Raw genomic sequence first — 57671 nt, 5'->3', positions numbered from 1 at the left:
CGGTCATCCGCCTTGATGCCGATTGCGTGGCCAGTCGGAAAGACCGCGACGATCTTGCCCGCCACTGGCGACAACACCTTGCCCTCCAACATTTCCAGCGCAAATCCAGCCCCCATCGACTTGCTTGAGAACACCGGATCGGGAACTTCTTCCAGCGTCATCAGCCGGCCCTTGAACGGGGCGGCGAAATCTGTCGGTTTGGGCTTGAACAGATTTTTAAACATGACCATCACTCCTCACTTTTATACAATTTTCCCATGCAGTAGGTTGCCTGAATTTCAAAAGCATCGTTGACGACAAGAATATCAGCGTCCTTTCCTGCTTCCAGACTTCCCTTGCGGTCATCCACACCGATATACCGCGCCGGATTTTCCGCCGTGATCTTCATGATCTCATGAATGGACGGATGGACGTTGGCGATCAGATTGCGGATTGATTTGATATAGCTCAGCTCCAGATTCCGCACCGCCTTGTAATCATGAATATCAACGTGTTCCTCGCTGCCGTCGTCATTGCGCAGAATCAGCTCGTCGCCGTTGGGAATAAACGTCTGCTTCCGGATATAATGATACTTTTCTTTTTTTGTCAGCGCAATCCCGCCGCAGTCCGTCGTCATGATGATTTTATCCTTGCTTTTTAGACGCCAGGTCAGGGCGAACACTTCCGGCCGTACGGTCATGCCGGTCTGTTTCGCGAATTCGCAGTTCAAATCGTCGAAATACAGCGCTGCGCCAGCCACCCCCGGCTCCCGGTGATGCAGCCCGCGCATGCCGCTGAACATGTGGGTTACGCCGCCTAAGCCATACTCCTTCAGATCCCGGATGCAGTCGAAGGTTGCCGCGCTGTGACCGATATTGATCTGAATGTGATGCGCATGGCAGAACTGGATCAACTCCTTCGCTCCCGGAAGCTCCGGCGCCAGCGTCATCAGACGGATGATCTGCGGGTGGGACTGAGCGTCCATGAACCGCCGCATGATCGTCATGTCCGGGTCGATGCAGCAATCTTCCCGCTGCATGCCCTTGTACTCCTTATTGATAAACGGGCCTTCCAGATGAACGCCCAGCAGCGTTGCGCCGTCGTCTTTCTGATGATCGACAACCCAGCTGGCATTTTTGACGCCCTCGACCAGATCCTCGACCGGTTCCGCACCAGAGGTCGCCAAAAAACTCGTCACGCCCTCATACGGCAGGTTTTTCTTCATTTCCTGTATCGAATGGACAGATTTATCGTTGTTGAAGCTGCCGGTACCCCAGCCATGAATATGCTGATCGATAAAACCCGGAAGAAGCAGATGATCGCCATAATCAATAACCTCGGCGCCGACGGGCACTTCCGTAGAGAATCCCCGGATGACCTCACCCGCTACTTCCAGATAACCGCTGCGGCAGATCTGATGGGGAAAATAAATTCTTGTCGATTTCAAAAACATCGCTTAATCCCTCTTTTCCAATGTCCAGTAATCCTTGTTGACCTCCATGAGATCGTCCAGCACCGCCTTCGCCTTGTCAAAATCGTTGACGGTCCGGTTCAGCGTCAGCGCCTGCAGCGCCTTGGTATAGTCGTTTTCCATCCAGGCCTCGCAAGTCAGTTCTTCATAGGCATATTGATTTTCCATCAATCCTTTATAGAATGTTTTCACCGGGCCGTACGGAATTCCCCGCACACCGTCTTTCCCCAATGTTCCGGCGACTTCCACAACGGCTTCCGCCGGGAAGTTGTCAATCAGTCCTGTATTGCGCGTCATCACGATGAATTCCTGATTTAAGTCATAGGCGATCGATTCTGCCACCTCGACCATCATTGAACCGAACACCGGCGAAGTCAGCACCGGAATCTCGCGCAGCTCGGTTTTGCCCCGGGCCAGCGCGCAGACGTCCCAGACCTCTTTTTCCCGGGTCAGGATCGTTTCGTCAGCGCGGGTGAACTGCGGATCGCTTTCCTTCACGATCTCGTCCGCATAGAAATAATATTGCAGATACGTCGTCGGGATATATTCTGAAACACAGTTCATCATCTTGTTGACGCGCAGATAGGTATCCAGCCAGGACTTTGTGCGCTGTTCTGCATTGTAAGGCTTAAAATCATGATTCATCAGGTAATCGCGCAGCGTATCAAAATAGTCATGACCTTCCGTATCGTAGAGCGCGGTGAACCAGCCGAAATGATTTAATCCGAAATACCGGGCCCGCAGCGTTTTAACGTCAACGTTGAGGATCTTGGCAAAGCTGACCATCATCGAATACGGCTGGTCGCACATATTGATCAGACGGTGATCGTCAGGATATAACCGATCCAGCGCCAGACCGACGATGGCCGCCGGATTGGTGTAATTCAGAATCCAGGTTTCTTGGGAATACTTGCGGACGCAGTCGACCATTTCTTTCATCCCGCCGATTGAACGCATGCCGTAGGCGAAACCGCCCGGGCCGCAGGTTTCCTGTCCGACCAGTCCATATTTCAGCGGGATCTTTTCATCATACGAACGCATCGTGTTCTGACCCACCCGCATCTGACAGAAAACAAAGTCGCAGGCACAGTAGGCTTCATCCATATCGCCGGTCACCACGACCTCAGTTTCCGGGGAAAAGGTATGCAGCAGCAGGCGGCAGTAATCTTCAATTTTGCCGAAGCGATTCAGGTCCTTATCAAAAAAGATGACTTTCTTTACCGGGAACCGGTCTTTCATCTGCATCAGCGTCCCGATCAAGGCCGGAGTCCGGCAGCTGCCGGCTCCGGAAATTGTTATCGTGTGCGGTGTTCTCCTCATGCGTGCCGCCCCAGTTCATCGTCAACCGCATTGCGGACAAATTCCACCAGCGGTCCGAAAACAATGTGAATATGCTTGGTCGTCGGGAAGAAGATTCCAGCACACCCGGATTTTTTCAAAAGATCCTTGTCAATCTTCTTGTTGTCGTTGATATCAATCCGCAAGCGGGTAATACAGTTGTCGACCGTGCCGATGTTGGACGGCCCGCCCAGCGCTTCGATCACAATCTTCGCGATTTCGTCATACCGCTTTTCCCGGATCAGCACGTTATCCGCGGACGGCTCGTCTTCCCGTCCCGGCGTCTTGACGTCAAATTTGACGATCCACCACTTGAACAGGAAGTAATAAACGACGAAGCTGATCACGCCGACGATCACGATATTGATCCAATGGGAATTCTTCATCATGACGCCGAAGATGACAAAGTCAAACACCGTGCCGCGGATATAACCGACCGCCGTTCCCATAAAGTAGAGAGCTAACGAGCCAAGCGTTCCGATCAGCGCGTAGATGACATACAGTGCCGGTGCGATGAACAGGAACGTAAATTCCAGCGGTTCGGTCACATTGCCCAGCGCCGCCGTCAGCACCGAGGTCAGAATCAGGGACTTCGCCAACGCTTTGTTCTCCGGATACGCGGTCTTGTACATCGCCAAGCCGATTGCCGGGAAGACGAACATCGTTCTGACCATCTGATTCTGCGCGCCAAAGCGGGTCAGCTCCGGCATCAACGCCCAGTATTCGCTTTCCGGTCCAAGATTAAACAAAATTTCATTCATCGCATCAAGATAACCAATGTAAGTTTGGCCATTGATCACATACGTGCCGCCGGCTTCCGTGAAGCGCAGCATCGCGTTCCAGACGTGATGCAGACCAAACGGAATCATCATCCGGTTGACAAAGCCTGACAGCACCGGTCCGAGAATCTTATGCAGAAGCAGGCCGGACAAGCTGCTGCAGAAGGCAATGAAATATTGCCAGAAGAACGGCAGAATCAAACCGATCGCCACCGTCACGCCCATCGAGATTAACGGGACGGATTTCTTGCCGGAGAAGAAGGCAAATGCAATCGGCAATTCCAGATTATAGAACTTGTCGGAAGCCCAGGCGGCGACCAGACCGGCGATGATGCCGCCTAAAACGTTGACGTTTAACGTCTGCATGCCTAAGACCATTGCCTGACCGCCGACGGCGATATTGCCTTCGGTGATCAGCTGTCCTGAAGCCGACAGCCAGATTTTCATCGTGATCAAAAGAATCAGATACGCCATGACGGACGAGAAGACCGCGATTCCCTTATCACGTTTCGCCATCCCATAGGCGACGCCCATCGCAAACATAATCGGAATGTTGCCGAAGATCAGATCGGAAATCTGACGGATGCTGGTAAAGATCAGCTTGACGGTTGGATTGCCCAAAAAGGGCAGCAGATCGATCATGTACGACTGGGTGAAGGCCGCGGACAAGCCCAGCAGTAAGCCCACCGGCGCCATAACCCCGATTGGCAGCAGCAGTGATCGACCGAAACGTTGAATCTGCTCACTATACTTTTTCATAGCAGTTCCTCCCTGCCTACTAAATTACCGGAGATTGAAAGCGATTTCAATAAAACAACCGGTTATTTCCGACAGTCTTTTTTACTCTGGTCACTGAAAATGACCACGGTCACAAATCCAGGCAAAAAGCTTACCTGATCGAAGAGCACAAAAAAATAACCACGGACAGTCCCGCGGTTAAAGTTCTTTTTCAATTTACCTTCGAATAATTTAAAGTCCTGTTTTATGCTGACGCAGCTGCTCGACCTGAACATAATGGACTAACAAATCCACGACCGCGAACATGCCGATCCGCGTTACGATATCGTCGATTTTGGTATCGGTCGTGCTCGAGGAACAATACAAAGCCAGATCGCTGTACTGGACCAGCGGACCGTTGACAAAAGCGGTCAGCGTGATCAAAGCGTTGCCATACGCCTTGACAACCTTCGCTGTTTCCACGATAATCGGCGTCTTCCCGGACAGTGAGATGGCGATCAATACTTCTTCATGCGTCATCTGCCGGGCGATGATATTCAGCAGGTTGTAATCCGGAATGTTGATGCACTTGACGTTGAGCGTCAGCAGCAGATGTTCCAGATAGCTGCCGACTGCTTTGGACGTCCCGCGGGAAATCACATAGACACATTGCGAATTCACGATGGACTGCGCCGCCTGCCGCATGGTTTCCGGTTTGTTAAGCTGCATCGTTTTCGTCACGTTGCCGGTGATCTCGGCTTCCACGGATTCCACGCTCGCAGCCGGCAGCGTCTCTTTCGCCCGGTTTTTCAGGAAAAAACGCAAATCGTTATACCCTTCAAAGCCCAGCTTCTGCGACATGTTGATCACAACGGTTTTGGACACACCGCATTGATCCGCCAGCTTCTGACACGTCATTTTTGAAATTGTCTCGGGATGGTCCAGAATATAGTGCAGCAGCGTCCGCTCGCTGCCTGTCAGCAGATCGTAATTATTGGAGTAAAAATCCATCGTGATTCCCCCTCGCTGAATGTGATTGGACATATTATACCACGAGATGAAATCCAGAAAACAGCCTGTTCTGACAACCTGTTCTTTTTTCTGTTCTCCCTTTTCCCCGATTCAAAATTTCATCCCTCTTCCTGTCATTTATCCTTCATTCCCCGGCGGCTTGTGATAGAATAGACGATAGATGGGAGAGAAAGCATGAAAAAAGTACAGATTCAAGATTTTATGGATTATCGCTATCTGGGCAGCCTGCAGGTCAGCCCCGATCAGCAGCACGCGGTATTCACCGTCATCACCGGCGATCAAGATGCCGACAACTATCCCGGCAATTTGTGGCTGCTCGATCTGGCCACTCAAAAAACACGCCAGTTAACCTCCGGCGGCGAAGAAAAGAAAGCGATCTGGTGGGATGACGAAACAATCGTATTCACCGGCTGCCGCGATCCGAAGCTGAAGGAGAAAACCGCAGATGGCGAAAGCATGACGGTCTTCTATAAGCTGAACATTCACGGTGGGGAAGCTGTGGAATGGTTCCGTCTGGCGATGCCGGTCGGCAGCTTCCAGAAAGTCAACGACAACCAGCTGATCCTGTCGGTTGCCTACCGCGCGGACGGCATGAACGATTTTGAATGCCAAACCGACGACGAGAAAAAGAAATGGAAAAAAGAACGTGAATCGCACAAGGATTACGAATGGTTCGATGAAATTCCGTTCTGGGCCAACGGTCAGGGTCTCACCAACATGAAGCGCACGCGCCTCTATCTGCTGGATCTGGATACCCGGGCGGCAACAGCGATCTCCGAACCGTCCGCCAACGCCTCGATCGCGCACATTCAGGACAACAAGCTGCTTTATATCAGCAATCCGATGAACTCCGTCCGGGAAATTCCAAGCTCGCTGCATCAGTTCGACTGCACGACAAAAAAAGATCTGACGCTGATTCCGGATCATGAGGTCAACGTCAGCTGGGCTTTCTATATCAATCACAAGATCATCGCCGCGATCTCGGATTTCAAGGAATATGGTCTGCATCAGCATGCCACGCTGTTTGTCGTCGAGGAAGATCAGCAGCGCACGCGGTTAGTGCATTACGACAATTCCTACGGCGCCTCGCTTGGCTCCGACTGCATCCAACAGTTTGGCACGGCGGTCAAAGCGTATAACGACAAGATTTATTTCAGCTGCACCGATGAAAACGACGGCTGTCTGAAATGCTTCGATGAACACGGCCAGCTGCAGCGCTTATCCGGCTATCATGGCGGAATTGAGGACTTCGAGGTCACGGACAAGGGGATCGTCTTCATCGGTCTGCGCGATCAGAAGCTGCAGGAGATCTACTTCCTGCAGGATGAAGCGGAAACGCAGCTGACGCATTTCAACAGCGAGTATCATGCGGCCACCGCGGTTTCCCCGATCGAAAAAATCGAGTTCTACAACGACGGTATCCGGCACGAAGGTTTCGTGATCAAACCGGCCGATTTCGATATCAACAAGAAATATCCGGGCATTCTGGAGATTCATGGAGGTCCGAAAGGAACCTTTGGTCCGGTTATCAATCATGAAATGCAGGTCTTCGCCGCCAACGGCTATTTTGTCTTCTATTGCAACCCGCGCGGTTCTGATTCCCGCGGCAATGCCTTCGCCGATATCCGCGGGCATTTCGGGAAAGAGGATTACAGTGATCTGATGGCCTTTACCGACGCGGTGCTGGCGCAGTATCCGCAGCTGGACGGCGAACGTTTAGGCGTGACCGGCAGCAGCTATGGTGGATATATGAGCAACTGGATCATCACGCAGACCGACCGGTTTAAGGCGGCGATCCCGGAAGCTTCCATTTCCAACTACGTCACGAAGTTCTTATGCACCGATATCGGCTTCACCTACAACATGGACAATCAGGCCGCAACGCCGTGGTCCGATGTCGCGCTGGTATGGGAACAGTCGCCGCTGAAATATGCCGACCGCGTCAAAACACCGACGATGTTCATTCATTCCGATCAGGATTACCGCTGCTGGATCGCCGAACCGATTCAGATGTTCTACGCCCTGAAGCTGCATGGCGTGGAAACCCGGTTCCTGTTGTTCCATGGCGAACACCACGGCCTGCCGATCTTTGGTAAGCCGTCGCACCGCATCCAGCGCTTAACCGCGATGGTCGAATGGTTCGACAAACATTGTAAATAAACAAAGGAAAGGGAGAACGCAAAGCTCTCCCTTTATCCATTTCACCTGTTTTGTCGTCTTCTATTTGACCGTCGATCAGGCTATAATAGGAAGTATAAGGAGTGTGAATATCATGAAGCAATCCCCGATGGAAACGGTTTATCAGTCGATGATGATCGGCTTAATGTCTGTGGTCGCCGCTTCGGCTGTCGTCTTCCCCGCGATTTTCCTGACTCAGTTTCACAAATATCGTAAAGAAAGCGCAGCCAAAAAAATTAGACTGTCAATCCAGACTGAAAATGAATCCGAATAAACCGGATTCATTTTTTATTTTCACGCATTTCCCGTTATTGGAGCTTGATTTTGCAGGGCCTCAAATTCAGCCCGCGTTATGGAATAACATCGGCAATCCTTAACCTCGCCGGTATACAACCGCACTTTCTGCCGGATTGTTTCCTCATAATGAAAGCCGTTCTTTTCGATCACTCGCCGCGAACCCCAGTTGTCTACGAAATGATCCATCGCGATCAATTCCGTTCCCGGATCGTCAAATAGATGCCGGATCATCAGACCGACCGCTTCCGTCATGATGCCCTGATTCCAATATGCTTCATCCAGTGCGCAGCCGATCGTCTTCGCCGCCAGGTTGCACCGCGAAGTATCGACGCCCGCGCTGATCATGCCGACGACTCGCATCGTAGATTTCAGCACAACCGCAAACGCGTCGGGAGTGGTCATCATCCGGCTTAAGATCTGACTGCTTTCTTCTTTACTTTGATGCGGCCGCCAACCGGCCTGCGGCCCCACGGCTGGATTCTTTGCGAAAGCGTAAAGATCCTCCAGATCCTTCCTATCCCAAGGTCGTAACCTGATTCTGTCGGTTTCCATTTCCATTCGCTGATTCCCGCTCCTTTCAAAAGAAAGCCGTCAACCGACGGCTTTCTGAATTTAGACTTATTTGTAATTCGCGTACGTGAATTCCGCGGCGCTCGTCAATTCCGGAACATCTCTCGGCGTACCGTCAAGATTGACCGCAACCGGCAGACAGTCGCCGTTTTCAAACAGGAAGACCATCGGCATATCTTCGCTCATCAGCCGCTGAACCTCGCTGTAGGCCTTGGCCCGTTCTGCATCGTCGTCAGTTTCAACGCCAGCCTGCAGCGCGGCATCCATTTCCGGATTGTTATACAATCCGACGTTGGTTCCGCCATTGGAAGCGACGCGTCCGGCAACACCGGAGACATCCGGTCCCTGATAGCCTGCCAGCATCGTCATATCAAAGTTGGAATTGGTAATGACTTTATCCTGCCATGCCGCCATTTCCATGATATTCAACGTGACGTTGATGCCGATTTCCTTCAGGTTTTCTTTCACGATCTGCGCGATATCCTTAAAGTTTCCGCTTTCAAAGATATCCATCGTCATATCGAAATAGAACCCGTCGTCGCGTAATGTATAACCGGCTTCTTCAATCAGCTTCTTCGCCGCTTCCACGTCGCGGGCCGGCATCGTGTACTGTTTATCCAGATACTTGCCTTCCCATAACGGCGAGATGAAGTATTCAGCTAACGCCCCAGTTCCGTTGGCAACCCGATCGTAAATGCCCTGACGGTCAACGCCCATCGCGACAGCCTGGCGCAGACGAACGTCCTTGAAGATGCTGGTTTCCATGTTGAAGGTAATATACGTTCTGTTGATCGACAGATAGTGGAAATGCTTATAATTCGGATCGTTGTCCAGTTCATGCTTATTCGCCGTCGGAACGCTTACGCCCAGATAGTCAACTTCGCCGTTCAGGAAAGACTGATAAGCCGTCGTCTGATCCGGAATGACCTGGAAGATCAATCTTTCGATTGTCGCTTCCGTTCCAAAGTAATCTTCATTTTTAACCAACGTTGTCCCGATTCCTGCATCATACTTTTCAAACTTGTAAGGACCCGTTCCGACTGGATTCCATGCCGCCGGGTTGGATACAAAGTCAGAATAAGCCGGATCGTTCCAGATATGTTCCGGCATGATGAACGTCGCATACCAGCCTAATTTAGGAACGATGCCGACGTCGCGCTGGCTGAGATTCAAAACGACGGTATTGTCATCCGGACATTCAATCGAAGTCACTGCCGCCAGCGAATCCGATTTTGTCCAGGAATTCTGTTTCATCGTATCGAACGTCCATTTGACGTCTTCCGAAGTAAACGGTTCGCCATCATGCCATTTCACACCTTCCTGTAAATGGAAGGTTAGCGTCAGACCATCTTCGGAAAACTCCCAGTTCTTTGCCAGATCCGGTAATATCTGGTCGTTCGCATTCAGCTTGACCAACCGGCTGTAAACGTTCTGATTGATTTGATAAGCATAGTCATCAGACTTCATATCGGGATTAAAACTTTGCGGATCCCCGTTAACGGCATAGATTAAAACATCCTGTGCCGGTGTTTCCCCTGTTGTCCCATCCTTGTCGGTTTTCTTTTCATCTGTGCCGCAGCCCGCCAGCATTAAACACGCAATCAATAAGGCTGTCAGCAGTTTCGGTAATTTTTTCATACCCTTTCCCTCCTTGCGTCTTCCTTCATTTTAGAAGAATATAGTTTGAGTTTACACGGAGGAAAAGCGAACGTCAAGATGATATTTTACATTTATTTCAGTAAATGTATATTTATATCATTTTCTTTTGAAACATTTTTCACTTCTTATTGAGCAAAGCAAAGCGCAGGTTTATCTCAAACCTGCGCTTTTGCGCATAATTCATAAAGAAACCTGCGTTGTTTACTTAAACATCGTGTATGTAAACTCATTGGAAGCCGCTTTATTCGGCACATCTCGAGGCGTACCGTCCAGAGAAATCTTGACCGGCTGATGATCGCCGTTTTCAAATAAGAAAACCATCGGCATATCTTCGTACATCATACGCTGAACTTCACTGTAATACTTGGCCCGTTCCTGCACGTCGTCTATTTCGACGGCCGCCTGCAGCGCCGCATCCATTTCAGGATTGTTATACATACCGACATTGGTCCCGCCGTTGGAGGCCACGCGTCCGGCCACGCCGGATACGTCCGGACCCTGATAGCCTGCCAGCATTGTCATTTCAAAGTCCGGGTTTTCTCCCATTACTTTATCCTGCCAGGCAGCCATTTCCATGATATTCAGATTAACGTTAATCCCGATTTCTTTCAGATTTTCTTTGACAATCTGGGCAATATCTTTAAAGTTTCCGTCATCGAAGCTGTCCAGTGTCATTGAGAAATAATACCCGTCTTCATCCATCGTGTAACCGGCTTCTTCAATTAACTTCTTTGCACCTTCGATATCGCGTTCCGGCATTCTATACTGCTTATCAAGGTATTTGCCTTCCCACAGAGGCGAAATAAAGTATTCTGCCAAAGCGCCAGCGCCATTGGAAACCCGGTCGAAAATCCCCTGACGGTCGACCCCTTTCGCCACCGCCTGCCGCAGACGCGGATCTGTAAAGCGGCCTTCTTTCATATTAAACGTCAGATAAGTCCGGTTGATTGAAATGTAATCGAAGAAACGATAATCCGGATTATTATCCAGATCATGCTTATTCGCCGTCGGAACAATAATGTTAAAGTAATCAATTTCACCGTTGACAAACGACTGGAATGCGGTTGTCGAATCCGGAACGATTGTAAAGATTAATTTTTCAATAATTGGCTCACCGTCGAAATAGTCGCTATTCTTGACTAACGTCGTCGCGACTCCGCTCTTATAATTATCAAACTTGTATGGTCCGCTTCCTACTGGCTGCCAGTTTGCCGGATTGGATGTAAAATCCTTATATTGCGGATCATTCCAGATATGTTCCGGCATGATAAACGTTGCATACCAGCCCAGCTTGGAAACGATAGAAACATCTTTTACTTTCATATTTAAGACAACAGTCAGATCATCCGGACATTCGATTGATTCAACCGAAGCCAGACTGTCAGATTTCGACCATTTATTGGCGATCATCGTATCGAACGTCCATTTCACGTCCTCCGAAGTGAGCGCTTCGCCGTCATGCCACTTCACATCTTTCTTCAAATGGAATGTCAATTTCATTCCATCGTCGCTGAATTCCCAACTTTCAGCCAGATCTGGAATCACCTGATCGTCGCTGTTGAGTTTTACCAGCCGGCTGTAAATATTCTGATTGATCGGCCATGCGTAGTCATCCGATTTCATATCCGGATTAAAGCTTTGCGGATCGCCTGTAACATTGACGATCAAAACATCCTGTGGTACAGCCTGGTCTTTCTGATCAGTGCCGCCCCCGCCGGCGCATCCGGCCATGGTGAGGCAGGCCACCATCATGGCGGCTAAGAGCTTTGTCAGTTTCTTCATAATTTTCCCTCCTTACTTGTGAAGAATGAATGATAATTTTAAGTTTACGCTTGTTGGAAAACATCGTCAATCCATTTCACGCCATGTTTCATCATTGTGAGAAAGTTTCATTATTCACAATGTAAATTTTACATAAGCAAACATAGAAAAACTGCAGTGCTCTTCATGATTTTCATTGAGCTTACTGCAGTTCTTTGTTCTATTCTTTTACAAATTCAACGTAAGTTAATTCATTGGAAGCGGCTTTTGTCGGTTCCTGATAAGGCGTGCCCTTCAGTGTCTTTTTAACCGGGACTTTGGCGCCATTATCCATAAACAGAATGATCGGCATCTCTTCACTCATAATGCGCTGAACTTCGCTGTATACGGCTTTTCTTTCTGTTTCATCAGATACCTGAACACCTTTTTCAAGTAATGCGTCCAATTCAGGATTGGAATAACCCATGAAATTCATGGAAGCTCCTGTAGCGACACGTCCAGAAACTCCAGAAACATCGGGTCCCTGATAACCTGCAGCCATTGTCATCTCAAAATCATGATTCAGTTTTACAGTATCACCCCAGGCCGCATATTCCAGCATTGTTAACTTGACGTCAATTCCGACTTCTTTCAGATTCGACTGAATAATTGTCGCCGCGTCTTTAAAATAACTACTGTCAAAGAATTTCATTTCCGTAGAAAAATAAATTCCATTTGCGTCTTTCTTCAATCCTGCTTCTTCTAAAAGCTGTTGAGCCTTCGCTACGTCACGTTCCGGCATCTGGTATTTTTCATCAGCAAAACCGGTATTTGGCGCGATAAATGTCGAAGCCACGGCGCCTGTTCCACCAGCACAGCGATCCCAGATCATCTGCCGGTCAATTCCATAAGCGATTGCCTGACGAACTCGTGGGTCCTTGAATTTATCATTTGTCATATTTACCGTAACATAGGATCGATTCATTCCGACCACTGGATAAACCTCATAGTTCGGATCATTATCAAAATCATTGGCATTCTGCGTCGGAATTGATGTGTAGTAATCAACCTCACCAGAGATAAACGCCTGCAAAGCTGTTGTCGCATCTGGAATGATTGAATAAATCACCTTTGCAACTCTAGCCTTATCGCCCCAATAATCTTCATTTCGTTCCAATACAATCTGAACGCCTTTCTGGAATTCAACAAATTTGAATGGACCTGTGCCAACTGGTTTCATGTTATATTCATTGGTCGCTGTATCGGTACCTTCGTACAGATGCTTTGGCATAATGAATGTGCCATACCAGGATAATTTTGCGATCAGAGAAACATCCGGATATTTTAGATTCATTACAACGGTGTTGTCATCTGGACATTCGATCGATTCAACGGAAGCAAAGCTGTCGCTTTTATTCCATTTTTCCGCGATCAGCGTATCGTAAGTCCATTTTACGTCCGCCGAAGTAAATGCTTCGCCATCATGCCATTTCACGCCTTCATGCAAATGGAATGTAACCTGAGTGCTGTCGTCGTTCCATTCCCAGGTTTCCGCCAGATCCGGAATCACCTGATCATAGGCATTCAATTTAACCAAACGGTTAAAAATGTTCTGGTTTGGTCCCCAGGCATTATCATCAGACTTAAAGTCTGGATGAAAACTTGACGGATCATTCGCTACAATGGCAACAAGCGTATCGTTGGATAATTCTGAGGTCGGCTCGCCGGCATTGTCGCTATTCTGCCCGCCGCAAGCCGTCAGCGCCAACGCCGCAACCAAGCCTACCGCAAGCAGTTTGAGAAATTTTTTCATAAATTTTCCTCTTCTTTCTTAATTTCATTATATCAGGAATAGCGGCGAGAAAAAACAGTGAAAACGGAGCATTTCTGTAAAAAACGCTCCGTTTTGAACATTTCCTATTTTTTTAATGTTACGTAGGTCAATTCGTTGGTCGCAGCTTTATCCGGAACCTGATACGGCGTGCCGTCGAATTTGGATTTAACCGGAATAACCTGACCATTGTCAAGCAATAAGACGATCGGCATGTCTTCGCTCATCAGCTTCTGAACTTCATCATAGGCTTCCTTACGAATCGCCGGATCCGAGTTCTGCGCGCCTTTATTCAGCGCTGCTTCCATCGCATCGCTGGCATAACCGGTAAAGTTGTTCGAACCATTAATGCCGACACGCATATAGATTCCGGAAATATCCGGTCCCTGATAGCCCGCAAGCATCGTCATATTAAACTTACGCCCTTCTTTAACCTGATCACCCCAGGCGGCATATTCCATCATATTCAATTCTACCTTGATGCCAGCTTCCTTCAAACTGGACTGAACGATCGCCGCAACGTCTTTAAAATTCCCACTTTCAAAAGCATCTAAAGTCACTGTCAGGTAGTAACCTTCTGCATTTTTCTTCAAGCCGCATTCTTCCATCAATGCCTGCGCTTTCGCAATATCCCGTTCCGGCAGTTTGTAATCATCATTCAGATAATCTTTAAACAGCGGAGAAATGAAATATTCCGGCAAAGCGCTGACGCCGTTGCCCATCCGGTCAACGATCGCCTGACGGTCAACCGCATACGCGACAGCCTGACGCAGCTTTGGATTGTTAAACGGTTCCTTCTCCATATTGAAGGTCAGATACGTTCTGTTAATGCTTAAGAAGGAGAAGACTTCATAATTCGGGTCATTGTCGAAATCGTGCAGATTCGCCGTCGGCAAGCTCGTAATGTAGTCGATTTCACCATTTTTAAACGCTTCTAACGTCGTATTCAAATCCGGCATGATTTGATAGATCAGACGTTCGATTTCCGGAGCTCCGCCAAAGAAATCTTCATTGCGTTCCAAAGTAACGCTCTGTCCGCTCTTATACTCAACAAACTTAAACGGACCGGAACCGATTGGCTTCTGCATTGCCGGATTCTTTGCGAAATCCGGATAAGCAGGATCATTCCAGATGTGCTCCGGCAGAATGAATGTTGCATACCAGGCTAACAGAGGAACAAGCCCGGCGTCCGGATTTTTCATATTGAAGACGACTGTCAGGTCATCCGGCGCTTCAATCGTATCGACATTGACAAAAGTATCAGACTTCGACCATTTATTTTCAATGATTGTATCGTAGGTCCATTTTACGTCTTTGGATGTTAATGGTTCGCCGTCATGCCATTTTACGCCGTCACGCAAATGGAAAGTCAGCGTCATATTGTCGTCGCTCCATTCGTAGGAAGTCGCTAAATCTGGAATTGGAACATCGCCCGGCGCCAGCTTATACAAGCGGTTAAACAAGTTCTGAGCCATCGGCCACAGATAATCATCCGATTTCATATCCGGATTAAAGCTCGATGGATCTCCCTGTACCGCCGTGATAAATGTGCCGATGGTTTCTGTATTTTCGGTTTTCGAATCTGTCGTCTGCGCCGGTTTTTCGCCGCCGCCCTGACATCCCGTCAGCAAGAGTGCGGCGCTGAGTAAAGCTGCCAAAATCTTAAAACATTTTTTCATTTCTAAACTCCCTCCCTATCTAAATGAAAAACTATGGTGCATTATCACTTTCCAATAGAATCCCTCCCATTCACATAAGTGTATGATACAGGACGATGAAAAATTATTCAATACTTTTATGTAAATAATTTCATCATTTATGAAAAGTGTTTTTCATTGGACGGACAGAAGTAAAAAAATGACCATGAGAAAAAGACACGCTCCTTATGAGCATGTCTTTAAGAATCTAATATGAATTATTCAGCGCGGTAAGTGTAGGTGTATTCCGAAGAAGCTGTCTTATCGTCCAGTTCCATTGGCATACCCTTCATTTCCTTCTTGATTGCATATTTGTAGCCGTTGTCGATGATTGGGATGATCGGCAGATCAGCACGCATGATCTTCTGAATTTCCTTGTAGCATTCGATTCTTTCTTCTTCATTCGACAGCGTAACGCCCTTGTCTAATAAAGCGTCCAGTTCCGGATTGGAATAGCCAGCCATGTTCATGGATGTTCCAGTCTGAACACGTCCGGATACACCGGAAATATCCGGTCCCTGATAGCCCGCTAACATTGTGATTTCAAAGTTACGGTTAACCTGAACCTTATCCTGCCAAGCAGCCATTTCCATCATGTTGATCTTCAGATCGATGCCGGCTTCTTTGACATTCTGCTGGATAATCGCAGCCAGATCTTTCCAGTTGCCGCTTTCGAACGCATCTAATGTTACATGCAGGTAATAGCCGTCAGCATCTTTCGTATAACCAGCTTCTTCCAACAGCTTCATGGCCTGTTCGACATTCCGTTCCGGTAATTTGGAATCTTCATCTAAGTACTTAGTAAAGGCATGCGAAATCATATACTTGGAAGGTTCGCCATTGCCGCCAGCGGTTCTATCCCAGCAGCCCTGGTTGTCGATCGCTAAAGCAAAGGCTTCGCGGACACGCTGATCCTGGAAACGCTCATCCTGCAGATTAAATGTGATATAAGTCCGGTTGATGCCCATTTCAGAATAGAATGTATAGTTATCATTACCATCCAGATCATTCGCATGAGCAGCTGGGATCATCTGGCACAGATCATCAACTTCACCGTTCATGAAAGCTTCCCACAGAGTATTATCATCAGAAATGATCGCAAACTTCAGCGTTTTGGCAATCGCCTTATCGCCCCAGTAATCTTCATTGCGTTCCAACGCTACATACTGGCCTGCTTTGTATTCAACAAATTTAAACGGACCCGTTCCGACTGGATTCTGGTTGTATGGGTTAGTCGCCGTATCGGTGCCTTCATACAAATGCTTCGGCATAATGAATGTGCCATACCAGGCCAGCTTCGCAATAATCGAAACGTCCGGCGTTTTCAGATTCATAACAACCGTGTTGTCATCCGGGCATTCAATGCTTTCGATATTCGACAGGTTGTCAGCTTTTGACCACTTTTCAGCGATCGCAGTATCGTAAGTCCACTTGACGTCAGCCGAGGTAAACGGCTCGCCGTCATGCCACTTAACGCCATCATGAAGATGGAATGTCAGCTGCATGCCATCTTCGCTGAATTCATAGGATTCAGCTAAATCCAGGTTGATTTTTGTGTTGTTGCCCAGTTTTACCAGACGGTTGAAAATGTTCTGGTTGATCGGCCAGGCGCCGTCATCGGACTTGAAGTCCGGGTTGAAGCTCTGCGGATCCTGCTGCGTGACCATGATCAGAGTCTGATCCGTAGGAATTCCGCTGGTTTCGCCGTCTGTCTGTCCGCCTTCATTGGCAGTGCCGCCATTGTTGGATCCACATCCAGCAAGCGTCATCGCCATGGCCAGACACACGACTAAAACTTTAAGCAGTTTTTTCATGTATTCTTTCCTCCTCTATCGATTGTTTTAAAGCAACCGTTAGTTTAATAATAAACGATTTTCTCAAAAATGTGAAGTCTATGTGTACGACTGGTATGTGAAATTTAAGCGTTTTCTTTACAATCTTTGAAAATATTCATAGAAAAATGTAAGAAATGAAAACAAGGAAGATCAACTTCCTTGCTTCGACGGTTAACGATGCTTTTGCAGATAATCCGCCACCAGCATGCCGCTTTCCAGCTGCACGGCGATCAGCTTACGGATCGGAATGACCTGATAATGCAGTTCTTTCTCCGCGATTTCCGCCCGTTTCGCAAATTCTTTTTCGCCCTCGTCATGAATGCGCTGCAGCCGTTCTGCGACTTCCGGACTTGGGTTCTTCGCCAGCTCATGCTCGCAGGCGCGGATTAAAAGCGTCCACTGCAGTAGTACGCGGTACTTCGGAATCTCCAAGTTGTCAAACGCTTCGGACTCCTTGCACAATTCGTCGTAATTCGGATCCTGACGGATAAAATCACATTCCTGACGATAGTCTTCCTCAAAATGTTCATAACCGTTGCTGACCATCTTGGCGAAGCTGTTGTCGGCGCTGATCAGATCCGCAATCTGATCATAACGAGCTTTGACCGCCTTGCGGTTTTCATGCAGGACTTCGCGGCCTTTCAGCGCGGCTTCCCGGCGGGTGAAATCCATCAGCTTATCGCTCTGAATGCGCGGCTCATAGAAATAAGGCAGCTCGGTAACCAACGTCGTCGCATCGTAGCCCTGCTGGCTGGCATAGTCAGCGCTGCTGGTGCCCGTGGACATCAGCTTTTCCGGCGCGACCGTGCCGTATTTCTCATTGTAATCGTAGGTATCTCTGGAACTGATCATCGGATAGATCGCCTGAGAGAACGGCGTGATGTAGTTGACTTCCGGTTCGCCCAAGTGCAGCGGAATATTCTGCTTCGCGGTCGCGGCATAGAACTTATCCCACAATTCCGGAATCTCCCGGGTCAGATACCAGTACGTGCCACCGAAGCCGGCGTTATGCAGCGAATACATAAACTGCGGCTGAATCTTGTCGATCAAATTCATCAGGCAGACGGTCTCCGGAATCGGCTTGTCGTAGGTATAGTTTTTATAGTGGAACGGGAAATTCCATTCAACCTGTTCATACCCGGCCGGGCGGAAGTAATGACGGGTAAAGTTGGTCAGCGTGATCGGTCCCTTGAACCAGCCTTCGTTGAGCTGCGTACCGTCGAGGTCGATGCTTTTGATCAGATACCAGGTATAATCCAGTTCTTTGCGCAGATCTTCATTTTCAGCCAGCGCCCGTGAGAAATACTCCAGCAGCATTGCGCCCATCGGTTCGTTGGGATGCGGACAGCCGAACATTAAAGCGTTGCGGCTGCCTTTGCCAATCTTCAGGCAGTAAATCGGATGTCCCTTGCGTGATTTCCCGGCCTCAAAAATTTCTACGATCCCCGGAAATTCTGCTGCCAGCCGCCTGGAATTTTCATCCATCTCATCCACAGTCAGAAATTGTTGATAATCCGGAATGTTGTCGATCAATTTTTGAATAAAATCAGCCATTTCAATTCTCCTTTTTTTGTTTTTTATTTTCCGATAACTCGGGAAACAGGCAAATCGACTGGATTTGCCTGTTCTCTTTATGATTTTCGATTATTGGGGATCCATCCAGACCTTGGCCATTTCATACGTACCGTACAAGCTGGCCATTTCCGGCTCAAACGGACTGTTATGAATGTAGCTCTTGACAGGATAAACTGCGGTGAAATCTTTCAGAATGACGATTGGAACATCGTCGTGCATGATCTGCTGGACTTTCTTGTAATAAGGAGCACGTTCTTCCTGCGTGAAGACCTGTACGCCCTGATTGAGCGCTTCATCCAGCTCCGGATTGACATACTTGTCAAGATTCAGCGAGCCTTCCGAATGCACGCGGTTGCGGATCGCGGAAACGTCCGGTCCCTGTCCGCCTGAGCATAAGGCGATATCGAAGTTGTAATCGTCGATCACTTTCGTCATCCACGCGCCCATTTCCAGAATATTCAGCTTCACGTCGATGCCGACCTGTTTCAGGCTGTCCTGAATAACGATCGCGGAATCCTTGAAGTCGCCGGAATCAAAGGTTGTCAGCTCACAGCTGAAATACATTCCGTTGGCGTCCGCAGTGTAGCCGGCTTCCTCAATCAGTTTGCGGGCCACCTCCACATCCCGGGCCGGAATTCGGGCGTCCTCGTTGAGCGCCCACGGGTACATCGGCGAGATGTAGTATTCAGAAACCGCACCGAAGCCTTTGGCCGCTTTGTCCAGGACTGCCTGACGGTCGACCGCCATGTCGATCGCCTGACGGACACGAACGTCGCTGAACGGTTTATCTTCGCCAAGATTGAACGACAGATAGGTTCTGGAACTGGAAACATACTGATAAACAGAATAATGTTCAGGATCGTCGATCAGCTCCTGCAGATTGGAAGTCGGAACGCCGCTCTGCATATCGTCGACTTCGCCATTGAGATAAGATTGATAGGCGGTGGAAGCATCCGGAATGATCGAAATGATCAGCTTGTCCAAATACGGCGCCCCATCCCAGTAATCGTCATTGCGGACCATTTCAATCGAAACGCCCGGCGTATATTTTTCAAATTTGAACGGACCGGTTCCGATCGGATGCATATTGTGTTCGTTCTGCGTCCAGTCCGTGCCTTCGTATAAATGGGCCGGCATAATCCAGGTTCCCAGCCAGCTCAGCGCGCTGACAACCGAGGCGTCCGGCTGTTTCAGATGGAAGACAGCTTTATAATCTCCGTCGGCCGTAACCGAATCGATCATGTTCAATGTATTCGATTGATAACCGTCTTTAAGCACCTGCGTAAACGTCCAGACAACGTCGTGAGATGTAAATGGTTCTCCATCATGCCATTTTACATTTTCGCGTAAATTGAAAGTCAGCGTCATTCCGTCTTCGCTGAATTCCCAATCTGTCGCCAGATCGGGAACGACGCTGCTATCAACCGTCATCTTAACCAGCCGGTTAAAGATGTTGTAAGTTGCAGGCAGCTGCAGATCGTCAGTTTTCATGTTCGGGTTAAACGAGTTCGGTTCGCCGTGACTGCGCATCACGTACGTTCCTCCCTGCTTGGGTTCGCTGATCTGCGAATTGTCGTCCGTTGCCGGTGAAGCCGCTGGCTTGCCTTCCCCACCGCACCCGGTCAGTGTCAGCGCCAGAGCCAAGATCACCGCCAGGCTTTGAATCAGTTTCTTCATAAACTTATGATCCTTTCTTTCTCCCCTAGAGATTAATTTCAGTTTATCCCTTCCTGTAAATCAAGTCAATCTCTTTTTCATCATTCTTCGAAGTTTTCAGAAAGTTTTTCAATCCAATAAAAAAAAGAGTCTGATCACAAACTCTTTTTCCTGAATATTTCTGCTTATTCTTCGACCCAGACACGGGAGAATTCATTGGAAGCAACCGTGTGGATGCCTTCCTCAGAATAAGGATGCCCATGGATCGTATTGCGGACGGCGACGGTAAACGTCGCTTCCTTGACCGGAACGATCGGCAGTTCTTCCGCCAGGATGACCTGCGCCTGCTTGTAGATCTCAGCCCGGGCCGTCTGATCCGTCGTGATCGCGCCTTCGTCTAACAACGCGTCCAGTTCTGCGTTTTTGCAATGCGCCAGGTTAAATGCGCCGGCGGAATGCACACGCATCGAAATCGCTGAAGCATCCGGTCCCTGCGATCCGGAAAGCATCGCCATCTGGTAATCGCTGTCGACCTGAACCTTCTGCTGCCAGGTACCCATTTCCGTGATGTTCAGCTTCACGTCAATCCCGATTTCTTTCAGATTCTGCTGCAATACCGTCGCGGTATCCTTGAAATCGCCGCTGTCAAACAGATCGAGCGTTACGCTCATGTACATGCCGTTAGCGTCGGCGGTATACCCGGCTTCTTCCAGCAGCTGACGAGCTTTTTCCACATCCCGTTCCGGAATTGTCACCGCGTCGTTCATTGCCCAGGCAAAGACCGGCGTCATGTAATATTTCGGCACTGCGCCGATGCCCTTCGCCGCCTTATCCAGAACTTCCTGGCGGTTGATGCCGAGGTTGACCGCTTCGCGCACGCGCACGTCGTTAAACGGTTCTTCGTCAAAATTAAAGGTCAGATAGGTACGGTTGTTGGATGCCCGTTCGTAAACGGTGTAGTCCGGATTGGCTTTTAAGCCGGCGATTTCGTTGCTTGGGATATTCAGCATCAGATCGTCGACTTCGCCGTTCATGTACGCCTGGAAAGCCGTATTGGCATCCGGGATGATCGTGATGACCAGCTTGTCCAGATACGGTGCGCCCATGAAGTAATCGTCGTTGCGGACTAACGTGATCGCCTGACCCTTTTCATAACTTTCAAATTTGAACGGGCCGGTGCCGATCGGATGCATGTTGGCCTCGTTGGCCGTCCAATCCGTACCTTCGTAGATGTGCTTTGGCAGAATGAACGTCCCCAGCCAGCCTAACGAACTTAAAATCGCGGCGCTCGGAGAGCTCATCTGAATGACAACCGTGTTGGCGTCCGGACAGGTGATTTCTTCAATCATTTTGAAGCTGTTGGACTGGAAACCTTCAGTACGGATCATATCCAGCGTCCACTTGACGTCTTCCGAGCTGAACGGTTCGCCGTCATGCCACTTCACATTCTCATAGAGATGGAATGTCAGCGTCTTGCCGTCCTCGCTGAATTCCCAGCTTTCCGCCAGATCCGGAATGATTTCGGTCGAGGCCGTCGTCTTTACCAGCCGGTTAAAGACGTTGGTCGCCGTGTAGGTCGCCATATCGTCACCCTTGATATCCGGGTTAAAGCTGCCTGGATCGGTAGCCTGACGGATGATGTAGGTTCCGCCCTGAACGGGCGTCTGTTCGCCCTCGGACGGGTTTTCCGGGTTGGCGGCCGGTTCCTTCGGTGCAGAAGAACAGCCAGCCAGCATCGCCAGCGCCAACAGCGCAGTCAGTGCTTTTCTTGCAAATTTCATCTTTCTTTCTCCTTGTCTTCTATTTCAGCTTCCTTGCCGGAGCGGTAAACTCCCCACCCTCAAGGTCGTTTCCCACGCGGCCTTGCTCGTGAATGAAGGAAGAAAAGTTCGAAAAAAGGCTCATCCGTCAATCACAGATGAGCCTGAACCGCTGTTTATTTTTCAGCGTCGTTGCCGACAAAATGACAGGAAACAATATGTCCGTTGCCCAGATCACGGGCTTCCGGATATTCTTTAAAACACTTCTCGCAAGCCTGATAACACCGCGGGGCAAAGTAGCAGCCCGGGCCAGTGTTGATCGGGGTCGGCGGTTCGCCCTCAATTTCGATGATTTCGCGTTTTTCCAATGGATCCAAAGATGCGCAGTTGGAAATCAGAACCTTGGTATACGGATGCTGCGGATTGTGCAGAACCTCGTCGGTAACGCCCGTTTCCACGATCCGGCCCAGGTACATGACCGCGACCCGGTCGGAAATATAACGGGTTGTCGCGATATCATGGCTGATGAAAACCATCGCCGTGTTTTCTTCCTTGCTTAATGTCTGAAGCATATTGATGATATCCGCACGGATCGAAACGTCCAGCATGCTGACCGGTTCGTCCGCAACTAAGAACGTCGGGCGCAGCAGCATGCTTCGCAGAATCGAAATACGCTGCAGCTGACCGCCGGACAGTTCATGCGGGTGACGGTAGATATAATCGGTGGCCGGCGCCATTCCGGCGTCTTCCAGCGTTTTGATCATAATGTTGTGCCGTTCTTCATCATTGGCGCCGATTTTGTGAAGCTTCATCGTGCTCATGAAGATTTTTTCGATCGTGTACCGCGGATCAAATGTATCAAACGGGTTCTGGAAAATCATCTGGCAGGTCCGGCAGAAAGCCAGCCGATCCTTCTTTTTCAGCTGAGTGCTGGAAACACCGTGATATAAAATCTCACCGGCCGTCGGATCTTCCAAATGGATCAAAACGCGGCCCAGCGTCGACTTACCGCATCCGGATTCGCCGATAACGCCTAAGGTTTCGCCCCGTTTCAGTTCAAAGCTGACGCCGTCGACAGCCTTGATCGTCTGTTTCTTGCTGACCTTGCCATCCTGCTTGGTCACTTTTTTCTGGATATACCAGCGGGTCAGGTCTTTGACCTGAATAACTACATCTGAGTTTACTGTATCCGACATCGCTTATTCACCTCCTACCTTGTGGCAGGCAACCTTCCAGTTGCCCTTCTCGTTGACCGTCTTCAATTCCGGCTCAACCGTGCGGCATTTCTCAGTCGCAAACGGGCAGCGCGGCGCGAAGACGCAGCCTGGAATTTCCTGACTTAAATCCGGCAGCGAACCCGGAATCCCGCGCAGATCGTTCTTGGCGCCCTTAAAGGACGGGAACGATTTAAGCAACCCCTGCGTGTATGGGTGCTGCGGATTGACTAAGACGTCCTTCGTCTCGCCGCTTTCCATCAATCGGCCGGCATACATGACGGCGATCTTCTTGCAGGTCGAGGCGACAACGGAAACGTCGTGGGTAATCATAATCCGGGTTACGTTCAGATTCTGTTCCAGACTCATGATCTCGCGCAGGATCTGACTCTGCGTAACGACGTCCAGCGCCGTTGTCGCTTCGTCCAGAACCAGTAAGCGCGGATTGTGAAGCAGGCTCAGCGCGATTGAAACACGCTGCATCATGCCGCCGGACAGTTCGTGCGGATATAACTCGTAAACACGGTCAGACAGGTTGACGACCTTGAACAGATCGTAAACCCGCTGTTTGATTTCATTCTTGTCCGCGTTTGGAAAATGCACGCGGTAAACGTCTTCCATCTGCGCACCGACCTTGTGAACCGGGCTCAGCGCGCTCATCGACTTCTGGAATACGATCGACAGATCGGTCCAGCGCAGCGCATCCATTTCATCCTTCGTTAACTTTAACAGATCCTTGCCGTTGTACAAAATTTCGCCGTCGACCTGCGTGATGCGGTGCGGCAGCAGGCGCAGAACGGCGCTGGCCAGCGTGGATTTGCCGGAACCGGACTCGCCGACGATGCCGATCGAATCCTGTTCCTCAATTTCCAGGCTGACATGCTGGCAGGCATGGACCTTCTTGTCCTTCATAATATAACGTACATTGACGTTTTTCAGTTCTAATAATGCCATTTTTTCCTTCCTCCCTAGTTATTGGCGTCCATCTTAGGCGAGAGCACGCGGTTGAGGCCGTCACCGATGAGGAAGAATGTCAGAACGGTGAAGACAACGGCAACGCCGGCGAAGGTGGAAATCCACCAGCCCTTCGGCATGTACTGTTTGCCATGGTAGATAATCTGACCCCAGCTGACGACATTTGGATCGCCTAAGCCCAAGAATGACAGGCCGGCTTCGGACAGGATCGCGCTGGAGACGTTCATCGTGGTCTGCGCGATAATCGGGAAAATCCCGTTTGGAATGATGTGCTTGAACATGATGCTGAAGCGGCTTTCGCCCATCGCCTGCGCGCTCTTGACGAACGTTCTCTCCTTTAAGGAGATCGCCTGCGCACGCATTAAACGCGCATTGCCGGTCCACGAAGTCAGGCCGATAACAATCATGATGTACATGATGTTACTGCCAAACAGCGCGACGATGATCAGAATCAGGAAGAACGACGGCGTCATCAGGAAGAAGTTCATGAATTCCGAAATGAGCCGGTCGATCTTGCCGCCGAAGAAACCCGCGATGCCGCCGATGCAGGTACCCAGAATACCGGAAATACTCGCGGCGACGACGCCGATCATTAACGACGTCCGCGTCCCATAGATAATCTCACTTAAAACGTCGCGGCCCAGACCGTCGGTACCCAGGATATGTCCCGGCGTGCCCGGTCCGGCAACCAGCGCATCATATAATTTATACGGATCGCACGGAGCGATAATCGGCGCGAAGAAAGCGATGCACAATAAGACGATCAGAAGAATGACGCCCGTGCGCAGCTGGGAGTTCTTTTTCAACACCCGCATCGCAGCCTGAAAAACATTGTCTTTTTTCATTGTACTGTTCCTCCTAGTCGTAGCGGATCCGCGGATCGATAAAGCCGTAGAGGATATCGACCAGAATCATCGCGATACAGATAACGACGGACGTGACCAGATAAATTCCAGTCAGCACCGGATAGTCACGCTTGGAAATCGAGCTGAACATCAGTCGGCCCATGCCCGGCCATGCGAAAACCGTTTCGATTAAGACGGAACCCGAAAGCAAAAACGCCAGCGACATGCCCAAAACCGTCACGGTCGGCAGAATCGCGTTGCGCAGAACATACTTGTTGAAGATCCGGCTTTCCTTCATGCCGGTCGCCTTGAACGTCGTGATGAAATCTTCCGACATCACCTGTAAGACGGAAGAACGCGCGATTCGGAAGTAATACGGCGTCTGCGTCAGCACCATCGTCGTAATCGGCAGCACCAGATGGCGGCAGACGTCGGCGAAGTACGCAAACCCCTTATAATTGGCTCTCAGGTTCACCATGCCCGAGGTCGGGAACCATTTCAGCGTCGAAGCGAAGATCAGAATCATCATTAACCCCAGCCAGAATCCCGGCGTCGCGTCGAACACATACGAGATACTGCACACGAACTGGTCAAACTTGGACCCGTTCTTTCGCGCAGCGTAGATTCCTATCAATGTACCAATGGTGACGGACAGCAGCACCGCGGTTAACGACAGCGCCAGTGTCGGGCCGATCTTCTCGCCGATCAGTTTAATGACGGATTCGTCGCTGATGTAAGAATACCCCAAGTCCCCCTTCGCTACATTGCCAAGAAACATGACGAACTGCTCCGGAATGGATTTGTCCAGGCCATATTTTTGCTGCAGTGCTTCGATCATCTCTTCGTTTGGATTATCCGTGCCCGCCATAATGCGGATCGGATCGCCCGGAGCCAGACGGATCAACGTAAAGTTGAAGCAGACTGACAACAGGACAACGAGAAGACCACTCAATGCACGTTTTCCAATATAACGTTTCATTTCAAGATTTCCTCCTTTTACCTAAAAATCTTTTTCCTCTGTCCTCTCAAACGGGAAAATAAAAATGTAAAATTTTCATAATTTTACATTCAATGAAACATAATTTCATTGCTTTCTATTATACACGAAAATCTGTCAAATGGAATAACCTGAAAAGAATTTTCCCGTTTTTTTTACCATTTTGCGCCGTTTTTCTTATTTTTTACATTCGTTTTCAGAAAGTGCTTGTAAACGGAACTTGTTCAAATTTGCCGCCGGATATCTCCTTTTTCAGCCCCTGAAATAAGCCGGGCGCGCCTTGTTCAGCGCGCCTGCCAGTACGCGATCCGGGCTTTCAGAAGCGCGATCATCGCCGCGCAGTCGCCGTCAAAGCCCGTCTTTCCCAAATCAATATTCGGTTTGGTCGCCCCATGAAAATCACTGCCGAAAGTTTCGGCCAGTCCCCATTTCCGGCAGAATTCATGATAAAACCGCCGGCCTTTCTCATCATGGTAAGAACTGTAAACTTCAAAACCGTCCGCTCCGCCTTCGCGCAGTTCTTCCGCCGCCGCGGCGTCCAGCTTCAGATTCTGCATCGGATGAGCGACGATCAGCGCTCCGCCGCAGCGATGCACATAATCCACAACCTGCCGCCAGTCCGGCAGCCGCATTTCGGCATAGCCCCAACACCCCACCGCCAGCTGATCCCAATAGAAGTTGGCGATCGGATTGGCGCTGCGTGCGCCTGTCTGATATGGCTTCAGATCAGGATGAGCCTGAGTTTCAAGCAGCTCCTGCGTAATTTCAACGTTGGTATACGGCCGGCCGTGTGCCCGTGCGATGATCGCCGCTTCGTTTAGCTTCAAGCCGTAATGCTCCTCGATCAATGCCAGCCGCTGACGTCCGGTGCGCCGCAGCTCTTCGATGTAATGATTCTTTAAGCGCGTGAAGCCGGGATCACGCAGATCGCAGCCGTAACCTAACAAATGTACGATATTGCGGCCGAAGAAGCAGTCGATTTCAATGCCCCGCAGCGTTTCGATCCCCGTTTCCTGCGCCTTGGCCTCCAGCTTCAGCGCGCCGTCGATCTCATTATGGTCGCTGATCGCGATCAGGTCCAGATGCTTTTCCCGCGCCAGGCGCAGGATCGTTTCCACGGATTCCGTGGCGTCAAAACTGGCTGAACAGTGGATGTGCAGATCTGCTTTCATCGTTCATTCCTCCTTTGAAAGTGGTATAATATCCCAAGAAAAGAGGGATAGTATGCCGCAGCTTTATGAAACCATTCTTCATCAATGTCAAGACCAATGCGAGCTTTTAATCGTCTCCAAGCATCGCTCCATCGCCCAGATCCAGGCTTATTACGATCGCGGCGCGCGCGATTTCGGGGAAAACCGGGCACAGGAGCTGCTGCAGAAGGCGCCGCAGCTGCCATCCGATATCCGCTGGAATTTTATCGGCCACCTGCAGCGCAACAAGGTCCGCGCCGTTTTGCCTTATCTGCACCGTGTCTGTTCGCTGGATTCGCTGGAGCTGGCGGCCGTGCTGGACAAGGAAGCCGCCCGCCTCAGCCGGACGATCGGCGTGCTGAGTGAATTCAATCTGGCCCAGGAGACGACCAAAACCGGATTGGCAGCCGCCCAGGCCGACGCTTTCTTTGAAGCACTCAGCCAGTTTGAACATCTGATTCCCGAAGGGATCATGGTGATGGGGCCGCATGTGGAGGATGAAGCCGCCATTGCCGCCGTCTTCCGTCAGGCCCGCGCCTTATTTGATCGGCTGAAAAAGAACTACGGCGGCCCGCAGTTTACGATCTGTTCGATGGGGATGAGTCACGATTACCCGATCGCCCTGCGCGAAGGCTCCACGCAGCTGCGCCTGGGGACGATTCTGTTCGAAGATTAAGCCTTCGTACATCCCCGGGGCTGCGCTTTTCGTTTTTAGTGGGAACAACGGCAGCGGATCAATCAAAAAACGCCCAGCCGCAGTACACATAAACCATATAGATAACAAACCCCTGGATCCCCAGAAAGTTGAAAATGGATTTCAGCTGCGGGAAGACGATATAGCCCAGATCCCATAACACGAAAAACATCAGAAAGAACGAGATGACGAGTTTTTTAAACCATGACTCATCTCGTCTTTTTTTATGGATATGCAAACTCAGGCCGAATGCGAACAAACTGATTGCGATCGCGATCGTCACCAGCGTCGAACGGATCGAAACCGGCAGATACATATTGAACAGCCGCACGATCAGGCCGCTGACGATCATGATCAGAAAGGGAATGCCATATCTTCTGGCAAAGCTCATAAACTCACTCCTAACTTAACGTCCTCTATTATACATGACTTCGACGGAATCTGACAAAGAAAACTTCCCGGGTTCTTCGCCTGGACAGCGCGGCCGGGCCGCTCATACCCTGACGATAGAGGAGGAGTGTTATGGCCCATCTGATCTTTTTAAGCCTGTTGGTCAGTCTGGACGGTTTTTTCAGCGGATTCACCTTCCGGCTGAAAAAAATCCGCATCTGTCTGCCGCAGCTGCTTTTCATCTCGCTTTGCCCGCTGGTGATCGTCAGTGCGGTGATGTTGTCCGCGCGGCGAATGACGGCCGCCATTCCCCCGGGCGCCGCCCGGGGATTAGGCTTTGTGTTGTTTTTCTGTCTGGCTTACCTGTCGTTTGCAGAGGCGTTAAAAAAACGCAGATCCGGTTCACCCACGCTGATCACGATGATCAACGACCCGGCCAGCTCCGATCTGGATCACAACCAGCGTCTGAGCAGCCGCGAAGCGTTGTTATTGGGGTTGGCGTTAAGTCTGGACAACGCCGTGCTGGGATTCAGCTTCGCTCTGGATGGAGCGCCGGTGGGCTCGACAGCGCTGTGTTTTGCGCTTGTGAATTTCCTGTTGGTTATGGCCGGCAATCTCTGCCCAGTGCTGCCGTTTGTCCGAAGAATTGAAAAAGGCAGTGAATACCTGCCTTCGCTGCTGTTTCTGCTTTTGGCCTTCAGCCGGCTGCTTTAACGAACTTTTCGATCTGATCCAGCGCCCAGTTCAGCGTTTCCCACTCGCCGCCGACCGATATCCGCACATGACCTGCTCCGCGCCTGCCGAACAGCGTTCCCGGCAAGACGGCGACGCCGGCCTGTTCCGCCAGCGCAAGCGCAAATTGTTCGCTGGTCAAACCGGTTGAGACGATCGACGGAAAGCAGTAAAAGCTGCCTTCCGGACAAAGACAGGATAAACCGATTTCATTCAGCCGCCGCCAGGCGTGTTCGCATTGTTTTTCAACAGTCTGCCGCCAGGGCGCAGCCGACAGCGTCAGCGCGGTGCAGCCGGCCTTCTGCACAAATCCAGCCACGCCGGAGACCAGCGCCTGATGTGTTTTCAGCAGCGCCGGATTCCAGCGCCGGGGAGCGCTGATCCAGCCCAGCCGCCAGCCGGTCATCGCATACGTCTTGGAAAAGCTGCCGACGAAGATCACGCGGTGACGGGCAGACCGCAACACCTTGAAATTCAGCGGTTTCCAGCTTAACTGTTCGTAAGCCGCATCCAGGATCAGCGCCAGATCAAACTTTTCCGCCAGGGCTGCCAGATGCTCTAATGCGTCGGCAGATAAAACCTGACCGGTCGGATTATTCGGACTGGCGGCGATAATCGCCCGGGTCCGCGCGCTGACCGCACGTTCCATCGCCGCAAACTCCGGCTGAAATTGATCGTCGGTCAAACAGAACACCGGTACGGCAGACGCCAGTGCGATTGCGCTGAGCGTACCGGGATAGCCGGGATCCATCACCAGCACCTCGTCGCCGGGATTCAATAACGCCAGGCAGCAGACTGCCAGCGCCTCCTGTGCCCCATTGGTGATCAGAATCTGTTCCGGATGAAACGTCCAGCCGCGCAAAGCTCGCTCGCGCTCTGCCAGCTGTTGTCGCAGCGGGGCCAGTCCGGCGGCTGGGGGATAGTGCGTCAGGCCCTGCCGCAGCGCTTCCGACGCGGCTTCCGCGATCCTCAAATCCGTGCTCTGCGCCGGCTCGCCCAGCGTCAGCTGCGCCCGCGCACCGGACTCATGCAGCCGCGCAGTCCAGGTCCGGATCGGACTGACCGGCATTTTTCGTACTTCTTCATGAATTCGCATAATTGCCTCCTTTCTTTTCATTGTATGAAAGGTTCTTTTCAATTCTGTGCAATTCAGTTATAATCAAGACATTAATCAAGGAAAGAAGATGATCCCGATGTCTTTTATGAAACAATCCGCCGATCTGCAGCCGATTGAAGATACCGTCTTCGCCGTCGTCTCAATGGCGAAGCAGGATATCGCCGAACATGGCGCAGAGGCCGTCGTCGACGCGACGATCGGCTCCCTTTACGATGAACAGGGCAGACTTGTCGCCTACCAGAATGTCTTCGACCACTACAACGCGATCGCCAAGGAAGTCAAAGCGGCTTACGCCGCCAGCTTCACCGGCAATCCTGGCTACCGGACTCAGGTCAGAAACTGGGTGCTGCAGGATCAGCCGATCAAATTAAACGCCTCCGTCATCGCTACCCCGGGCGGCACCGGCGCCGTCAACATGACGATGATCAATGTTCTGGAAGCGGGACAAACTGTCGTCCTGCCGGAAATCTGCTGGGGATCGTACAACTTGATGGCCGCCCAGGCCCGGCTGAAGACCGCTTCCTACGCGATGTTTGACGGCGATCACTTCAACTTCGCTTCGTTTGAAAGCGTCTGCCGCCAGGTGATGAGCGAGCAGGGACGGCTGCTGGCCGTGATCAATGATCCATGCCACAACCCGACCGGCTATTCCATGAGTCTGGCGGAATGGCGGCAAATCGTCCACTTCCTCAACGAGCTGAGCAAACAGGGACCGTGCGTGATTCTCAACGATATCGCTTATATTGATTACAGCTATCAGGGCCTGCACAGCCGCGATTATCTGAGCTGCCTTAATGAAATAAATGAAAACGTGCTGGCCGTGATCGCGTTCAGCTGTTCCAAAACGCTGACCTCTTACGGCCTGCGCTGCGGGGCGGCATTAATTCTGGGACAAAACGCCCAGCGCGTGCGCGAAGCCGAGATCGTTTTCGAAAAGACCGCCCGCGCCACATGGAGCAACATCCCCAACGCCGCGATGGAAAACTTCACCTGGATCACGACGGAAAACCGCGCTGGCTTCGAGGCAGAAAAACAGCGCTATGTCGATCTGCTGAAACAGCGCAGCCAGTGCTTCATCGAAGAAGCCGCCGCTTGCGGTCTGCTTTGTTATCCTTATAAAGAAGGTTTCTTTGTAACGCTGCAGATGAAGGATAACGCGCTGCGTGATCAATATCATCAGAAGCTGATCGACAATCATATCTACACCGTCAAGGTCAACAAAGGAATCCGCGTCGCACTCTGTTCGCTGAGTCTGTCGAAAGTGCAGGGACTGGCCGGGCGGATGAAAGCGATTCTGGATTCGCTGCAATAAAGTTCACATTTTCTTTGGATTCAAACAAACCCTGCCGAGACATTGGCAGGGTTTGCTTTACCCTTCGCTCAGACCGGCCCCCGCTTGGTCCCTTTATTCGAATAAGAAACTTTTTTCATCATTTTTATTTTAAAAATCAAAATTTAAAATATTAAATTAATTATTTTTATTTTATAATTCATAATTTTAATTGACAGTTTAATCGCTTTGTCATATTATGGAACTAACAAGAGGTGGACGTCATGAATGAAACGAAAACACTGAAGCTCTGGAATAAAAATTTTATCCTGCTGTGGCAGGGTACGCTGTTCTCCACATTCGGCGATGTGCTTTACAGCATCTGCATCGGCTATTGGGTCTATGAGAAAACCGGATCCACCGCATTAATGGGTCTGCTGACAAGCATCTCCATGTTTGTTGCAATGATCCTGGGACCCTTCTGCGGTGCGATCATCGACCGCAGCCACCGCAAATGGATGATCGTCGGCACGGACCTGATCCGCGGCTTAACGATGATCGGACTGGGCCTGATCGCGATGAGCCAGCACTTGGAAGTCTGGATGGTGCTGGCTACAGCTTTCATCGCCGCCCTGTGCAACGCGTTTTTCACACCGGCTTCAATGACCGTCATGACCGATCTGGTGATGCCGAAGGATCTGGTCCGGGCGCAGTCGCTCTCCGGCGGCATGCGCTCGCTCGTCGCGATGGCCGGCAAAGGCTTGAGCGGAGCGATCATCGCGTTTCTCGGCGTTCCCTTCGTCATCCTGCTCAACGGGGTCTCCCTGTTGATCTCCGCGTTCACCGAATGCTTCATCGACGTGCCGCGGGCGCCCAAGACAGGCATGCCGATCAACCTGAAAACATTGTTTGCCGATTTGAAAGAGGGCGCCCAGTATGTGTTCAACGACCGCTGCTTCCGCCTGATCGTCATCATCGCGGTGTCCGCCAATTTCTTCGGCTCGGGCATGGGCGCCGTGTTCCTGCCGTTTTGTCTGGGCCGGGGGCTGGACGTCGTACAGTATGGCTATCTGATGTCGCTGCAGTCGATTTCCGCGCTGATCGGCACGATTTTCATGGGCACGCTGAATATCAAACCGGAGCTGCGGATCCGACTGATGTTGTTCGGTTTTCCGTTAAGTTCCCTGTTGTTTGCCGTCTGTTATTCGATGCAGACGTTCAACTCGCTGGCGTTCACCTTTCTGATCACCTATTTTGTCAGCGCCGTGGCCAACGCGATTCTCAACGCCGCGTTCATGTTGGTCATCCCGCGGGAAAAGCGGGCGATGATTTCCGGCTTTATCATGATGGCCTCCAGCGGCGGTCAGGCGTTATCCTCGCTGGCTTTCGGGTTCATCGCGGAATTCGTCGATCTGAGCGTACTGGGCACCGTTTCCAGTCTGATCTCGATTCTGCCGTTTATTCTGTTGTTTGTCTATCCGGAAATCAAGGAACGCTTCATCCAGGCGGAATTGAATCCGGAAGTCTGAAATCCCGCGGGTCCACAAAAAAACCACCGAATGGAATCCTGCTCTCTGCCCGCATGACAGAAGCTTGTTCCTGCGGTGGTTTTTCTTTTTTGTTTGAGAGAACTTGTTTCCTTTTCCGTCCGGACGCGTTTTGCCTTAACTCTCCTTCCGCCCGTAAATACTGGCGAACGGTTTTCTTAACGCCATATACAAGAATACGGAAACAAAGACGCAGATCACGGCGTTGAAGGCGGTAACACCGCCGGTCCAGGTCAGGATGATCGCCGCGGCTTCGGCATTGATCCCCAGAATAAACCGTTTGAACAAATAACCGATGATCGGATCAAAGACCACGTTGAAACCCAGGCCCGCCGCCGCGCTGATCGCTGCGATTTGAGCCGCCTGTCTGGAATCTGCGGCCTGCGCCAGTCCCAGCTTCTGTCCGACTTTTCCGGAGAGATAGCCGATGCAGAATTTCAGGAAAAATGTCTTCGGTGCGGATGCGACATAGCGCGGATCCAGCAAGTCGGCAATCGACAAGCCGATCGCTCCGGCAACGCCCCCCTCGGCTGGTCCTAACAAAAAAGCCGACACCACCACGATCGCATTTGCGACGTGGATCGCGACTGAAGATCCGGCCGCCAATGGGATGTCGATCTTCAAATAGCTGAAAACAATGTAATTGATCGCCGCAAAGATAGCGATAAACGCCATCGTCTGCGTCCTTTTTTTCATTCCAAATCCCCCTTTTCGCTTTCAGAATACCGCGTAGAAAATCCGCTTCCCGCAGAATTCCCGAGGAAACCGGCGCCGCGGTCTTCCTTATTGTAATACAAAAAGAACGGCGGGGGAAAACTTTTTTATTATTTATTGAGGGGTTATACGACTGATTTTCCAAGCGTGAGCCCCCGGCCAGATTAACGTGGGTCAGTTCGGCCAAGCCGCAGAGAAAAGAGAAAAACCCGCGCCGATTCTCATGTCCGGCCGGGTTTTCTCAGCAAACCGCTTACTTGTCAGAGTTTCCCTGCGGATGCAGTTCGTTTGCGATCTGTTGGGAACGAACCGCCCACACCTGCGCGTAGTTCTGACATTTCGCGCACAGATGTTCCGCGCTTTCCGGCGATTGCAAATCTGTCGAAACTGCGCCGCTTTGCTTGACCAGCCGGGGCAGGATTTCCGGATTTTCCAGCATCGGACATGGCCGCAGCATGTTTTCATTAAACGGCTGGTTGTGATAATAAGCCATAAACAAAGGGCTTTGCAGAGCTTTTAGCAACGTATGCTCGCGGATATTCACATTGGAATAATGGATGAACACGCACGGATCGACATCGCCGTTGGCGTTGATGTGCAGATAACGCCGGCCGCCGGCGATGCAGCCGCCGACATATTCGGCGTCGTTCTGGAAGTCGATCGTGAAGATGGGCTTCGTCTTGCGGAAGCCGCGGATCTGCTGAATCATCCAGGCCCGCTGGTCCGCAGAAGGCAATAACACCGGCGCCGCTTCATTGCCGACCGGCATGTAGTGGAAGAACCAGGCGAACAATGCGCCGTCCCGGATCATCTGATCGAAATACCGCTCGCTGCTGACATCCTGCACATTCGCGCTGGTATAACACGTCGATACGCCGAAGGGCAGCTTGTATTGCTTCAGCAGCGCCATCGCCGCGCGGACCTTCGCATAACACCCCGCGCCCCGGCGGCTGTCGTTGGCTTCTTCAAAGCCTTCCAGTGAAATCGCCGGTACGAAGTTCTTCACTTCCAGCATCGCTTCGCAAAACGCCTCGTCGATCAGTGTTCCATTGGTAAACGCCAGAAACTCGCAATCCGGATGCTTCCGGCAGAGCGTAAGCAGATCCGCTTTGCGCATCAGCGGTTCCCCGCCGGTATAGATATACATAAAGGTCCCCAGAGCTTTGCCCTGAGTGATGATGTTGTCAATTTCCGCCACGCTGAGATTCAGCTGATGGCCGTATTCCGCCGCCCAGCAGCCGGTGCAGCGCAGATTGCACGCCGAGGTCGGATCCAGCAGAATCGCCCACGGAACATTGCATTGATTTTCAGCCGAGGCTTCAATCTGACGGGCGCTGCCTCTGAGGGAGGCGTTGATAATGAAATTGGTGAAGAATGTTTTCCGGACGCCGGCGTCCAGATCATACAGCTTCAGCATCAGGTCATACCAATGATTCTTCTGTTCGATCACCTCGCGCACCGCCCGGCGCTGAGACGCGTACCAGTCCTCAGGGCAAACCTGATCCACCAGCTTCATCACCTTGGGAATATTGGCCTCCGGATCCCGTTCCAGATACGCCAACGCTGTTTTAACAGCGGTTTCCAAAGCGGCGGATTTCATTTTTTCGATCGTTTTCATAAATTAGCTTCTCCTTTTTCCACTGGTTTCATTATAGGAAAGCCAGAAAAAGAAACCCAGCGACAGATTTCGCCAGGTGTAAAACGATCAGACAATCAAGGCTGTTTGCCTGAATATTCAGATGGCAGCAGCGCGCCGTTTTCCGCCAGCGTGATCAGACTTCGCGCTTCCTCCTTAAGATCATAGCGCATATCATGGTCCAGCCAGTCCAGCGTTACCCCCAAAAGCAGGCAGCGGTAAAAATGCAGCACAGTCTTCAGAGCTTCCGGTTCATATTTTCCATCCAGTCCCGCCTGACGGGCATAAGCGTCCAACGTATTGCCGATCAGATCGGTCAGATGCTGCTGAAACAATTCGCGGCTGGCCGAATGATAAATATGCAGGGCCGCCTGCCGATACTTCTGACACCAGGCCAGCGCCTGATCCAGACTGTCCAGGAGCGAAAGCGTATCCCGCTGCTCGGGAAGCAAAGCCGCCGCCTGCTGGGCAAAGATTGCTTCCACCAAAGACGGGATATCCTCAAAATAATAATAGAACGTGTTTCGATTTAATCCGCAGCGTCCTACGATCTGCGCTACGGTGATCTTGTTCAGCGGTTTTTCCTGCGCCAGCGCCATAAAGTTATCCATGATCCATTGCCGGGTTCTGATCATTCCCATCACCTCGCCCGCATTATAGCACGATGCGAAAACCAAAAGAAATCCCCGGAACGACACAACCGAGGATTTGTTTAGATTCATAGTTTTCGGCTTACTGCTCGATCCAGACTTCAGAGAACTCGTTGGTCCCCAGCGTCATGGACTTTTCAGTGGATAACGGATGGTTATGAATTGTCGCCTTGATCGGATAGCTGTAGATTTCATCGGTAACGATGACCATCGGCAGATCACGCTTCAGGATTTCCTGAATCTGCTTATACACTTCCCCACGGGCCGCTTTATCCGACACGGCGATGCCCGCTTTCAACAATTCGTCAATTTCCGGATTGGCATATTTGGAGATGTTCAGCGAACCGTTGGAACCGATCCGGTTTTCAATCGCATTGGCGTCCGGGCCCTGCGAACCGGAGTTCATCGCCATATCGAAGTTGTAATTATCCAGCACCTTGGTCTGGAAGTTGGCGATTTCCGAAATATTCAGCTTCACTTCGATGCCGATTTCTTTCAGCTGCGCCTGAATGACCGTCGCGGTATCCTTGAAGTTGCCGCTTTCAAACGTGTCCAGCGTGCAGGTGAAATAATAGCCGTTTTCGTCCTGGGTATAGCCGGCTTCCTCAATCAGCTTCCTTGCCGCTTCCCGATCCATCTCCGGAATCCGCGCGGTGTCGCTCATCGCCCAGTCAAAGACCGGCGTCATGTACGTTTCCGGGACGCTGCCGATGCCCTTGGCCGCCTTATCGAGAATTTCCTGACGATTTAACGCCATGTCAACCGCCTGACGAACGCGCACGTCCGCAAACGGACCTTCTTTCAGATTGAACGAGAGATAAACGCGGCCGGTGGCGACATATTGGTAAACGTTGTAATTTGGATCCTGCTTCAGCGCAGCGATTTCCGAAGACGGGGCTTTGCCGAGAATGTCGTCGACTTCGCCATTCTGCCATGCCTGGAACGCTGTCGATTCATCCGGAATAATCGAAACGATTAATTCGTCGATATACGGCGCGCCCTTGAAGTAATCCTCATTGCGCTCCATGCGGATCGCAACGCTCTTTTCATACGAAACAAACTTGAACGGACCGGTGCCGACGGGCTGGAAGTTGGCTGGATTGGTCGACCAGTCGTACTCCGGCGTATCGTAGATATGCTTTGGCATGATGAAGGTTCCCAGCCAGCCGATCGTGGCGACAATCCCGGAATTCGGCTCGGAAAGATGGAATACGACGGTATTTGCATCCGGGCAGGTAATTTCGCTCAGCTGCTTGAAGCTGTTGGACTGATATCCTTCGGTACGGATCTTATCAAACGTCCACTTGACGTCCTCGGAGCTGAACGGCTCGCCGTCATGCCACTTCACACCTTCGTGAAGATGGAACGTCAGCGTCAGGCCATCGTCGGAAAATTCCCAGCTTTCCGCAAGATCACCGACCACTTCATTGGAAATCGTCTGCTTGACCAGCCGGTTGAAGATATTCTGATAGGCGACGACGCCCCAGTCGTCGACTTTCAAATCCGGATTGAAGCTGTACGGATCGCCCGCTCCGCGGACGATGTAGGTTCCTCCGCTGACCGGTTCGTCCGACGCGGTGGCGGCAGGTGCGGCGCTGTTCTCTCCCTGAACAGCACAGGCTGTTAACATGACGGCGCAGACGCCGACGATAATTTTCTTTACCCAGTTTTTCATCATTAATTTTCTCCTTTTCTGAATTTCGCTTAACCCTGCAGTTCAGAAAAGCAGTGCTCCGGAAACTCCGGTTTGTTTCCCCAGTTTCACGCCCTCAAGCCCCCTTTAATCAAACACAAAAAATCCGCCTTCCAATTAGAAGACGGATGATCAATCCGTGGTACCACTCCTATTATCCTGTCTGTTAAAACAGGATCACTCTGCGGACATCGTCGCACTTGCGAGAATGTCTTCTTCTATAACGGGAATTCCCGGCTTCCCCTACTCGGCCAGGCCTTTCAGTTCGCTGCTAACAGGGCAGTTGTCCCCGGTGTCCGTACTGCCTCGCACCTTCCGGCAGCTCTCTTAAACCCGACGTTCCAGTTTCTCATTTCCTGATCTATGCATTTGTGTTGATGGGATTAGTTTACCGCAGACCGAAAAACTTGTCAATTCTTTTTCAGTATTTTCTGAAAATTAATTCTCCATGTTCGTTTTCTCTATTTCAGCTTTCAGAAAATCGCAGTTAGTTTCCACAGCGGAGATGAAAAGCTTTGATCTTGATCTGGATAAGTTAGCCGGCAGACGGCGTGGCGATCAGAAACATCAGATCCCGCTGATTCTCCATTCCCTGTTCTTCGAAGAAATCATACATCGTCCAGTTGTAATAAAAACGTTCCGCCCCATAGACGGTATAGCCATCCTGATTGTGATCTGTCGTGTCGTAAGGATCGGCGACGATCAGAACATCATCCTGCGTCGTTTCCGTTCCCATGTTGTCATAGCCGATCACCACCTGCCAATGTCCGCCCCAGTCGTTCCAGGCGACCATCACCGGCGTGCCTTCCTTCAGCAGGGCTTCAAACCGTTCTAATGGAAAGGCCGCTTCCAGCTGATCAGCCGGATAATCCAGGCTGCTTTCCAGATCGAAGCCGCCAACCTGATTAAAGATCGCGATCATGGATTCCATATCGGTCGCTTCCGGGCTCAGGCCGTTGCTTCGCAGTTCTGCCAGTGTGCGCTCGGTCAGTTCGCCCAGCTGATCATAATAGTTGAAAACCAACAGCGCGGAAACCACCCCGCAGGACCACTCCGAAGTCTGCTGAATCGTCTGAAAATGCGGCAGAATCGTCAGCGTTTCCGTACTTTCGGCATTGTAAAAGTCAACTGTGGAAAAATAAGGTGAATCCGGATGATCGCCCTGCCGCTCAACCGCATCCGCGCCGGCTTCCGGATCCAGATCATCGCGGTAAGCCAGCTTCATCTGATCCGTAAAGTTGCCGCCTGAGCGAGTTGGGACGGAGTCCGCAGAAGCCAGAGGCGTCGGCGCGGCAGGCGCGGCGGAACAGCCCGCAATGAAAAGCAGTGCGCAAAGCACAGTCAATAATTTTTTCATAAAATGATACTTCCCCTTTCAAAATAGAAAAACAAAAACAGTTCTTTTCGTTTCTTCAATTTTCTTCCGGCGCGCTCCCTGCGCTTCAGGATAGAAAGACAAGACGATGGCTTTTGGCCGCTTGGTGATTGCGTGTCACAGAACTTTTTCAAAGCATTACGCTTTAGCATCAACAAGGGTAACCCTGTTTCAATTTCGGCATTTGACCCGGCTGTCCGAGGCCTGTTCTTCGTGGAACATCAGGTCATGCGGCCGGTCGTTTTCAACCGGCAATGACGTGGTACTCATCATTCAAAATCAACGGGCGTGATCGTCTGTTTTCCCATCCCTCCTTAACTTCAATCACGAAAAAATTATATCAAAAAAATTCGTCAGCGCAAGTATAAATTTAATAAAGTGACATTATCAGTTTAGCATCACTAAACTTTTGAACAATTTCTCTGGCTGAAGCCTGCATGATTGCGCAGCGGTGTTCTTCCTTAGGAGAAACGATCGGTTCCGGCTGCCTTCTGACCAAATGAAAACTGCCGCAAGATCCGGCAGCTTTCCTACATCTCTATCAACTTCTCCATAAACCACGTCCGCAAAGCCAACTGGGAAATTCCACAATGGATCGTCCCATTCTTCAGCATCCGCAGCACTGTTTTTGAATCAAACCAGGCCGCTTCCTCAACTTCGGCCGGATCGATCGCAATGTCCTCCGATTCCGCGGTTCCCGCGTAAACGTAAACAAGCTGATCCGACATGCCGTTGCTGGGATAAAATCGGCATAAGAGTCCTTTTGTTTGAACTTGAATTCCGGTTTCCTCCCCAACCTCACGGATTGCCGCAGATGCCGGGTTTTCGTCCGCCTCCACAGAACCAGCCGGGATTTCCCAACCTTCTTTGTTTATCGGATAACGCCAGCTGCGAATCAAAAGGATCTGACCGCGTGTGTTTTCCACCACCATGCCAGCCGAAGGCTGCGGATAATGCAGCACAGTATAGGACAGCTTTTGGCCGTCAGGATATTCCGCTTCATCCTGAAAAATCTGAATCCATGGATTTTTCAATACGCTTCTTCGCTCTTTGCACGTCAATTTCATTCCCGATTATCCTTTTGTTTAATACAGCTCGATCTGGACGATCTTGCCCAGCTTCTTGAGATTTTCAGCCATCCGTTCAATCATCCGGATTTTTGCCCGCAGCGAGATCGTCGAATAGGCTAACTGGCGGTGCGCGGGATTATCGGAACGACCGACCATGAACACGATTTTCGTGCAGTCCTGCAAAAACATTTTCGTCAGCAAGATCGCGCCATCTTCCTGCTTCGTCAGCAGAAACTGCTCGTAAAACTGCGGCGACTGAGCGCATTCGTGCAGATATTCATTCGCTTTCTGCAGCGTCAGCACCCCTTCTGTCACTAAATCCAGCCCTTCGATATAGGCCATCGGCGGGACGTCGGAGGTTAAGGATAACAGGTTTTCAATCTGGATTTCCTTGCCGGTAATCCGTGAAACAATGTTGGACGTCGTCCCGCCGCAGCAGATTTTCTTCCCCGTGGCGCTCAATAAACGGCCGACCACCTTGCGGTCGTCCTCCGGATGTTCCGGAGGCCCGACCATCACGCGGGCCTCCGTGGCCGGTACGATCTTGGCCGTGGCCACCGTCGAATCGTCGCCTGGCTGGCCCTGATACAGATCGTTGACGCAGGCCAGTAAAATCCGCGTCACCTCGCGTGCCGGATCAGTCGAGCGGCAATATTCTGTCAGATGTTTTTCCACATCGGCGTGATCCCAGCCAAAGTTCAAAAATGTGCCGACGCCGGCGTGGATAATCCCGTCGGAAAACACGACGATGAAATCGTTCGGCTCTACCTGAAAGCTGCTTTCCCGGATTCGCCGCTGCCCGATCACCCGCGTTGTCCGCGGCAATTCAATACAGGTTCCCCGGCGCATGATCACGGCGGCCGGATTATCAAATTCGATCAAATGCGCCGTCCCGTCGTAGTAAATCTGAACGATGGTGAATGTGGAGTATGCGATGCCGCGCTCCTGACATTGCGGCAGCGTCGCGGTGATCGTGTCGACTGCTTCCTGCAGCGTCGCACCCTCTGCCATCATCTCGCAGATGATCGTGCTGGTCAGTGTGGAAAGGATGTTCGCTTTCACCCCGCTGCCCAACCCGTCGGCCAAAACCAGAATGCAGAACTGATCGCAATAGCGGATCGCCACCTTATCGCCGCACAGTTCCTCATTCTTTTTGATCAGCGAAGAAAACGACGTTTCCACATGGATTTTTTCTTCAATCATCTTCATCCATCGCTTTCATCAGCCGCGTTAAGGCAACCTTGGACTTCGCCGTCGTTTCGCCTAACAGGCTGGCGATTTCCTGAACGACGCGCATCTGATCGTCGATGACGGTCTGCGCAACCTCCGCCGTCTTCATCTGCATCTGGCGGATGACTTTCTCCTTGGTTTCCTCCACCGTCAGATCCATTAAAATCAGGATGACATAGCGGTGGTCCTCAATCGAGATCATCGCGTGGTTTAAGATTTTATGATATTGCGGATATTCGCAGCGGTAATACTGGACGCCGACAAAATCCTGAAGCAGCTCATGCAGCCCCTGATCCGGCAGAATCGACTCGACCGGCATGCCGATCGGATCAATTTCCTGCAAATTCATCATATTCAGTGCCGCCGGATTGATCTCGCGCACGCAGTTATGCTCATCCAGCACGAGAATTCCATTCGGTGTGTTCTCGATGATCAGATTGGAAATCGACTGGGCGTGCTCGAGTGCGTAGGGCAGACAGAGCTTCGGATCCGCTTTGCCCTCCAGCACTGCGATCGCTTTGGCGCGGCAGCTTTCGTAACCGCAGGCGCCGCAGTCCAGCTCCTTTTCCCGCGTCGTCTTGCCCATCAAAAACAACATGTCCTTAATTTCTTCTTCGGTATGCGTCGTCCGCTCGATTGGATCGGCCTGCCACTTCGCGCGCAGATTCGCGGGCAGCTGGGCCAGGCGCACCTGATCCTGCGGATCCATGTTGCGCCGGATCGCGCTGCGCGCTTTCCATTCGCTGTGATCGACATGGCATAACAGCGGACCGCCCAGACAGGACTGTTCGCAAGCCGACAGTTCGAAGAAATAGCCTTCCATGTGTCCCTGAGCGATCGACTTCAGCGCATCCCGGACGCGGTCCATGCCTTCCGCACTGACCCGCTCGTACACTTCGTCCGAACTGCTTAAGGTGCGGATCACCCCGCCGGGGGTCGGATACATTCGTACGGTGCTGGCTTTCAGACTTTCCCATCGGACTTCCGGTTGTTCCTCATCCTCGTTTACAGGTTCGTCTTTCAGCCAGACAGAAAGATCCGGCATCGTTAACACCGCGTCGATGGCCCCCGCAAAGCGCGGATCGGCAGCTTCCTTCTGCTTCGCGATGCATGGCGTCAAAAACACCGTCTTCACACCCGGATAACGCTCTTTCAAATCATAGCCATGCGCGATCATCGGCGACACAACCGGCGCCAGCTGATCGACAAGTTCCGGAAAATTTTTCTCAACATAGGTGACGACGGCCGGACAGCACGTCGACAGAATGTTTTTCATCTGATGTTCCTCGATCAGCTTCATGTAAGCCTGAGAAACCAGCCGGGCGCCGACCGCCGTTTCCTCGATCACCTGAAACCCGATCGCTTTCAGCTGTCGTTTCAGCCGCGGATAGTCCGGCCAGACCGACGCAAAGGACGGTGCGATGCTTAAGGCCAGCGGCTGACCCTGAGCGATCCACTGACGGACCTGATCGACGTCGCTGTGAACCTTTTTGGCGCTGTGCGGACAGATTGCGTAGCATTTGCCGCACAGAATACACTCGTCTTCAAGAATCGTAGGCTGATGATTCTGATACGTCATCGCCTTGGTGGGACAGACGCGCACACAGCGCAGGCAGTTGCGGCAGTTCGCCTCGGACAGCTGGATGTAGCTCATGCCAGGGCCGCCGTAATTTCCCGCTCGAGCACTTCTCTGACATTATGCAGACCGACGCCCAGCAGCTGCTTGCCGTTAACGCGCAGTCCCAGGCCCTGTGTGCAGACCTGCATGCAGAAAGCCCCCTTCACATTGACCTGATCTTCCCAGCCTTTTTCTTTGATTAACTTCTGCAGAATTGTGACGACTTCATTGCTGCCCTTGACGTAACAGGCGCTTCCAATACAAACTTCAACAGTGACCATGTCGCTTCTCCTTTTCGCTTATTTTCGATGCATCGGCACGCCGGTAAAATCAAAGCTTTCCAGCGATTCCTCAATCGTTTTCTGTTGGCCGTTATTTTCTTTCGCCATCCGGCCTTTTGCCACCATCGGCGGCTCGATGACCGCCGGCCCGGCGATGCAGCCGCCCGGACAGGCCATGCCTTCCAGAATGTTGCCGGTAAACTTGCCGAACTTCATTAACGTCAGCTGCTTCTTGCATTCCATGCAGCCGTCGGCGTACACGCTCACCGGCTCGGCCATCGCTTTTTCCTTTGCGGCCTGCGCGACCGCTTTGCCGACACCGCCGCCCTGAGCGAAGTTGCGGCCGAAGATCGACGGATAGTCTTCCTCTTTCGCCTCTACTTCCGAAGGATCAATGTGTTTGGCGATCATCATCGCCGCGATTTCCTCAAAGGTCAGCACGTAATCAACGGCGGTGAAGGATTCCATCGCTTCCTGCTTTTTCGCCAGACATGGGCCGATAAAGATCACGCCGTGATCCGGATGGTCTTTTTTCAGCTTGCGGGCCAGCGCCATCATCGGCGATACGACGGTCGACATATTATTTTCATAAATCTGCGGGAAGTGCATCTTCGCCAGGTTGACAAAGGCCGGGCAGCAGGAGGTCGTCATCGGCACGCCGGCTTCCATCTTTTCCGCCAGCTCGGCCTGTTCCTCCCACGCGACGGCGTCCGCGCCCAGCGCGACCTCGTAGACTTTTTCAAACCCCAGCAGCTCAATGCTTTTCTTGATCTGCGGCAGGGTGGCGTTGTCAAACTGACCCTGAATCGCCGGAGCGACGATCGCAAACATCGGCGTTCCCATTTTCAACAGGCTGACGACCGGCACGATCCATGACATATCCTCAATCGCGCCAAACGGGCAGGCGGCCTGACAGGCGCCGCAGTTGATGCATTTGGTTTCGTCGATCTGAGCGATCCCATTTTCATCCCAGCGGATTGCGTCGACCGGGCAGTGCTGGGAACACGGCCGCTCGGTGACGACGATCGCGTTGTATGGACAGCTGCGGGCGCAGGCGCCGCACTCCTTGCATTTTGTATAATCGATCTGGGCGCGGTGCAGCCCCATGCTGATGGCATCGAACTTACACGAAGCCAGACAGGCTTTCGCCATGCACTTGCGGCAGTTGTCGGTGATCTGAATCTTGCGGATCGTGCAGCCGTCGCACGCCGCGTCGATCACCTGAACGATCTGACGCGGATTGTATGCCGCAGCTTCATCCGCCATTTTCCCGCACGCCAGGCGCGTGCGCTGCCGCAGGATTTCTCTTTCCTTATACACGCAGCAGCGGAATTCCGCCTTGCGCCCCGGGATCAGTTTGCGGCTGATCGCGGCCGCGCTGTCGTCCGTCAATTTTCCTTCATAAGCCAGCTGTGAAATTTCCTTGAGCACGTCGAACTTGAACTGACGTGCTTCGTGATTGAACATGGACATTGTTTTCTCCTCCATTGCTAACAAATTCACATTACCATAGATAGCGCTGATTTTCAATTCTGAAAACCTACTTTTATTATCGCATATTCCGCAAGTGCTTTCAAAATAATTGTAAGCTTGTTTAACAATCGTTAAACTTACTATTTCCTGGGAAATTCAAGGCTGAAAAACAACCTTTAAACGGCGTTGTTCCTCAAAACTCTCGTTCCGGCTTCCTGCTGAAACAGAGACCTAAGAAGCAAAACCGGCTTATTTCCCGATGCTCGTTATCAACGGAATTCAAAGCACGAAAAAAGAACCCGCATTTTTTGCAGGCTCTTCATCTATGTTATTGATTCTATTTATACCGATGAACCGCAGCGGCTGTTTTCCAACATTTCCGCAACTCTCTCTATGACATCAATTCGATTCCACTGCTGAAACCAAACCGTTCTCATTTCTTCCTCGCGTTTACCCTTAATCCTCACAAAATGGCTGTTTATCTGTTCGATGGCTGTTTTGTAAATTTTCAGCAAAATGGGAAGTTGTAAGAAGCATCACACGGATCTGCGATTCATCGCGCAACGCCAGCGTTTAGCGGCGGTATCCTCTCTGTCCAGGTTCCATTTACTTTAACCTCCTTAGAATAAACGTTCCGTTTATTCTGAAAGCTTCGCTCCTCTTACTTTATCAGCCTTAATGGATTCATTGAGAAACTAGGTTCTCTCCTTAACGGACTCAACCGTTCTGATCGGCTGTCTGAGGGATCGGCTTCCTCTGTTTGAAGATCTCTTTCCTTATCTTCGACTTCATTATAAACAGAGTTTTCAAAAAAGTAAGCCCTTTCATTCAAATTTTTTTCGTGCTATAATAAAAATGTTGAGGGTTGCCGTTTCAGGACAACCCTTTTTTACTGTATTCCACGTTCCGATCTTCCTCTTTTTCCCATTGCAGCTCCATGCCGCCCTGCGACCACAGGCTTTCATGAACCTTCACGCCATGATGCAGCAGCGTCACATGTGCCCGGCCGCTGAGACTTTCCTGAATCCGGCCCTGCATCCGCCCGTTATGCGGCGATACCAGCGAACAGGCCGGACCGCATTCCAGACGGATCCGGATCTGCCAGCCGCCCTGATGAAACCGCAGTTTGGCCCACCCGGAACCCTCTTTAAACTGACGGCAGCGCAGCGATTCCAGGCGGCAGCCGGTATAGGTCGCAAAGCGATGCAGCTGATCGCGCAGTTTGACGACAAGCAGACAACCATTAAATGTCAGCGGTCCTAACGGGATACTGGCCAGCGACAGGAAGAAGCACGAATCCGGTACGCCACACTGGTTGGACTGAAACCACAGATAGCGCTGGGGAAACGAAGTGCCGCGATCCTTTTCCAGATAACCCACGCCGGTTACGGGAAGCGAACGTCCGTTGGCGATGACAACGCCTTCCATGCGGTGATGCAGGCTGATCACGCCATGCACGCATTCCATATTTTTCAAATACGCAAACGGTCCCATGATCGTCGGGGCGTACCGGGAAAACGGCAGCGGCGTCAAGCCGCTTAAACGAAGCCGGACTTTCAGCTTTGGCAGATCGAGCTTCACGCGCGTCAGCGAAAATTCGTTGCTTCCCAGCGTCAGATGAAACGGCGACTGCCGCACTACCGCGTCCTGCCAGCCAAATTCCGCCCATTGTGATTGATTCGTCAACGTATCCGTCGTCTGAATAAAAAACGGCGCGGCTGAATGCTGCGGGCTGAAACCGACGATCACCGCCAGCGAACAACGTGGGTCGCACAGCCGGAAATACCAGCCTTCAAAATAATCTTTCTTTTCGCCAAGGGAATGCAGTCCCATTTCTTCTCTGCGGATCTGTGCTGCACGCATCCAATCACCTGCTTTCCCTTGCAGTATTTCCCACACGCGGCAACCTTAATCCTCAAAAATTCAGAAAATGAAAGACAACGGGATAATCTTGTACAAAAGAAAAGACGGAAAACATTCCGTCTGGGTTTGATCTAGGGCAGAATCGTGCCGATAAGCGGTTCCAGCTGCCTCGCCATCATCGGCCTGGCAAAATAAAAGCCCTGATACAGCGTGATCGGATAAGCTTTTAACAGCTTCAGGATGCGGGCGTTTTCCACCCCTTCAGCCACCAGTCTGATTTCCAGCTTGCAGCACAGCGACACGACGCTTTCGATAATCGCCAGATCCACCTGATTTTGTTCGCTCAAATCCCGGATAAACGATTGATCGATCTTCACGGAATCGGCCGGCAGGTTGCGGATCAGCAGCAGCGTGGAATACGCGATGCCGAAATCGTCGAGCGACAGATTGAAGCCGAACGCCCGCAAGCGGGCAAATTCCTGCGCCAGTCCTTCAAAGTCCTCGACCTGACAGCTTTCCGTCAGCTCAATCGCAATCTGACGCGGGTTGATTTCCAACCGCCGGGCTTCCGCGATCAGAAAATCGGCAAACCCGGGATCCTTAAACTGCAAATAGGAAACGTTAAACCCGGTGATAAAATCCGGACTTTTGCGCTGCCAGGAGCGCGCCTGGGCAAACACCTGACGGACGATCCAGCGGCCGACCGGAAGAATTTCCCCGGTGTTTTCCAACAGCCGGATCATTTCCCCGACGTCGGGATCGGCATTCCACCTTAACAGCGCTTCGCAGCAGACCACGCGGTGATCCTGATCGACTAACGGTTGATAAACCATTGAAAAGCCCTCGCACGCATGATTGACAGAGCGCGCCAGCATTTGCTTCAAACCACTTATCCGGCGGTATTCGGACGAAACCTCGAGGCTGAAAAAGACCAGCTGAGAACGCCGGTGTGCCTTGCCATGGGCCAGAGAATGTTCCAGCTTGCTGATGAGCGCCTCCTGCGTCGTTCCATCCTGCGGCACGCAGACAGCGCCGCCGGTGATTTCCAGACTGACTTGCCGGCTGCCCAGCTCTTTTGCCGCCTGCCTCAGCGCTTCAAACACGCTGCCCGCCTGATTGCGGCTGCCGTCGGGAATCAAAACGGCGAATTCATCGCCTTCAAACCGGTACAGCGTCGCCGCCATCGGGCAGACCTGACGCAGCTTTACAGCGAAATCCGCAAGAATTTCATCGCCTCCGCGATATCCATAATTGTTGATGACTTCGCGGAAACCATCGAAGCCGACGACCATCGCCACGCCTTTGATATCTGTAAAGTCCAGTTCGGCAAACTCCCGCATCGTCGGCAGACCGGTCAGCGGATCGATTTTATTGCGCGCGTCCAGGCGCGTCATCATTCCGGCGAACAACCACGGTTCACCCTGTTCGTTTTTCATCATCGTGCCGCGGCATTCCAGCCACACATAATCGCCGCTCTGGCTGAGTGCCCGGTATTCACAGCTGTGGTGCGTCTTGACGCCGGAAAAAACGTCTGCGATGTCCTTCAGGTATCGGCCGCGATCTTCCGGATGGATTTTTGCCTTCCACAAAGCAGCGGCATTTTCCATATATTCGCCCGGCAGGCCGAAAAAGGTCACGGCATTTTTCGACCAGTGAGACAAATCCCGTTTGACGTCGCAGACATAGATATAAACCTGTTCAGAAGCTTCGGAAAAAGCGGTGAACAGAGCGTTGTCCAAAATCGTAGGCATCCGTTTTCCCCTTTCGTATCCTTTTCTATTTTAGGGAATTCCTGCCAAATTTCAAATTGATTACCTAAACGGATCGTTTTCCGACTTAAATCAGCGTCAAATACAGCCCAGATGCGCCAATGCCCGGGCGATGCCGTCTTGATCGGACGAAGTTGTGACATAATCCGCGAGCGCCTTCACTTCTTCCACGGCGTTGCCCATCGCCACTGCCGTGCCGGCCAGCTTCAACATTTCCACATCGTTGTAATTATCGCCAAACGCCGCGACTTCTTCAGGCGCAATTTTCAACTGATCGATCAGCTCCCGCAAACCGACCGCCTTGTTCATGCCGCGCCTCACGACGTCGTAGCCGTCGGCGGAATAGCGCAGAAACGCCAACTCTGAATCGGCATGGAAGACTTCATCCACCGCCTCAGGCTCGGCATGCACGCTCGCGCTTTGCGGCAAAGCGCTCAGATGCCGGTCTTGCGTAGGACAGTCGATAAACGGTTCCGGTCCGATATCCGATTCTTTCTGCGGCTGCAGCCAGTCGATCTTCTCCGGATGTTGATAAATATAACAATGGTCAAGAAACTTCCAGGCCAGCCCCGCCTGATGAGAACGGCAGAACGCGTTGACGCGCTCCACCTGTCCCCGCGATAAATCATGATGCGCCAGAATCCGTCCCTGACCGTCGGCGACCACCGCGCCGTTGACCGCCAAAATGTAATCGGGGTTCAAGGCGTTAAGCGCCGCGCCCAATCCGTAATGCGTCCGTCCGGTCGCAATCACAAAAATCAGGCCGTTCTGCTTTGCCTGTGCGATCGCTTCCCGGCATGAGCGCGGTATTTCATGGCGGTTTAAATCATACAACGTCCCATCGACGTCAAAGACCAACAGTTTTATCATCGAATCATCACTCCTGGCCTTATTGTACCAGAATTCACTCATCCCGGGCGCGTTTTTCCCTTTCACAGCTCAGAAAAAAACATTTTCCCGCAGGTTTGCGCCTGCTTTGGGAAAATGTTTTGTCAGTGCCAATCCGCCGGCTTCAAGCTTCATCCTTCGCACAACACAGCGCGGCATAGTCCTCCTCCGGCACCGGCCGGGAGAAATAATAGCCCTGGATGTAGCGCGTGTTAATGGATTTCAGGAAATCGACCTGGGCCTGTGTTTCCACACCTTCGACGATCACCGGAATATTCAGGGAATGGGATAAATTGACGATCGACGCGATCACCGCGCCGCTGCGCTGGGCATTGTTTTCATCGGAGCTGATAAAGCCCATATCCAGCTTGATGATATCCACCGGCGCATCCTTGAACATGTTCAGCGAGGAATAGCCGGCCCCGAAATCGTCCATCAGCACGGTAAAGCCGGCCTGCTGAAGCTGCCGGATCACCGCGTAAATTTGTTCGGTATCCTCAGCGCAGGCAGTCTCCGTAATCTCCAGCTGCAAATCTGCGGGCTTCAATTCATATTTTGCGATCAGATCAAGAAACAGAGCGACCAGATTGGTGCGGTAGAAGTTATACTTCGAGACGTTGACCGATATCGGCAGAACCTGCGCATGGAGATGGCGCTGCCGCTGCAGAAACTGGCATGTCTTTTCCCAGATATAATAGTCCAGCTTCATGATCAGGCCGTTTTCTTCCAGGACGCTGACAAACTGCCCCGGCCCTAACAAACCGCGGGTCGGATGCCGCCAGCGGGCCAACGCTTCGCCGCCGATCACGCGGCGGGCGATGATATCGTATTTCGCCTGGATATAAATGATCATCTCCCCGCGCTCCATCGCCCCCTCGATTTCATCCAGAACCTGCTGCTCGCGGATGATCCGCTGGCGCTGCTGATCCGTGTAGAAGCCGACCTCGCTGAACATCGGATCGATCCGGTTTTTAGCCGCCAGGGCAGCGCGGTCCTGCATCAGCTTCATCGGCAGCGAGCGATCAGTGATCGGATACACGCCGTATTCCAGAGACAGATTCAGATCGCTGGGATAGTCGCTGAGAATCTCCTCACGGCCATTGGCCTGATACGCTTCGCAGGACGTCATCAACATGAAATGATCCGCCGTAATCCGGCACGCCAGCGAGCCGGGATAGCGCCGGCAATAATCCTGCAGCCGGCTGCCGATATGACTTAACAGCTGATCGGCCTGTTCCACTCCGAGCAGTTCGTTGACGATCTTGAAGCGCCGGATGTTGATGTAGATCAGGTAGTAGGGCTGCGGATCCTGCATCAGCAGGGCCCGGGCTTTCTCCGTGAACGTATCCTCGTTGTACAAACCGCTGATCCGGTCCATTTCCGCCTTGTGTCTGAACATTTCCGTGCGCCGCCGCTGGATTTGTTCCTCGGTCTGCTTGCGGCTGCGGTAAAGCAGCAGCGTGACGCCCAGAATCAACGCCAGAGCCAGCGAGGCGACAAGATATCGGTTGGCTTTCAGCCAGTCCGTCCATGAGGGTTTATAGTGCAGGCCGAGGGTGGAATCATAAATGATCTGATTGATTTCTTTCTGCGACAAACAGGCGATCGTCTTGTTCAAGATTGTCATCAGCAGTGGATCGAGATCGACGCTGGCGGCGAAACAGGGCTGCAGCGCCGGGAATTCCAGCGGGTAATTGTCCTGCAGATCGCTGATCCCCGGTTTCCAGCTGTAATAATTCAGCGTATAGGAATCGCAGACCGTCGCGTTGGCGTGATGATCGGCGACCGCAAGCAGACACTCATAGAGCGAATCAGCATAGAGGATCTGACCGGATGGCATCTGATTTAAGAATTCGCTGTTGACCGCGGTATTTTCCGTTACGATCAGACTGAACCCTTCCGCACTTTCCCCGCCGAAATCCTTTGCGTTGACCACAACCATAAGATCCAGCTGCAGCAGCGGATCGCTGAGCTGAACAGCGGCGTTGTGCGTCAGCCGCAGATTTCGCCGGGTAATGCCGCAATAAAGTGCCTGACGGGGATTCTGTTCGAGAAACGCGACGTAATCGGCATGCGGCGGCTGCGGAGTAAGCGCAAACCGCAGCCCTGATTTCTTTTCGATCAGCGCCAGCAGCTGCGGCCAGATGCCACTCAGCCTGCCGTTTTCCATACCGGCAAAGGGAATCTGCGAACCGTCCAGACCGACGGGAATTTCCCCCGCATTGCGGATATAGGCGTCTTCCTCGCGGGTGAACAGCGGCTGTACGGAATACTGGCTGTCGCCATAATACTCGTCGTACAGATGAGCTTCAAAATAAGGATCCGCCAGCTGAATTTCCTTTAGCGCTTCGTCGATCTGCGCCATCAGATCTGGCCGGTTCTGGTTGGTAATGATGTAAAACGGCGCCGGTTCCAGCTTGAGCACGGCTTTCGCTTCATTGTGCAGCGCCAGCCCGCCGCTGATGATCAGGTCGACCTGGTTTGACAGCAGCGCTTCCATCAGCTGATTTTCCGTCTTATATTCCGTCTGCGGACAATCCAGCCCCTTTTCCTGCGCATATCTCTGCCAGCTTTCATTTTGATAGCTGCCCTGAAGCAGCCCGACGCGCAAGCCGTTCATCGCCGCACTGTCGTCATAATACACCGCCGCGTCTTCGCGGGCGTACACAACCGCCAGCTCCTCGCCGATCGGCTGGTGTGAAAATAGAAACCGCCCGGAGCGCTCTTCGGTATACTGCGCGGTCATGACCAGGTCGATCGCGCCTTCATTTAACTGATCGAGAATCTGTTGCCAGTCGCCATAAACATATTCATAGCGCCAGCCCGTAATCCGGCTGATCCGCTCGAGCAGTTCGACGCCGTAGCCGGTGTATTTTCCCGTTCCGGTTTCTTCTATAAAGCCGGCGTAGTCAATGTAGCCGACGCGGATGAGAGGCGCTTCCGCTTTCACGGAAGCCGGCGGCAATCGCGGGACGCTGAAACACAATCCCAGGCAGAATCCAAGCATTAAAATCAGACTGCGCTTTTTCATACGGCTTTCTCTTTCCTTCCTGAGGAGCGGTCCGGTTCAGGCCGCTGCCCGTTTCCCGGCGGTCATGGTCTTGTATATTTCTGTATTGTTCTATAACAGGATTATATCATTGATTTGTCAGAAATTGGGGAATATTCCGGTTTCTCTCCGCCGGATCGCCATTCTTACCCTAAATCGTTCACTTTTTACGTTTTTGTTTTGGATTGCTTCATGATGCACCGCGTATGCGCCATCTTTTAAGCTGGAATTGACGGCAGGATGTAAATCAGACAGACAAAGAGATCCTGTTTGGCATTCATACTGCGCCTGAATCCGAACGATTGCCCAACATTTCTCAAACGGATCCCGGGTTAAAACCGTTGAAAAACCAATAAAAAAGCGGAAGAACCGGAGATGTTTGCCCCGTTTCTTCCACTGCGTACCTCTGAGATTGTAATGAATTTCACCGGTTGCCGTTTACGCTGAGCGCTTCGCCGCCGCAGCCCCGGCTTTGCGTCCGAAGTGACAGGTGCCGATGACCGCGGTGCCGCTGCCGGGATAGTACGGGCCAACCCAGCCTCCGGCATTTAAGCCGGCTGCGTACAGGCCTTCGATCACCTTGCCGTTGACGTCGACCACTTCGCAATCCGTCGTAATCTTCAAGCCGCCTAACGCGCCCAAGTTATACGCGGTATTCTTATAGGCGTAGAATGGGCCGCTGATCGGCTCAAGGCCGTCCTTGCGGCCAAACGGATCCTTTCCAGCCGCAACATCTTCGTTCCAGTCCTTCATCGTACGGACCAGGCCTGCCGCGTCGATGCCCAGCTTTTCCGCCAGATCCTCCAACGTATCCGCCGTGATCACCACGCCGTCGGCGACGTCCTTGGCTACTGTATCCGGCGTCCATGGCGCACCGTCCGATTCCAGACTGCTCGCGCCGAAAATCATGTACGTCGGGCCTTGCAGCTGCATTTCCTGCTGATAGATCGCGCGGTAATGATAAGCGTATGTTGCATCCTCGCAGACAAACCGGCGTCCGGCCTGATTGACGATGAACGACGGGAATACCGGTTTGCGGTTATCCGTCGCCGCGCCGGTCTTGCCGCAGAAGTCGATTGTGCCGCCGCTGACATAGGCCGCGCCCAGCTCCATTCCCATGCGGATACCGTCGCCCGTATCGGTAGCGACACACAGACAGATCTGCGTCGTATCATCCCAATACTGCTGCGGATTCAGTTCCTTCGCCATTTCGGCGTTCTGGTCGACGCCGGCGGCTGCCAGGATGACGCCCTTGTTCGCCTTGATCGTGATCGTCTGACCGTTCTGAACCGCTTCTGCGCCGATCACCTTGCCATTGTCTGTGATCAGCCGGGTTACTTCGGTTTCATATTCCACGACCGCGCCCAAGCCCTCGGCAACCTTTAAAACCGCCTGCACGTAGATTCCGCCGCTGCCGGAAGCGCCGCCGCCTTCATAGACGTGAATCCGATCAGCCAGGACGTCGTCCTTTAAATAAGGAACGTGGCAATGACCGTAAACGCTCGTCCATTTTAAGCCGCAGGTGCTGGCCAGCCATTCGATGTCCGCCGGCGCGCCCAGCGCCAGATCCTTGACCAGCGCTTCGTCCAGCTGTCCTTCACCTTCCGCCATCCAGCATTCAAAATGCTTTTCCGGCGTATCGTCCTGATACTGCGTAAATTGTTTCTGATAGGTTGTGCCCGCTGCCTGCATGACGCCGCCGGACAGATTGGTTGTCCCTCCGGCTACGCCCGCCTTCTCCAGAACCAGCACCTTGGCCCCGGCTTCCGCCGCAGCCGCCGCTGCGCACACCCCGGTGCCGCCGGCGCCGACGATTAACACGTCGGTTTCCTTTGTCCAGCTGATCGTGGACGCCGAGGCCTTCGGCGCATCCTCGCTGCTGCATCCGCCCAACATCCCGACGGCGGCCAGTCCCAATGTGGAAGCGGCGGCGCCTTTCAGGAAATCCCGGCGGCTGATTGATTTCTTTGCCATGTTTCTTTCCTCCTGCTTTGTGATTTTATTATCCAATTCAAAGAAAGAAGATTCAAGAAACAGGTCGGCATTTTTGTTTCTCTTTGTCCGCAGCTTCACGATCAGTCGTTGAAATATGGCTTAAATTGTTCCGGCAGCGTGTCGAAAGACAACTGAATCATCTCGTCGATATCCCGATCCATGCCCTTTTCCACCCATTCGCACATCAGCTCGAGATTGCCGTAAATATGTACCCGCAGCATCGCCATCGTATGCCAGTCCTGAATGTCCTCGCCGTTGCGTTCCAGCGTTTCCGCATACAAATTCAGACTGATTTGAAAGATATAGTTGCGCAGCGAATTGGGATCGTGTGAGCGCAGCGCGTTCTGGAAGAAAAACAGATTTTCCTGAAATACCTGATACAGCGCCTTCACCGAATCATGCCAGCCGCAGCCGTCCAGAAAGGTATAGAGCGTCTTATCCAGAATTTTCTGATAGCTCTTGTTGACCAGATCATATTTGTCCTGATAACGCCGGTAAAAGCTGGAACGGCTGACATGCGCCTGTTTCAGCAGATCGTTGACGGTCAGTTTGTCTAACGGCATCCGCCGCATCAGCTCGATCAGCGCGTCGAACAGACATTGTTCGAGTTCTTCTTCATTCTGATTGATCGCAATCGTCATTTTCATCCTCCTTCCCGCTGGCGGCGTTTGTCCGCCGCGTTTAACCCTCTCTATGATAGCGAAAGGATCACGGCTTGACAATCGCTTTTCCCTACTTTCCCACCATGCCTGGCTGAAAGTACAAAAAACGCCGGCGAACCAGCGTTTTCTGCGCTTACAGCTTCAGGATATAATCGGCTTTGCGCGGCTTGGGCTGCGGCGCTTCGCCTTCCGGAATTCCCAGCGCCAGCGCACCGACGCCGCGCAGGTTCCCGCTTAATCCCCAGGCCTTTAACAGCGCCTTGCCTTCCTCGCTGTCAAACATCTGGCGTTCGCGGTGAATCCACACACTGCCCAATCCCAGCGCATGCGCCGCCTGCATCATCGTGCACAGCACGCAGCTGCCGTCTTCAACCCAGGTGCTGACCGTGCTGTCGGCCAGCACCAGAATGATCACCGGCGCGCCATAGTAAGGATCCGTGCCCGGATTGGCATACTCGGCGTTCATGCGCGTCAGCTGCGCGCGCAGCTGGGGATCTTGAACGGCGATGATCACCGGCGATTGTTTTCCCTGACCACTTGGCGCATAGGTTCCTGTTTTCAAGACGATATCCAGCAGTTCGGAAGATGGGGCTTCGGAGTGAAAACGACGGATTGCCCGGCGTGTTTGAAGATCTTTGATCGTAGCTTCTGACATTTCAATGACCCTCCTTTTTGTCTCCATTATACCGCGTCCGTCAAGCACCGGCTGGCTGACGATCATGAAAATGCGTCAGGAAATCGGCCAGCTGCGCTTCCGTCAGCGGCCGGGAATAATAAAACCCCTGGATCAGATCGACGCCTTCTGCTCGCACAAACTGATCCTGTCGGGATGTTTCCACCCCTTCCGCCAGTACTTCATACCCCAATTCATGAAAGACCCGGATCAAATATCCGAGCATCGTCGCGCTGCGCTTGTTTTCCACCGCCGACACGACCAGGCTGCGGTCCAGCTTCACTGTGCTCAGCGGCATGTGCATGACTGAATCAATGTTGGAATAGCCGGTGCCAAAATCATCCATCTCCATCTTCACGCCATGTTCCATCATCGCCCGGGCAAAGCGGATCGTTTCCTCCGGATTTTCCGCCAGAGCTGTTTCGGTGATTTCAATGATGATCTGTTTGGGATCGGTCCGGCATTCCTTCAACGTTTGCAAGACGGTTTCCGCCAGCTCCGGCTGAACCAGCTGGACGGCCGAGAAATTGACATGAACCGCCGGCAGCGGAATTCCCTGATCCTGCAGCCGGGCGATCATCGCGCAGATCTGCCGCAGAATCTGCCAGGTCATCGGGATGATCAAACCGGTTTCCTCAGCGATCGGTATAAATTCAGCCGGAGACAGCGCTCCCAACGGGCTTTCGGGAATCCGCATCAGTGATTCGACCGCGCTGATGCGTCCGGTCTTCACCGCCACAATCGGCTGATAAACCATAACCAGCGCCGCTTCCTGCAGCTTTTGTTTTAAGATTTCAATGATCTCCGTGCGCCGCCGCATCCCTTCCAGCATCGCCGGATCGCAATAGCATGTCGGCCAGTGATGCAGCTTCGCCTGATTGACCGCGTATTCCAGCCCGTTGATCAAGCCTTCAAGATTTTCCGCACTGTTGGGATAAGCTGCCAGCCCGATCACCGCATGCAGCCGGTACTCATATCCGTCGACGTGAAACGGCCTGTTAAACAGGGCCAGAATGTCCTGTTGGAGTTTTTCCATTTCTTCCGGCGTGCGGTTGTGGATCAGCAGCGCGAATTCATCGCCGGAAAACCGGTATACCGGATACGGCGCCGCCATCGTTTTCAACGTCGCCGCGATCTGTTTGAGGAAGTGATCGCCGGTTCGCTGGCCGAAGTGATCGTTGATCTGCTTGAAGTCGCGCAGCGAAATCACCATGACTGAAAACAGCGAACGGCCGCGCTGCATCGACAGGTTGATCAGCTTCTGAAATTCAAGGCGGTTGCCCAACCCGGTCAACGGATCCAGAGAGATCTGCTTGTTCTGCAGATAGAGATAAATCAACAGGATCGCCGTCGTCGCCGCCGAACCGCTTAAGACGACGTGGGGAAACAGCTGCTGGACTACGATGACGCTGCAGGCGATCAGCGGGAAAACAAATAGAATGCGATAAATCTGCGGCTGAAGCCAGCGGCGGTACCGCCGCACCAGCAGCACCGAAATCAGGCAGTAGAAATAAAAAATAAGATATGTTGCAATGATCAGCGGGCCGCGCAGATACATCCCCGCGCGAATTGAAAACAACGCGCCGGTGAAGGGGTTCAGCAGCACCAGCGCGGCATAGAAAACGCCGGGCAAAACGCCGAGTATTAACGCCAGCCGTCCCCCCGCGTGTTCCTCGAAAATCGTCGCTGCCGTGTAGCAATAATACGCCAGCCCCATTAACGGCGTCGCTAAAAAATAGATTTCCGTCACGCCCCAGCACAGCCACGATTCAACCCAATGCGGACTGGCCAGCATAAGCGTTGAAAGGACGTTCGATACCATCGCGGCAAAGGTCGCCCCCAGACAGCACTGAAACATCCGGTTTTTCCACGACGGCAGCAGCGTGCCTTTGTGGGCATACACCAGAATGATCGATAAGAAAACAAAGATCGGAAGAGCACACGTCT

At 51.9% G+C, this 57671-nt stretch carries 45 protein-coding genes (1 of these 45 running past the window's edge); 6 read left to right on the top strand and 39 right to left on the bottom strand.

From position 1 onward, the window contains the following. The 5 genes from AC5OW4_RS00735 to AC5OW4_RS00715 form a co-directional block, all read right to left on the bottom strand. A protein-coding gene (locus AC5OW4_RS00735; RefSeq protein ID WP_229056774.1) for a PTS sugar transporter subunit IIA crosses the window boundary here: on the bottom strand, positions 1 to 224 show its beginning. Its footprint begins 256 nt before the window's first position; only the first 224 of its 480 coding nucleotides appear in the window; the start codon lies at positions 222 to 224; its stop codon lies beyond the left edge, outside the window. A gap of 5 nt (positions 225 to 229) precedes the next feature. Next, positions 230 to 1432 carry an N-acetylglucosamine-6-phosphate deacetylase gene (gene nagA, locus AC5OW4_RS00730; RefSeq protein ID WP_493676535.1) on the bottom strand — a complete coding sequence of 401 codons (1203 nt, stop codon included), beginning with the start codon at positions 1430 to 1432 and terminating at the stop codon, positions 230 to 232. Positions 1433 to 1435: 3 nt separating this feature from the next. Next, on the bottom strand, positions 1436 to 2770 hold the full coding sequence (locus AC5OW4_RS00725) for a family 4 glycosyl hydrolase (protein WP_493676534.1): 1335 nt from the start codon (positions 2768 to 2770) through the stop codon (positions 1436 to 1438). Next, complete coding sequence (locus AC5OW4_RS00720; RefSeq protein WP_493676533.1) at positions 2767 to 4326, bottom strand: PTS transporter subunit EIIC; 1560 nt, start codon at positions 4324 to 4326, stop codon at positions 2767 to 2769. Before AC5OW4_RS00720 ends, AC5OW4_RS00725 begins: the two co-directional genes overlap by 4 nt. A 210-nt stretch (positions 4327 to 4536) precedes the next feature. Then, positions 4537 to 5295 (bottom strand): MurR/RpiR family transcriptional regulator, encoded by a 759-nt coding sequence (locus AC5OW4_RS00715; protein WP_072685873.1) that lies wholly within the window; start codon positions 5293 to 5295, stop codon positions 4537 to 4539. 195 nt (positions 5296 to 5490) lie between these two features. Here AC5OW4_RS00715 and AC5OW4_RS00710 point away from each other — a divergent pair, with 195 nt between their 5' ends. Together AC5OW4_RS00710 and AC5OW4_RS00705 are read left to right on the top strand one after the other, a co-directional pair. After that, a complete protein-coding gene (locus tag AC5OW4_RS00710; RefSeq protein ID WP_493676532.1) occupies positions 5491 to 7476 on the top strand; it encodes an alpha/beta hydrolase family protein in 1986 nt (661 codons plus the stop codon). A 112-nt stretch (positions 7477 to 7588) separates the two neighbouring features. Further along, a complete protein-coding gene (locus tag AC5OW4_RS00705) occupies positions 7589 to 7768 on the top strand; it encodes a hypothetical protein (RefSeq protein ID WP_493676531.1) in 180 nt (59 codons plus the stop codon). 20 nt (positions 7769 to 7788) lie between these two features. Here the strand turns inward: AC5OW4_RS00705 and AC5OW4_RS00700 are convergent, their stop codons facing one another. The 14 genes from AC5OW4_RS00700 to AC5OW4_RS00635 form a co-directional block, all read right to left on the bottom strand. Next, entirely contained in the window at positions 7789 to 8349 is a 561-nt protein-coding gene (locus AC5OW4_RS00700; protein ID WP_493676530.1) for a GNAT family N-acetyltransferase, read from the bottom strand. A gap of 60 nt (positions 8350 to 8409) precedes the next feature. After that, positions 8410 to 9999, bottom strand: coding sequence for an ABC transporter substrate-binding protein (locus tag AC5OW4_RS00695; protein WP_493676529.1), 1590 nt, complete (start codon positions 9997 to 9999; stop codon positions 8410 to 8412). Between the two features lie 222 nt (positions 10000 to 10221). Then, a complete protein-coding gene (locus AC5OW4_RS00690; protein WP_493676528.1) occupies positions 10222 to 11802 on the bottom strand; it encodes an ABC transporter substrate-binding protein in 1581 nt (526 codons plus the stop codon). Between the two features lie 199 nt (positions 11803 to 12001). After that, complete coding sequence (locus tag AC5OW4_RS00685; RefSeq protein WP_493676527.1) at positions 12002 to 13573, bottom strand: ABC transporter substrate-binding protein; 1572 nt, start codon at positions 13571 to 13573, stop codon at positions 12002 to 12004. Between the two features lie 104 nt (positions 13574 to 13677). Further along, the gene (locus tag AC5OW4_RS00680; RefSeq protein ID WP_493676526.1) at positions 13678 to 15270 is read right to left on the bottom strand and encodes an ABC transporter substrate-binding protein; all 1593 of its coding nucleotides are present in this window, start codon (positions 15268 to 15270) and stop codon (positions 13678 to 13680) included. Between the two features lie 236 nt (positions 15271 to 15506). Continuing rightward, the gene (locus AC5OW4_RS00675; protein ID WP_493676525.1) at positions 15507 to 17102 is read right to left on the bottom strand and encodes an ABC transporter substrate-binding protein; all 1596 of its coding nucleotides are present in this window, start codon (positions 17100 to 17102) and stop codon (positions 15507 to 15509) included. A 192-nt stretch (positions 17103 to 17294) separates the two neighbouring features. Next, the gene (locus AC5OW4_RS00670; protein ID WP_493676524.1) at positions 17295 to 18677 is read right to left on the bottom strand and encodes a M14 family zinc carboxypeptidase; all 1383 of its coding nucleotides are present in this window, start codon (positions 18675 to 18677) and stop codon (positions 17295 to 17297) included. Between the two features lie 90 nt (positions 18678 to 18767). After that, entirely contained in the window at positions 18768 to 20375 is a 1608-nt protein-coding gene (locus AC5OW4_RS00665) for an ABC transporter substrate-binding protein (protein WP_195547915.1), read from the bottom strand. A gap of 164 nt (positions 20376 to 20539) precedes the next feature. Next, positions 20540 to 22135: an ABC transporter substrate-binding protein gene (locus AC5OW4_RS00660; RefSeq protein WP_195547914.1), complete on the bottom strand. Its 1596-nt coding sequence runs from the start codon at positions 22133 to 22135 to the stop codon at positions 20540 to 20542. Between the two features lie 155 nt (positions 22136 to 22290). Continuing rightward, positions 22291 to 23310, bottom strand: coding sequence for an oligopeptide/dipeptide ABC transporter ATP-binding protein (locus AC5OW4_RS00655; RefSeq protein ID WP_195395954.1), 1020 nt, complete (start codon positions 23308 to 23310; stop codon positions 22291 to 22293). A gap of 3 nt (positions 23311 to 23313) precedes the next feature. Then, positions 23314 to 24282 carry an ABC transporter ATP-binding protein gene (locus AC5OW4_RS00650; protein WP_072685846.1) on the bottom strand — a complete coding sequence of 323 codons (969 nt, stop codon included), beginning with the start codon at positions 24280 to 24282 and terminating at the stop codon, positions 23314 to 23316. 14 nt (positions 24283 to 24296) lie between these two features. Then, positions 24297 to 25148 carry an ABC transporter permease gene (locus tag AC5OW4_RS00645; protein ID WP_195395953.1) on the bottom strand — a complete coding sequence of 284 codons (852 nt, stop codon included), beginning with the start codon at positions 25146 to 25148 and terminating at the stop codon, positions 24297 to 24299. 13 nt (positions 25149 to 25161) lie between these two features. Beyond that, positions 25162 to 26127, bottom strand: coding sequence for an ABC transporter permease (locus AC5OW4_RS00640; protein WP_006059835.1), 966 nt, complete (start codon positions 26125 to 26127; stop codon positions 25162 to 25164). A 302-nt stretch (positions 26128 to 26429) separates the two neighbouring features. Continuing rightward, positions 26430 to 27317 (bottom strand): PHP domain-containing protein, encoded by an 888-nt coding sequence (locus AC5OW4_RS00635; RefSeq protein ID WP_072685842.1) that lies wholly within the window; start codon positions 27315 to 27317, stop codon positions 26430 to 26432. 52 nt (positions 27318 to 27369) lie between these two features. Here AC5OW4_RS00635 and AC5OW4_RS00630 point away from each other — a divergent pair, with 52 nt between their 5' ends. After that, positions 27370 to 28011 (top strand): YggS family pyridoxal phosphate-dependent enzyme, encoded by a 642-nt coding sequence (locus tag AC5OW4_RS00630; protein ID WP_195395951.1) that lies wholly within the window; start codon positions 27370 to 27372, stop codon positions 28009 to 28011. A gap of 58 nt (positions 28012 to 28069) precedes the next feature. Here the strand turns inward: AC5OW4_RS00630 and AC5OW4_RS00625 are convergent, their stop codons facing one another. Then, the gene (locus tag AC5OW4_RS00625) at positions 28070 to 28420 is read right to left on the bottom strand and encodes a hypothetical protein (RefSeq protein ID WP_072685838.1); all 351 of its coding nucleotides are present in this window, start codon (positions 28418 to 28420) and stop codon (positions 28070 to 28072) included. A 131-nt stretch (positions 28421 to 28551) separates the two neighbouring features. Here AC5OW4_RS00625 and AC5OW4_RS00620 point away from each other — a divergent pair, with 131 nt between their 5' ends. Beyond that, positions 28552 to 29133, top strand: a complete 582-nt coding sequence (locus AC5OW4_RS00620) for a manganese efflux pump (protein ID WP_072685836.1) — start codon at positions 28552 to 28554, stop codon at positions 29131 to 29133. Here AC5OW4_RS00620 and AC5OW4_RS00615 read toward each other — a convergent pair. Further along, on the bottom strand, positions 29117 to 30247 hold the full coding sequence (locus AC5OW4_RS00615; RefSeq protein ID WP_493676523.1) for a pyridoxal phosphate-dependent aminotransferase: 1131 nt from the start codon (positions 30245 to 30247) through the stop codon (positions 29117 to 29119). The genes AC5OW4_RS00620 and AC5OW4_RS00615 overlap by 17 nt on opposite strands. 97 nt (positions 30248 to 30344) lie before the next feature. On the opposite strand from AC5OW4_RS00615, the gene AC5OW4_RS00610 reads away from it, so the two are divergent. Beyond that, positions 30345 to 31580, top strand: coding sequence for a pyridoxal phosphate-dependent aminotransferase (locus AC5OW4_RS00610; RefSeq protein ID WP_493676522.1), 1236 nt, complete (start codon positions 30345 to 30347; stop codon positions 31578 to 31580). A 242-nt stretch (positions 31581 to 31822) separates the two neighbouring features. Further along, the gene (locus AC5OW4_RS00605; RefSeq protein ID WP_072685834.1) at positions 31823 to 33067 is read left to right on the top strand and encodes an MFS transporter; all 1245 of its coding nucleotides are present in this window, start codon (positions 31823 to 31825) and stop codon (positions 33065 to 33067) included. A 135-nt stretch (positions 33068 to 33202) separates the two neighbouring features. On the opposite strand, the gene AC5OW4_RS00600 is transcribed toward AC5OW4_RS00605, so the two are convergent. From AC5OW4_RS00600 to AC5OW4_RS00515, 18 genes are all read right to left on the bottom strand, one after another. Beyond that, positions 33203 to 33781: an ECF transporter S component gene (locus AC5OW4_RS00600; protein WP_493676520.1), complete on the bottom strand. Its 579-nt coding sequence runs from the start codon at positions 33779 to 33781 to the stop codon at positions 33203 to 33205. A gap of 271 nt (positions 33782 to 34052) precedes the next feature. Further along, entirely contained in the window at positions 34053 to 35417 is a 1365-nt protein-coding gene (locus AC5OW4_RS00595) for a radical SAM/SPASM domain-containing protein (protein ID WP_072685830.1), read from the bottom strand. Positions 35418 to 35512: 95 nt separating this feature from the next. Then, a complete protein-coding gene (locus AC5OW4_RS00590; RefSeq protein ID WP_493676519.1) occupies positions 35513 to 36070 on the bottom strand; it encodes a TetR/AcrR family transcriptional regulator in 558 nt (185 codons plus the stop codon). A gap of 97 nt (positions 36071 to 36167) precedes the next feature. Further along, entirely contained in the window at positions 36168 to 37760 is a 1593-nt protein-coding gene (locus AC5OW4_RS00585; RefSeq protein WP_493676518.1) for an ABC transporter substrate-binding protein, read from the bottom strand. Between the two features lie 553 nt (positions 37761 to 38313). Further along, complete coding sequence (locus AC5OW4_RS00580) at positions 38314 to 39135, bottom strand: C39 family peptidase (protein ID WP_493676517.1); 822 nt, start codon at positions 39133 to 39135, stop codon at positions 38314 to 38316. A 548-nt stretch (positions 39136 to 39683) separates the two neighbouring features. After that, entirely contained in the window at positions 39684 to 40220 is a 537-nt protein-coding gene (locus tag AC5OW4_RS00575) for an NUDIX hydrolase (protein ID WP_493676516.1), read from the bottom strand. Between the two features lie 18 nt (positions 40221 to 40238). Further along, complete coding sequence (locus tag AC5OW4_RS00570) at positions 40239 to 41426, bottom strand: SpoIIE family protein phosphatase (RefSeq protein WP_072686144.1); 1188 nt, start codon at positions 41424 to 41426, stop codon at positions 40239 to 40241. After that, entirely contained in the window at positions 41419 to 43107 is a 1689-nt protein-coding gene (locus AC5OW4_RS00565) for a [Fe-Fe] hydrogenase large subunit C-terminal domain-containing protein (protein WP_493676515.1), read from the bottom strand. The genes AC5OW4_RS00570 and AC5OW4_RS00565 overlap by 8 nt, the downstream gene beginning before the upstream one ends. Beyond that, complete coding sequence (locus AC5OW4_RS00560; RefSeq protein ID WP_493676514.1) at positions 43104 to 43352, bottom strand: (2Fe-2S) ferredoxin domain-containing protein; 249 nt, start codon at positions 43350 to 43352, stop codon at positions 43104 to 43106. Before AC5OW4_RS00560 ends, AC5OW4_RS00565 begins: the two co-directional genes overlap by 4 nt. 18 nt (positions 43353 to 43370) lie before the next feature. Further along, positions 43371 to 44825: a 4Fe-4S dicluster domain-containing protein gene (locus AC5OW4_RS00555; protein ID WP_493676513.1), complete on the bottom strand. Its 1455-nt coding sequence runs from the start codon at positions 44823 to 44825 to the stop codon at positions 43371 to 43373. Positions 44826 to 45698: 873 nt separating this feature from the next. Continuing rightward, positions 45699 to 46688: a hypothetical protein gene (locus AC5OW4_RS00550; protein WP_493676512.1), complete on the bottom strand. Its 990-nt coding sequence runs from the start codon at positions 46686 to 46688 to the stop codon at positions 45699 to 45701. 131 nt (positions 46689 to 46819) lie between these two features. Next, positions 46820 to 48439, bottom strand: coding sequence for a bifunctional diguanylate cyclase/phosphodiesterase (locus AC5OW4_RS00545; RefSeq protein WP_493676510.1), 1620 nt, complete (start codon positions 48437 to 48439; stop codon positions 46820 to 46822). Between the two features lie 96 nt (positions 48440 to 48535). Beyond that, positions 48536 to 49327 (bottom strand): HAD family hydrolase, encoded by a 792-nt coding sequence (locus AC5OW4_RS00540; RefSeq protein WP_072685812.1) that lies wholly within the window; start codon positions 49325 to 49327, stop codon positions 48536 to 48538. A gap of 142 nt (positions 49328 to 49469) precedes the next feature. Continuing rightward, on the bottom strand, positions 49470 to 52376 hold the full coding sequence (locus AC5OW4_RS00535) for an EAL domain-containing protein (protein WP_072685810.1): 2907 nt from the start codon (positions 52374 to 52376) through the stop codon (positions 49470 to 49472). 456 nt (positions 52377 to 52832) lie between these two features. Next, a complete protein-coding gene (locus tag AC5OW4_RS00530; RefSeq protein WP_493676509.1) occupies positions 52833 to 54368 on the bottom strand; it encodes an FAD-dependent oxidoreductase in 1536 nt (511 codons plus the stop codon). Between the two features lie 101 nt (positions 54369 to 54469). Next, positions 54470 to 55030, bottom strand: a complete 561-nt coding sequence (locus AC5OW4_RS00525) for a TetR/AcrR family transcriptional regulator (protein WP_072685806.1) — start codon at positions 55028 to 55030, stop codon at positions 54470 to 54472. 154 nt (positions 55031 to 55184) lie between these two features. Then, on the bottom strand, positions 55185 to 55706 hold the full coding sequence (locus AC5OW4_RS00520; protein ID WP_493676508.1) for a nitroreductase family protein: 522 nt from the start codon (positions 55704 to 55706) through the stop codon (positions 55185 to 55187). Between the two features lie 40 nt (positions 55707 to 55746). After that, positions 55747 to 57671: putative bifunctional diguanylate cyclase/phosphodiesterase (locus AC5OW4_RS00515; protein WP_493676507.1), on the bottom strand; the 1925-nt coding region annotated here is incomplete at its 5' end.

The sequence above is a fragment of the Holdemania sp. genome (genome assembly GCF_986127675.1).
Note: the sequence above shows the minus strand (reverse complement) of the source record. Positions and strands in the feature narration are given on the sequence as shown.

Excerpts from the sequence above, each read along its gene's own strand:
- nagA (WP_493676535.1), bottom strand. The coding sequence starts at position 1,432 with ATGTTTTTGAAATCGACAAGAATTTATTTTCCCCATCAGATCTGCCGC.
- AC5OW4_RS00725 (WP_493676534.1), bottom strand. The coding sequence starts at position 2,770 with ATGAGGAGAACACCGCACACGATAACAATTTCCGGAGCCGGCAGCTGC.
- AC5OW4_RS00720 (WP_493676533.1), bottom strand. The coding sequence starts at position 4,326 with ATGAAAAAGTATAGTGAGCAGATTCAACGTTTCGGTCGATCACTGCTG.
- AC5OW4_RS00715 (WP_072685873.1), bottom strand. The coding sequence starts at position 5,295 with ATGGATTTTTACTCCAATAATTACGATCTGCTGACAGGCAGCGAGCGG.
- AC5OW4_RS00710 (WP_493676532.1), top strand. The coding sequence starts at position 5,491 with ATGAAAAAAGTACAGATTCAAGATTTTATGGATTATCGCTATCTGGGC.
- AC5OW4_RS00705 (WP_493676531.1), top strand. The coding sequence starts at position 7,589 with ATGAAGCAATCCCCGATGGAAACGGTTTATCAGTCGATGATGATCGGC.
- AC5OW4_RS00700 (WP_493676530.1), bottom strand. The coding sequence starts at position 8,349 with ATGGAAATGGAAACCGACAGAATCAGGTTACGACCTTGGGATAGGAAG.
- AC5OW4_RS00695 (WP_493676529.1), bottom strand. The coding sequence starts at position 9,999 with ATGAAAAAATTACCGAAACTGCTGACAGCCTTATTGATTGCGTGTTTA.
- AC5OW4_RS00690 (WP_493676528.1), bottom strand. The coding sequence starts at position 11,802 with ATGAAGAAACTGACAAAGCTCTTAGCCGCCATGATGGTGGCCTGCCTC.
- AC5OW4_RS00685 (WP_493676527.1), bottom strand. The coding sequence starts at position 13,573 with ATGAAAAAATTTCTCAAACTGCTTGCGGTAGGCTTGGTTGCGGCGTTG.
- AC5OW4_RS00680 (WP_493676526.1), bottom strand. The coding sequence starts at position 15,270 with ATGAAAAAATGTTTTAAGATTTTGGCAGCTTTACTCAGCGCCGCACTC.
- AC5OW4_RS00675 (WP_493676525.1), bottom strand. The coding sequence starts at position 17,102 with ATGAAAAAACTGCTTAAAGTTTTAGTCGTGTGTCTGGCCATGGCGATG.
- AC5OW4_RS00670 (WP_493676524.1), bottom strand. The coding sequence starts at position 18,677 with ATGGCTGATTTTATTCAAAAATTGATCGACAACATTCCGGATTATCAA.
- AC5OW4_RS00665 (WP_195547915.1), bottom strand. The coding sequence starts at position 20,375 with ATGAAGAAACTGATTCAAAGCCTGGCGGTGATCTTGGCTCTGGCGCTG.
- AC5OW4_RS00660 (WP_195547914.1), bottom strand. The coding sequence starts at position 22,135 with ATGAAATTTGCAAGAAAAGCACTGACTGCGCTGTTGGCGCTGGCGATG.
- AC5OW4_RS00655 (WP_195395954.1), bottom strand. The coding sequence starts at position 23,310 with ATGTCGGATACAGTAAACTCAGATGTAGTTATTCAGGTCAAAGACCTG.
- AC5OW4_RS00650 (WP_072685846.1), bottom strand. The coding sequence starts at position 24,282 with ATGGCATTATTAGAACTGAAAAACGTCAATGTACGTTATATTATGAAG.
- AC5OW4_RS00645 (WP_195395953.1), bottom strand. The coding sequence starts at position 25,148 with ATGAAAAAAGACAATGTTTTTCAGGCTGCGATGCGGGTGTTGAAAAAG.
- AC5OW4_RS00640 (WP_006059835.1), bottom strand. The coding sequence starts at position 26,127 with ATGAAACGTTATATTGGAAAACGTGCATTGAGTGGTCTTCTCGTTGTC.
- AC5OW4_RS00635 (WP_072685842.1), bottom strand. The coding sequence starts at position 27,317 with ATGAAAGCAGATCTGCACATCCACTGTTCAGCCAGTTTTGACGCCACG.
- AC5OW4_RS00630 (WP_195395951.1), top strand. The coding sequence starts at position 27,370 with ATGCCGCAGCTTTATGAAACCATTCTTCATCAATGTCAAGACCAATGC.
- AC5OW4_RS00625 (WP_072685838.1), bottom strand. The coding sequence starts at position 28,420 with ATGAGCTTTGCCAGAAGATATGGCATTCCCTTTCTGATCATGATCGTC.
- AC5OW4_RS00620 (WP_072685836.1), top strand. The coding sequence starts at position 28,552 with ATGGCCCATCTGATCTTTTTAAGCCTGTTGGTCAGTCTGGACGGTTTT.
- AC5OW4_RS00615 (WP_493676523.1), bottom strand. The coding sequence starts at position 30,247 with ATGCGAATTCATGAAGAAGTACGAAAAATGCCGGTCAGTCCGATCCGG.
- AC5OW4_RS00610 (WP_493676522.1), top strand. The coding sequence starts at position 30,345 with ATGTCTTTTATGAAACAATCCGCCGATCTGCAGCCGATTGAAGATACC.
- AC5OW4_RS00605 (WP_072685834.1), top strand. The coding sequence starts at position 31,823 with ATGAATGAAACGAAAACACTGAAGCTCTGGAATAAAAATTTTATCCTG.
- AC5OW4_RS00600 (WP_493676520.1), bottom strand. The coding sequence starts at position 33,781 with ATGAAAAAAAGGACGCAGACGATGGCGTTTATCGCTATCTTTGCGGCG.
- AC5OW4_RS00595 (WP_072685830.1), bottom strand. The coding sequence starts at position 35,417 with ATGAAAACGATCGAAAAAATGAAATCCGCCGCTTTGGAAACCGCTGTT.
- AC5OW4_RS00590 (WP_493676519.1), bottom strand. The coding sequence starts at position 36,070 with ATGATCAGAACCCGGCAATGGATCATGGATAACTTTATGGCGCTGGCG.
- AC5OW4_RS00585 (WP_493676518.1), bottom strand. The coding sequence starts at position 37,760 with ATGAAAAACTGGGTAAAGAAAATTATCGTCGGCGTCTGCGCCGTCATG.
- AC5OW4_RS00580 (WP_493676517.1), bottom strand. The coding sequence starts at position 39,135 with ATGAAAAAATTATTGACTGTGCTTTGCGCACTGCTTTTCATTGCGGGC.
- AC5OW4_RS00575 (WP_493676516.1), bottom strand. The coding sequence starts at position 40,220 with ATGAAATTGACGTGCAAAGAGCGAAGAAGCGTATTGAAAAATCCATGG.
- AC5OW4_RS00570 (WP_072686144.1), bottom strand. The coding sequence starts at position 41,426 with ATGATTGAAGAAAAAATCCATGTGGAAACGTCGTTTTCTTCGCTGATC.
- AC5OW4_RS00565 (WP_493676515.1), bottom strand. The coding sequence starts at position 43,107 with ATGAGCTACATCCAGCTGTCCGAGGCGAACTGCCGCAACTGCCTGCGC.
- AC5OW4_RS00560 (WP_493676514.1), bottom strand. The coding sequence starts at position 43,352 with ATGGTCACTGTTGAAGTTTGTATTGGAAGCGCCTGTTACGTCAAGGGC.
- AC5OW4_RS00555 (WP_493676513.1), bottom strand. The coding sequence starts at position 44,825 with ATGTCCATGTTCAATCACGAAGCACGTCAGTTCAAGTTCGACGTGCTC.
- AC5OW4_RS00550 (WP_493676512.1), bottom strand. The coding sequence starts at position 46,688 with ATGCGTGCAGCACAGATCCGCAGAGAAGAAATGGGACTGCATTCCCTT.
- AC5OW4_RS00545 (WP_493676510.1), bottom strand. The coding sequence starts at position 48,439 with ATGCCTACGATTTTGGACAACGCTCTGTTCACCGCTTTTTCCGAAGCT.
- AC5OW4_RS00540 (WP_072685812.1), bottom strand. The coding sequence starts at position 49,327 with ATGATAAAACTGTTGGTCTTTGACGTCGATGGGACGTTGTATGATTTA.
- AC5OW4_RS00535 (WP_072685810.1), bottom strand. The coding sequence starts at position 52,376 with ATGAAAAAGCGCAGTCTGATTTTAATGCTTGGATTCTGCCTGGGATTG.
- AC5OW4_RS00530 (WP_493676509.1), bottom strand. The coding sequence starts at position 54,368 with ATGGCAAAGAAATCAATCAGCCGCCGGGATTTCCTGAAAGGCGCCGCC.
- AC5OW4_RS00525 (WP_072685806.1), bottom strand. The coding sequence starts at position 55,030 with ATGACGATTGCGATCAATCAGAATGAAGAAGAACTCGAACAATGTCTG.
- AC5OW4_RS00520 (WP_493676508.1), bottom strand. The coding sequence starts at position 55,706 with ATGTCAGAAGCTACGATCAAAGATCTTCAAACACGCCGGGCAATCCGT.